The organism is Ruegeria sp. BF6, from assembly GCF_056538665.1.
Genome location: NZ_JBQFTN010000020.1, coordinates 1 through 57,035, shown reverse-complemented (window position 1 = coordinate 57,035; position 57,035 = coordinate 1). Strand labels below are relative to the sequence as shown.

Below are 57,035 nucleotides of genomic sequence, written 5' to 3'. Positions count from 1 at the left end.
ACCTGGCGTTAAAGGCGCCGGGTTGTTATCAGGCAACCGTACTGCATAAACAGCGTCCGCTCAGCGACAACCTGTCCACCTACATTTCCGGCGAACTTTCCGATAGGCGAATAGGTTCACAAATGGATCACGCGCGTGGCGCGCCAGATCATCCGCAGACGCAAGGCAAGGTCAAGCGTTGCAGTTACTGTCGATACCACGAAAGCCTGCAAAACCTTACATCTTCTAAGGTCTGCTTCGGACCAGGCCAGAATACATTGAAAAAAAGAGAAAGGATCAAGCGAAAGACCATCGAGGCCCAGCTCTTACTTCACCGCAGATCCGCCGCACCATCAATGCAACCTGATGAGCCAAACCCCCTTTTGTCAAATCAACCTAAACTGTCCTGTTGAAGCTGACGCCAAACCGCTGTTGGTCACTCTTTCTCACTACGTGACCATTCGCGGTGTGGTCATCTCCTCTGGTCAGGTCGTAGCGCAAGTCGATCCAGAGCCTGCTCAGTGGCCGGAAGGGGGCATTGTTAGGGATAACTAGGTTAAGAACCGCTACCTTGTCGGGACAGGGAGGTCGTGCCGCAGCTTGATCCCAAGCTGGCGGAGATCAATCGGGATATCTTACACGGTGTCCTGACCGGGCTGACAGCGCGCAAGGTTTGGCGAGAGAATGAACGACTGAAACTGGGCGAGATACAGCCGATCGAAACCGAGGTCGCGCTTGAACCGGCGGCGGTGCAGAGGCAGTTGCAAGGTCAGAACGAGGCTTTTAAGTCCCGACGCGCCGTCTTGGAAGGGCGCTAGGCACATTTCAGAGAGCAGATCCAACAGCAACAAGCTCAAATCGACGGCATTATGGCACAATTTGATGCCACTAAGGATCGGGTTGTCCTTGTCGATCGGGAGGTAGGCAATGTCTGCACCCTGTTTGATCAGGGTCTCGTGCACGAGAGCCTATTGTTAGAACTATAAGGCGGGCGGACCGAATTTCGGTGCATCAGTATGACCTGACAGGTATGCGCAACGCGATTCAAGACTCAGAACTTAAGATCAACTAGGCCAGCCAGGAATTCCAGGACTACGTGGTGCTCAAGCTGCGCCAGGATTCGGTTCCCTACATTCGATCAACGCTCGCCCCCGGAACTTTATGGCACGGTGTCTGGCGTGTCCCCGGACAGAGTCGAAGATCTGGAAACAGATCGCCATTTCCATTGGGTAGAAGTCACGTTTCCACCCGAAGAACTGGTCCGCTTAGGACTGTTCGAGCTTATACCGGGTATGCCGGTCAAAGCGTTTTTGAACACAAGAGCCCCTTTGGTTCTGTGCTTCCCTCTCAAAACACTGACGGATCAATTAAAGCGTGTCTTTCTGGAAAGCTGATCGGTGTTCGCTCAATCCTTCTTTCGCCAAGTTCGGCAAAAGGCCAAAAAAGTGTTTTGGGCTTCTTAAGGGATAGCGCGCAGTGAATTCTTCACATGCGTTTTTATGGGGGGCGGTTCAGGCCGATCGCTTCCGTTGGTAGTTTCCAAATCGACTCAAATGCTGTGGTTTTGGCTTGTTGGCGGAAAAGACACTCTACTCGCAAAATTTGCATTTTTTCATCCAATGTGCATTTCTTTTTCCATACTATGCTGCAACGCTGCTTGGTCCCGAAGGTTCCTTTGATGAAGAACTCGCCAATGAAAACACAGGTTGTGCCAGTGAAGGTGCCTGAGGCGTTGAAGGGTAAAAGGGCCGGTCTATTCTTCCTGCTGAACCAACTCGAACTTCGAAAAAGTCAGGCCAAATCAGTTGCCTCATCGGATGTTGCGCCTTTAAAAGCACCCTTTCAAATGGCTTCAGAACTTGAGCCGCAGAAGCCGTTTCTACTGACCGACGAGTTTATCTTTTCTTAGTCGAATTCCTGCATTTCACTGGTTTTTGCAAGGGTCTGAACGTGCTAAGTTGTCTTGATGATCGCTGGGAACTCGGACAACCAGGCTGACGGGTTGTTTGAAAGAACAGATTCCGGGCGCGATTTGGGCCTTTCAGATCATGTCTAGCGGTGGGTTTTGGGCAGGAAACCCAACAAGGGCGGCCGCACTTACGCCACGAGCTATGGATCGCTTTCAACGTTATCAGGCACGAAAAAACTCGCTTCGGGTGCCCGTCCGGAAGGAATGAAGAGGGCCTGCCGCCGTTTTCACGAATTAGCGAGCTTAAGGACCGAACCCTCATGTCCCCGTAATCGGAATGCGAAAACACTGCCGATTCCGCTGGAGCCGCCCACCGAATCTGCGAAGGAAAAGCATGCGAACCTCGTTCTGGCGTCTCGGACTTGCCTGAGGAATATTGCCCATGAAAACTGTCGATGCATATCGGTCCATTCAAAGCCCACAGCCAGTTATTGGATGGCCGCGACACTGAAGGATGACGGCCTGAACTAAATGCCGAAGGAATGCACGGAGTTGCTGCGTCCTTTGAAAACACTCCGCTGATTTCGGAGATTGCCACTTCTTTCTGACTGATATCGGTGATCGCGATGGGCTGGAGATATTGCCGGTGCAGTACGAGAATGCCTTTGTACACCAGAAGAAGTCGTACAACGGAAGGCTGGACGATTTATTGATATTCCCTGGCCAAAGGCGGCCGTCCTCCTAACGTGAGTTGAAGGCACCACAATGGTCAGCGCGCGTATGGCTGAACAGTTCAGCCTGGGTAGTTTCAGTATCGCAATCAGCAACCTGTTCGACACCGATCAGTTGAATCTCGCCACCCGTTCCGTTCGGAAACATCAGCTAAGCGGGCAAGACATCCCGGTTGTTGACCAAGGGCGCAGGTTCTTGGTCGGGTACTTGGTGACGTTCTGGCCGAATCCCTAAAAACTTTAGCACCGTCGCTTTGAGCAGCAGCCCGATTGTCGATCCTGATGGTCTTAGGGGATTTCGATTAGGTGAACATGCCTGTGTCAGAGCAGGCGCGCCTTTTGAATCGTGGTGCTTATCGTCAGGGTGAGAGCTTCAAAGTGACTGCAAAACCGAATGTCTGTTCCGACAGGTTTTTCGGTGCTTTAGGACAGCGTTTTGCCCTGGTAACGGCGGATATTGCAGCTTTGTCCAAATCCGGACTGTCCGACGATGCGCGCATGCGATACCCCAGAAGCTGGCCGTCGCGCGACACCTGAATGGCGACTGTCACACTCCTGCTGTCTTGAGAACCGCGAGGGTACGTTCCGATAAAAACTTGTGCAAGTACTGCGGTCACGTCCGTCTCGCTGATTCATTGGTTCAGTGCATCGGAAAATGAGGTGCTTGAATCGGTCGTCAAATCGATAGTTGTCTGGGCATAATAGTTCCCTTGGCCCTTCGGTTAATCGTTCTGTTCGATAGCAAAACCAGTGCGCCATCATATTTTTACAATCAAAGAAAAATTCCAAGATAGTCTTAGATTAATTCTAAAGTCGATGAACTTGCTCGGATCAAAAGGGACAGGTTTTGCTGCGTTCAGCGAGGGGCATGGGATCGAATGAGGAATTGGAAACTGTCGTCGTCACCCTTATCAACCGCTTCGAACAAACGGCCCAGCCAAGCCTCATCAAAGGATAAGTCGGCGGTTCCGCGCCGGAAGAATACAGATCCTTTGGTAACGGCTCGACGAAATCCGCGCATCAGGGTTTCTGCGGCGTATCTGAGCATCTGCCGGGTCAGCCAGCAGCAGAGCGCAGGCCTGACCCAATTCAACACGCGAGGATGATTGGGTCTGCAGTGCAACCACGCGTAGATGATTGACGAACTGCATCGCCCGCTCCTGCAGCTCGGGCGCACCGAAAGGGTGGACGTCTTCCCTTTTATTTAAACTGCCTGCCTGCATCATGATATGGGACCACTTCAAAACGCAAAGCCTTACAATTGTGCTAAGGCTTAATCCGGACAGCCACTGATCTGCAAAATGTGAAAACCCGGCAGGTACAGCATTGCGGTCCCGGGATCGCACCGTACTCAGACCGTAAGCAATAACGATGCGTGTCGCCAGTTCCTAGGGTAAAACTAACAAGAATCGTCGGGATTTCGGTTAGTTAACTGAAGGCAAAGGGTAATCCGTCGATTTTGGAACAGTTCTAAAAAATGTTAAGATCAACCACCAAAAACCTCGTCCAAGCAAGACGAACATGAAGCCAGGGAGACCATTTATGAAGGGTGACAAAAAGGTAATCGATTATCTGAACAAAGCGCTTCGGCACGAACTGACAGCCGTCAGCCAATACTGGCTTCACTACCGCCTCCAGGATGACTGGGGACTTGGGAGCATGGCCAAGAAAAGCCGGGAAGAATCCATTGAGGAGATGGAACACGCCGACAAATTGATCGAGCGGATCATTTTCCTTGAGGGCCATCCCAACCTGCAAAAACTGGACCCGCTAAGGATCGGGGAGAATCCACGTGAAACTCTGGAATGTGATTTGGCTGCTGAGCAAAGCGCTCGTTCCCTCTACAAGGAAGCGCGAGATGTCTGCAAAGCCGCAGGTGACTATGTTTCCATGGGTTTGTTCGAAAGCTTGATGTCAGACGAAGAAGGCCACATTGATTTCCTCGAAACGCAGTTGGAACTCTATGACCGCGTCGGACCCGAGTTGTTTGCTCAACTGAACGCCACCAAGATGGAAGATGCCGAATAAACCGCGCTGACACCCATTGGCGTGTAGCTTTTCAAGAAATCCAGCATTTTCTTCGGTAAAGCATCATCGCTCCACGAATGTCGTATTATTTCGCAGAAGATCGCCAAATTATGACACTTCAATGCGCGCATCTCGCGGCTGCAAATCCGACTCATAAAAGAGAGAATTTGTCAAATTAATGGACCGAAAGGATGTTGCTCGGCTCCGCATTTAGGGCCGCAAAACCTTCCTTTAGAAGGCTGTTACGCGACCATTGTTTTTTTCAGTACCAAAAAAGTCATCATGCCCAGCGGGGGAATCTGTCTTTGTTCTTCGACTGAGAGCGCATCCTCTTTCAGCACCGTTTCAATCTCAAAATCGGAATGCCAGCCGATTGTATTTGCAAGTGGCGAAAACACCCTTTCCAGAGAAGCAAGCAGTCCCCGCTCTCGTTGGAAATGGTTCGTAATCACTACTTTGCCACCCGGTTTGCAGACCCTCGCTATCTCCGTCATCACCCTTTCCGGTTCCGGAACGACGGACAGAACGTGCATTGCCACAACCGTATCGAAATGGTTCTCTGGAAAATCAAGCGCGCGGGCGTCCATTTGCATCAACTCGGTGACATGGTTGAGTGACATAGCTTTTACCTTGTCGCGGGCTTTTTGCAGCATCTCTTCGCTGAAATCGATCCCGGTCACTTGCGTCTCGGGCCCGTAATGCTCCAGCGACAGCCCGGTGCCGACGCCAACTTCAAGAACCTTTCCAGCGCGTTTGTTTATATATTCAACCGCGTGTTGCCGCCCGGCATTGGTGATAGCTCCAAACGTCTTGTCATAGACGGGTGCCCAACGAGCATAGGAGGTTTGAACGGCTTTAATGTCCATATCGAGTCCTTAACGGTTAGAAGTAGTTTCCCTGTCGAGCCATGCCCACGCGACCATCACCACATATGTGAGACAGAGTGCGATCAGCGTGACCCAGGCAAAGGTCAGGAGCGCGGCACCTGCAACGGCGACGCCAATGAGGAAGTACTTTACGTTTTCACGGGAGATCCTTGTGGTCTTGAATGACCAAGTCGGTATGTGGCTGACAAGTAGAAGACCGATTGTCACCATGTAGAGGCAAATAAAAATACTGGGCAGCAATGGGGCATCCGCGAAAGCGAAGGACAGATACATTGGCATCATGACCAGCAGGGCTCCTGCAGGGGCGGGGACCCCCTCGAAATAGGCGCTGTCCTGATCGCAGGTCTCAGATTTGCTACCCACATTGAACCGGGCAAGGCGCATGACGCAGCACACCGCAAAAAACAGGACTGCAAGCCACGCAGCACTGCGTATGTCCTGCAAGGCCCAGAAATAGAGAACGAGCGGCGGAGCCACTCCGAAGTTCAGGAAATCTGCAAGTGAGTCAAGCTCGGCCCCCAGTTTGCTGTCACTGCTGAGCAGGCGGGCAATACGTCCATCCAACCCATCCAGAACACAGGCGGCAATAATGAGCTGAACCGCAAGCACGTAGTTGCCCTGAACTCCAAATCTGATTGCTGACAAACCCGCGCAAATAGCCGTTATGGTTAACACATTGGGAAGCAAATGGATCAGCGCAAACCCTTTCTCTCCCTGTTCGGATGGTTCTGCCACTGATCCAACTACCTATTTTTCTTCGGGTTTGTGCAAACTGGCAAGGACGGTCTCGCCGGCAATCATCGTTTGCCCGACACGTACCTGCGGGTCCACGCCATCGGGAAGATAGACGTCCAGCCTAGACCCGAAACGGATCAATCCAAATCGCTCTCCGGTTTGCAGCGCGGCGCCGGGTTTTACAAAGCAGACGATCCGTCTGGCCACCAGGCCGGCAATCTGGACAACGGCAAGGTCTTGACCGTTCGTCATGCGGATACGCAGGCTATTGCGCTCGTTGTCTGCGCTGGCCTTGTCCAGGGATGCGTTGAAAAACTTGCCGGGGCGGTAAGCAACCGCGGTAACTTCACCTTCAATGGGCGTCCGGTTCACGTGACAGTTGAATACACTCATGAACACACTGACTCGGGTGAGAGGCGCATCGGTCATCCCAAGTTCGTTCGGTGGCACCGCCGCTTCGATCAGCGAAACCACCCCGTCCGCCGGACTGACGATCAACCCTTCTTCTGACGGCGGCACCCGTTCCGGGTCGCGAAAGAAATAGTAGCACCAGACCGTAAGGCCGACGCCAATCCAGCCCCATACGTCAGACAGAAGAAAAAGGCCGACCGTTATGGCGGCAAAGATTGCGACAAACCGAAAACCTTCCGGGTGCATCGGCTTGATGAACGTATCGCGCATGCGCATCGCAAAATTTCCCTCAGGTCAATTGACGGCTCTTTCATAAGTGGATTGGTAAGGAACGCAAGTGGGACCACCTCTGCCAGCGCCAATCAATGGTAGCTTGGATGATATTATTCGGTGCAATAGACACGAAACTCGCTTCGTGACCACTAGTCATTTAGATTTCGCTACGCAACTGATGCAAGCAGTTGGAGAGACATTGGTAACGGATGACGAGGAATTGCTTCACGCACCGAAGCGCTGACAGGGGTTGGGAGAAAAGTCGGTGGTCGCTGGCGATGCTGTATTGGGCGATTTGTTTCTTAGGATTGGTTGTTTATCAACTCTCTTTGGTACCCGAATAATGCAGGCAGCCCACCCGTGTGGAGCATGACAACTTTCTGCCCGGGTTGAATTTCTCCAGCGCGCACCAAATGCAACAACCCTGCAAAGGTTTTCGCAGAATAGACAGGATCAAGGAAAACTCCTTCGGTGCGTGCCATCTTTTCCAATGCAGCTTTTGTCATTCCACTTAGTTTGCCGTAGCCGGGCGGCAGCGCATCATCCAGAACGTTGACCTTGTCCTGCAATGGCGCCGCGTCGATATCCAGCAAGTCTGCAAGTTTCTGCAGTACAGTATTCATTCGGACCTTTTGCCAATCGCGATTCCTGCGCACGCAGACGCCGAACACAGTGGCGGCATTCTCCTCCAGCGCTATTCCAGTCAACAAGCCTCCATGCGTTGCGCCGCTACCTGACGGTACGACGACTGCGTCGAAACTCGGCATCTGTTGGCACAATTCTTGCCCGGCGACGACATAGCCGAGCGCACCCAAGGGTGGATGGTTCAGTCCTAGGTGAATGACATAGGGTTTGCGCCCTTGAGCCTTCAGTTCTTCGGCGCGTGCATGCAACGCAGCGTCGGCACCGGCTTCGTCCTCGCCTTCGGGGTAGCTCATATGTTCGGCGCCCAGGATCCTTGCCAGAAGCACATTTCCTGAACTGTAGTACTCCTCACCCATATCCGGCACACGTTCTTCCAGTTGCAGGATGGATTGCATGCCCAATTTGGCCGCTGCTGCTGCCGCAGATCGAACAAAGTTGGACTGAACGGCGCCGGTAATCAGAACGGTATCAGCACCTTGCTGAAGTGCATCGCCAAAGTAGAACTCAAGCTGCCGCGTTTTATTTCCACCAAAGCCAAGCCCGGTCAGGTCATCGCGTTTCAGCCAAAGGTCTATGCCCAATTCCGCAGACAGTCGGTCCAATCGCTCCATCGGGGTTGGACCTGTCATGAGTTGGGCCCGAGGAAATCTGTCCAGAAAACTTTTTTGTGTCATCGTCTGCCCTTCGATTTTACGCGATCGTAAATGCGCGATGAAAGAGAACACTGCAGGCTATCAACGAAACCACGCGGATAGCCGTTGTGACTAGCGATTGTGGTAAGCAAGGGCCTACCGAGCGTCCGAGAAGGCTGCCAATCAACGTGAGCACGAGGAAGCCCCATAGTTGCGCGCCATAAGTGAAAATTTGCGTCTCTGAAACGCTGTGCAACAGAAATGCGATGCCATACGCCACCAGCGCAATGGGCTGAACCAGCTTTGCAACTTCTTTGGCTGGGCGGCCTTTTGCAATCAAACCGAAAACCATAAGAGGACCCGGTGTAGCCGCCCAAACGGTTGCCAGCCCAGACAACCCCGAAACAATCGAAAATCCCGCTGTTCCAATTGAGCGGCGCAAGGGCAGCAAGGTCGTTAGAAGCCCGATCAGCAACAGGCTGGCCGTCAAGCCAAGGACAAATGCCTCACTCAGCAAGGGGTAGACGGCGAGACCTGCAATCACTCCGACGAGGCATCCGATGATCGCCGTGCGAATTGTCTGCTCGTCGGCTTTCAGCACGTGCCGGTCTGTCGCTACCGCTGAAACAACGGTGTTCAATAGAAGCAGCACGGGAACAGCCGTCGAAGTACCAAGCAGGATCATCATTGGTGGCCCTGCGATAATGCTAAACCCGATGCCCACGCCGACTTGCAGCATTGCGCCAAGGCCGATGGCAGCCATCAGGATGGCAAGGTCAACGGACACTTATACCCCCAAGGTCCCGCGCGGTACTGCTGTCCCTTTACGCCCAAGGCATGATTCCGGCGTAGGCATTGCGCGTCGCAACGGTATGCGCCATCTGCGCCAGTGTCGTCAAATCGAAGACTGGAAGTTGCAGCACTTCCTGAAGGCGCGCGGCATATGGCGGCAAATCTGTACACTCCAGTACCAGCGACCGAATATCCGGTGCTTGGCGCTTTAATCGCAGCGCGGCCTCAAGGACTTCGGCCTCGATCAGATCAGTATCCATGCGGGTGCGCGCGTTTCGCAAAATCACCTCTGCGAATTCGCTGGTATCCTCTAACCCTTGCACCGCGACGGGAATATCGGCGGCCCCGACACCTTCGAAATGCCTCGGCGTCAGCGCTGACGCATCAGCGGTCAGCACGCCCACTGGAGCATTCGCTCCGGTCATGTGGAATGCCAGAGGCACCTGGATCAGGCTGGATGCGAAGACAGGCACCGAGACTGCCGCCGCCAGTTCCTTTTGAAACAATGCCAGAAAACCGCAGCTTCCGGTGATGGCCCGAACGCCCTCGGCCTCGAGCCGTTTTGCGCCCTCAATAAACGGAGCGAGCAATTCGGGGGTTGGATTGTTTAGCAGGGTAGGGACGGTGACGCCGTCGATCATTTCGTAGAGCACCGGAAACGGCAGGCTGGACGGGTTCTTTATGTGCCCGGGTGGTTTCGGGAAATAGCTTTCAAGGCACAAGACCCCGATTGAAGCCCCGCAGATATTCTGGCCGCCCGTGTAAATTGGCATGGTGCTCAAGTCCTTTCGATGCGGAAGTTAAAACCGGGCCAACGAATATGGCGCCAGATCGATATTCGGCCTGCGCCCTGACACAAGATCGGCCACAAGCTCACCGGTCTTCGGGGCCATCATAAGCCCGTAATGAGAATGCCCGAATGCAGCGTAGAGCCGGTCGTTGCCATTGAGCGGCCCAATTGCAGGCAGGCTGTCAGGGAAAGAGGGGCGCCGTCCCATCCAGAATCGGGCCTGACTTGTATCAAGATCCGGAACCATGGATTTGGCCTGTTCGGTCAGTATCGTTTCCTTGCGCGGATCGGCAGGGGTATTTATGCTGGCAAACTCGGCCGTGCCAGCGATCCGCAGGCCGTCTTGCATTGAACTTGCAACCACCTTTGCGTCGACATCCATGACCGAATTGTTCAGAGCGGCTGAGGGCATGGGAAACTCAACGTGGTATCCTCGTTCAGCAGCCAGGGGCACGGGCAGCCCCAGTGGTTTTAGCAGGTCAGCGGACCACACTCCGGCTGCAATGATAACATGGCGCGCGCGCAGTGTTTCGCCCAACGTGGCCAATTGCCAATCGCCGTCCTCGCCGCGGGTCAGCTTGGTGACTTCAGTCCTTACAATCTCGGCGCCTTGCGCGCGCGCTTTTTCAGCCAGAACTGCACCCACACGCCCCGGAGAGGTCGCGCGGGCCTGGCCTTTGATCACAATCGCGGCCTTGAACTCTTCTGTCAGTGCGGGTTCCATGCGCCGCAACTCCGCACCGCCAATGCGCTCCAAATCGCCGCCTTTTTCCCGGCGGATCAAATAGCCAAGCCCATCCAGGTCGGCCTCTTCCGGGTTGCGGAATGCGTGGATATAGTAGCTATCGGCGATCAGATCTTCGTGCCCGGTGCCATCCAGATGTCGACGGTACAAATCAATGGAGGGACGACACAAAACCTCCATCGCGTCCGAGACTTCGCGAACAGACTTTTCGCTGGACTTACCCAGAAAGCGCAAACCCCATGGGATCATCTTCGGCCAGAAACCCGCCCGGACCGACAGTGCGCTTTTCGGGTCCAGCAGCATTTGGGGTAGTTTCTTCCAAATACCTGGAACTGCCTGCGGAATGATCGACCAAGGTGACACCACGCCCGCATTACCGAACGAGGTCTCTTGCCCCGGGTCACCCCGGTCCACAAGACGGACCGGTATGCCCCGCTCTTGTAGAGACAGTGCGCAACAGATTCCGACGATCCCTGCGCCGATAATGGTAACTTGCTCTGTCATCGTATCAGGCTGGAGATTGGCTGCGATTGCGCGCGATCAACTGGGTGACGATGACTGGCGAGGCCACCGCCAACGCTATTAGGTCAGCTGTCAGACTCGGGGCAACGAAGATCACCCCGGCGATTGCCATCAGAACACGCGACGCGAGGTTCAGTGGCTTCAGCCAGTAACCTACCACTGCAGCGGACAGGGCAATAACACCGGCTATGCAGCTAGCCGCGGTATATGTGAACTCCCACAGATTAAACCCGGTTGAGGACACAAACAGCAGAACCGGGGCGTAGACAAAGGCCATTGGCGCGATCACTTTGCCCAGTCCAAGGGTGAAGGCGGACAACCCTGTTCGGAATGGGTTCGAGTTGGCAATCGCCGCCGCCGCATAGGCTGAGGTGCAGACCGGAGGCGTGATTTCGGATACCACGCCGTAATAAAGTACAAACAAGTGGCTCGCGATTGGCGGAACGCCTAGTTGCGCCAGCGCTGGCTGCGCGACCGAAACCAGCATGATGTAGAGAGCCGTGGTCGGGATACCTGCACCCATCAGAATGCATACGATGGCGATGAATACCAGCGAGATGAAAAGCTGCAGGTCTTCCATCGCAAACAGCTGGAAGCTACCGAACGAGATCATGTTGTACAGATCTGACGCCAGATTGCCCGCGCCTTGCGTTACCATAAAGCCGATACGAAAGCCGATACCAGTGGTGTTGATTACGCCAACCACGATGCCCACCGCGGCAGCCGCCGCACCCACGGCCAGCGAGTATTTCACACCCAGTTCCACCGCAGCCAGCATCTCGGGCACTTCGATCCGTTTCTGCGGGTTGAGTGTCGCAACCACGGACAGGGCACACAGGATCGCCGTCATGGTCAGGTCGAATCCACCATCTGAGAATTTCCACAGCACGAAGGCGAGAAATGCTGCGGCATAGATCAACGTCGGTGGCTGTTTGATGCGCGACATGCCCGCGATCACGGCAAGAGAAATACCGCAGAAGGCGGACATGAACGGCGTATAGCCTGTGAACAGTACCACCAACAGACCGATTAGCGGTACGATATTGGCCCAGCCTTCGGCCCAAACGGCCTTGAGCTGCGGCAGTTGTTCTTTCGCCAGACCCTGCAGGTTCAGCTTGCGCGCCATCAAATGTACCACGGCGAAGACGCCGACATAGTGCAGGATAGCCGGGAAGATCGCCGCGATCACGATAGTGGTGTACGGAACCTCAAGGAACTCAGCCATGATAAAGGCCGCGGCACCCATGATCGGCGGCGTGATCTGTCCCCCCGCCGAAGACGCGGCCTCGACCCCGCCTGCAAAATGGCCGGGGTATCCAAGGCGCTTCATGTTGGGAATTGTCAGCGCGCCGGTTGATACGGTGTTGGCCACCGAAGAACCCGAGATCGTGCCGAAGAAGGCCGAGGATACCACCGACACTTTTGCCGGACCGCCAGTATAGCGGCCCGCCAAAATGGTTGCGTTGTCGATGAAAAGCTGTCCCAACCCAGTGCGCTGCGCGATCACGCCGAACAGGACGAAGTGGAACACGATGGTCGAAACCACCCAGAGTGTGACGCCGTAGATGCCTTCTTGCGGGAAATACATCGATGACACGAAGGTTTTGAAATTCACGCCAGGATGCTGCAGCAAGCCGGGGAAATACGGCCCCAGCAGAGCGTATGAGATAAACACACAGATGATCAGCGGTAGCACCCAGCCTAGCGTGCGGCGCGCAATATCCAGCACAAGAAGGATGATGACGACACCGAGAAACACGTCATATGCGTTTGGGTTGCCCATGCGGAACGTTTGTTCCTCAATTCCCAGTGCCGGGATTCCACGCCAGGCAATACCGACATAGAGCGCAGCAACGATGCCGAGCGCCATGAAGACCAGATCATAAAGGGGTATGTTGCCGATGCGGAACCGGCTGACCTTGAGGGCATAGAGGCTTTTGGCCCCGATAATAGGGATTGTCGCGTAGACCAGAATGAACAACAGGGCCAAATAGATACCCATGTGCCAGTGATCGGCAGGCAGGCCAAAACCTGCGGTGAAGAATTCATAGAACGCAAAGATCAGGGCAACGACACGCAGCACTTTGCCAGTGGTGGGCGTAACCTGCCGAACGGCGGCGCCTTCGTCGAACTGTTCCTCAATAGCGGCCAGTTCCTCGGCCGTCAGTTCGTGGTCATCAAGTTTCTGGGTCTCGGACATGATGGCCCCCCGATTTTGCAAAATTCCAGAGTACGGTGCCCCGCGCAGGGGCACCGTCGACAGGTGTCAGTGAGGTGTGGTTACTGAAGAAGCCCGGCTTCTTTATAGAACTTCTCCGCGCCCGGATGCAGCGGAACACCCAACGCCTCGACACCGTCCAGGGCTGTGTCCGGAGTGATCTGCTTACCCTTGGCGTGGCCGTTATCCAGCAGCTTGCGGGTGTTGTCGTTCCACAGGGCCTTGGTCAACTGATAGACCAGATCCTCTGACAGGTCCGACGAAACAACCAGCATCGCGCTGACCGCGGGGGTTTTGGTTTCTCCGTCAATACCTTCGTAGACACCACCCGGAATGGCCGAGGGAATATAGGCGGGAATGATCTCATTGATCTTGGCGAGATCCTCATCGCTGAACGAATGCAAATTCATGCCCTTGGTCGAGGAGAGTTGCACCATAGCAGCAACTGGCCAGCCCGCAGCATAGAAATAGGCGTCTAGCTGACCATCGGCCAGACGCTCGGCGCTCTGGCTGTTGTTCAGCTCGGCTTCGTCCATGTTGTCGCGGTTGACGCCCCATGCGTCCAGCATTTGCAGCACGGCAACCTGCGTGCCCGAACCGGCTTGAGCAATACCAACACGTTTGCCTTCCAGATCGCCCAGATCGTTGATCGTCTGTCCGGCTGGCAGAACCAGATGCAGGTCTTCAGGAAACAGGTTGGCCACGATGCGCAGATTGGGATGAGGCTTACCCTCGAATTTGCCCTCGCCCAGATACATCGAACGCGTGACGTCGGCCGCGGCCAGACCAGCCTCAAGCTCACCGTTTTGCACGGCGGCGTTGTTGAAGACCGACGCGGTGGTGGACTGCGCAATGGCGATCAGGCCGGGAACGCCACACTGCCCGCCCTCTTCGCACGGACGTGAGCCCGGAGGAGCCGAGATGCCGTTGGCGATGGTGCCGCCAATGGGGAAATAGGTGCCGCCGGCACCACCAGTGCCGATACGGAAAAAGGTCGGGTCTTGTGCCAGCGCGGGGGCGGCCAGTGCGCCTACCAGAGCAAGGCCAGTCAAGCATTTCGCAAATTTCATTGTCGTCTCCGTTGTTGGTTCGTTGGATTCGGTTGGTCCGAACTTCGATCCTGAAAGCCTAAAGGCAAATCGCATAAAAACAAATTTTTTATATTTCATAAAACTAAGGTTTTCCTTATGTATTGGGTATGAACCTGACGCAGCTCACTGTATTCCGAGAGGTGATGGAAACCGGCTCCATCTCTCAGACCGCCAAGAAACTGAATCGCACACAGCCCGCTATAAGTCTTGCGTTGAAGAACCTTGAAAAGACGCTGGGCTTGCCATTGTTCGAACGCAAGGGAAGGCGGCTGGTGCCGGTGCCCGAGGCGCATTATCTGCTTGCCGAGACCACCGGCATCCTGGACCGACTTGCGACGATATCCAGCACAATGGAAGGGCTGATAAAAGGGCATTCCGGCAGCCTCAACATCGCAACAATGCCGGGTCCATCCGCTTTTTTGTTTCCGCGGTTTATTAGCCAATCGGTTGGTGAAAACCCAGAGATACGCATCACGTTGTCTACGCGTAGCTCGCCGCAGATTATGGAGCTTGCCGGGACGCAGAACATAGATTTTGGCTTCGCAGATTTCGAACACTCGGCCGGGAAAGAGCCTCAGTATTCGGCTGAGCTGATCCGGGCGGACTGTTTTTGTGCCGTCGATCGTAACAGCCCGCTTGCTTCCCGCAAGATCTTGACAATCTCCGATCTCGACGGGGCTCCTATGGGGGGGCTGCATGCCACTCATCCCTTCCAAAGTAAAATTCGGCAAGAGTTTCAGGATGTATCTGCTAACTACAACCCAACGGTGACCTGTCAGTACTTTCTTCCGCTGATACCCTTTGTGAGCTCCGGTCAGTGTTATTCGATCGTGGATCCGTTGACTGTGGCGACTGAGCTGGAGCTAAATTTTTCGAACGGAAAGATTGCGTTCTTGCCCTTCGAGAAACCGCTCAGATACGAATATGCGCTCCTTGAGCCCGACCACCGACCACCGTCTCAGCTGGCACTAAAGATCAAAGCAGGTTGGAAAGCCGAAGTGTTGAGGATGTTGGAGCAGGTGAACGCAAACCCTAAAGCGGTATGTATTGATGAAGCTGGTGGCGAGCGGAGCTGAATTGCCGGCTCCGTTTTTGTCTGCTGTTCGTGGTCTAGCGAGCTGCCATGTATGCATTCAACCGGTATGTATTTCATAAGAAGATGTGCTCTGCTGCATATGCCGAGTGGTGCAAGCTAGCTCGGCATAATGGGCGGCCTGACTGATGCGGCTAAGGGTGGTTTATTTTTGTCTGACAGCACCTTTCTGGCAGCACCTTGACAAGACCTCTGCATTAATTAATTTTATCAGGTAAAATAAATTCCTGGGGTGGTGTCGAATGTACTTGGGATTGGATTTGGGAACGTCGGGTCTCCGCGGGCTTCTGGTAGATGACACCGGTCTTGTCTTCGGTGACGCCGAAGTCAGCGTTTTGACCTTGTCGCCCAAATCCGGCTGGTCCGAGCAGAACCCCCTGGACTGGATCAATGCTTGCCAAGAGGTTGTTAGGCAAATCCGCGCAAACAACGAGGAGGCTTTTTCAAACCTGCGCGGTATTGGCCTAAGCGGGCACATGCATGGTGCGACACTTCTGGATAAAAGAGGTGAAGTGCTAAGACCTTGCATTCTTTGGAATGACACGCGGTCAGCTGACGAGGCAGCGATACTGGATCAAACGCCGGGGATGCGCACAATCTCAGGAAACATAGTATTCCCGGGGTTCACAGCGCCAAAGCTCGAGTGGTTGCGTACGCACGAGCCAGATGTGTTCTCAAAGATAGACAAAGTATTGTTGCCGAAAGACTATTTGCGGTTTTGGCTGACAGGAGAATACATTTCGGACGTGTCAGACAGCGCGGGAACATCCTGGTTGGATGTCCAGAATCGGCAGTGGTCGGAAAAAGCTCTTTCCATGGGTCACATGCGGGTCGAACAAGTGCCTCTCTTGGTTGAGGGCAGTGATCCCGGTGGAGAGCTGAAGGATGAGTTGAGACAGGAGTGGGGGCTTTCGTCTCCGGTTGTCCTTGCAGGCGGCGCGGGTGACAACGCTGCGGCAGCTTGCGGAATCGGGAGCATTAACGACGGCGCGGGGTTCGTTTCACTTGGAACATCCGGTGTGTTGCTGGTTGCGAGGGAATCCTATGCGCCTGCTCCGGAAACTGCTGTGCACTGCTTTTGTCATGCCGTCCCCGAAAGGTGGATACAAATGGGCGTCATACTTTCCGCAACTAACAGTATGAATTGGTTGTCGCGAACTTTGGGTGAACCGGTGGAAAAACTCGCTGCAGCGTTACCCGGCAGGTTGAATGGGCCTTCTTCGATCACCTTTCTGCCATACCTTTCAGGAGAACGGACACCGCATAACGACAGCCGGATCCGTGGCGCATTTCTGGGCGTGGACGTGTCGTCCGAACCTAATGACCTAACCCAGTCCGTGATGGAAGGCGTTGCATTCGCAATGAGAGATTGTCTGGAAGCGCTGAAAAGCACCGGAACGCAGCCGCGAAGCCTAATGGCGGTTGGGGGAGGCGCGCGATCCCGGTTTTGGTTGGAAACCTTGGCCACAGTTCTGCAAGTTCCATTGGAAGTGCCCAAAGGTAGCGAATTCGGTGCAGCAATGGGCGCTGCACGCCTCGCAATTTGTGCTGCCAACGGCGCTGAACCGGCGCAAGTCATGACGCCTCCGGAAATCGAAGAATGTATCGAACCGCGCAACGACCTGATTGACGCCTACGAAAACGAATACAGGCGCTATAAGCAATTCTACACGGCGCTAGAGCCACTTGCAGCAAGATGAAACCAAAAACGAATACGCTTGATCAGATTGAAAGGGCTCTTCTTGCCGATGGGGATATGCGACTTTCTATCCTGAACTACGGGGCTATAACGCAGGGCTGGTGGTACAAGGGCGAACCGCTCATTCTTGGGTTCGAAGACCCAAAAGCGTATCTGACCGATACCCGTTACCTGGGCGCAATTGTCGGGCGGGTTGCAAACCGGATCGGCGGTGCAAAGTTTAACCTGGGAAGCACCAGTTTCCAGCTGAGCGCCAACGAAGGCGAAAACACATTGCATGGTGGAGAGGATGGGCTCTCCAAACAATTCTGGAACCTCGAACAGGTTGCTCAGAATGAGGTTTTGTTAAGCTACGTTTCACGCAATGGGGAAAGCGGTTTTCCCGGCGAGATCAGGTTTGAGGTCAGAATCTGCCTGCAGTTTCCGCGTTTGGTTTATTCGATGGTCGCGCAGCCCGACCGGCCAACACCGATAAGCTTGACGCAACATAACTACTACACTTTGGGTGGCTCAAAAGGAATTGATGCGCACAAGCTGAAGCTAGCTTCAAACCGATACTTGGAAATCGACGATCAGGGAATTCCTTCGGGCCAAGTGCGTGCCACCAAAGAAAGCGATCTGGATTTTTCAACACCCAGAACAATCGGAAGTGTTTCGGAGGCGATCGATCACTACTTCTGCTTCGATCACGATCATGACCCATCGGCTCCGGCCGCTAAGTTCACGGCACCCTCTGGTCTTACATTAAATGCCTATTCCGACCAACCCGGAGCACAGATCTATTCGGGGTACAAAAAGGCAAAATCACTTTGTGTTTCGTCCGGTTTGTGCATTGAGCCATCAGGCTACCCTAACGCACCCAATATCCCATTGTTTCCCTCAGTTATCTGCACCCCAGAGACACCCTACCGACAGGTGCTTGTTTTAGAAATCTCTGAGGATCAAAATGAGAGCTAGCTCGCTGTTTTTGGCTATCAGCGCGTCGATCGCGAACCTTGGTGGCGCGAACGCTCAGACGTTTGGCCCGCTGCCAGAGTTTCTTGAGCCAGATTTCGCGAGTGTCGAGCTTGGGCGCTTGCTGTTTTATGACCCGATATTGTCAGGGAACGAAAATATCAGCTGTGCGACCTGTCATCATCCCAGGCTAGGCACTTCAGACGGCCTTTCCCTTGGTATTGGGGAAGGGGGGATTGGGCTGGGCGCAGAGCGAAGTTTGGACCCAGAGAACACTCCTGAACAACGTATTCCACGAAATTCACCCGGGTTGTGGAACCTCGGGGCCACTGAATTTCAGACGTTTTTCCATGATGGCCGACTAGAGGCAGACCCAACGCAACCTGAGGGTATTAGAACTCCGCTGGGCACAAACATGAGATCCGGTTTCAAGTCGACGTTGGCGGCACAAGCAATGTTTCCGGTTTTATCGGCGGACGAAATGGCTGGTCACTACTCCGAGAATGACGTGAGCAAAGCGGTTCGCCTTGGTTTTCTGACACAGCAAGGCGGTGCGTGGGACCTGATAGCGACACGGGTCGCAGCAGTTCCTGAATACCGCCAGAGGTTTGAAGGTGTTTCGCCGGATGATGGGATCACATTCACGGCAATTGCCAATGCAATCGCGGATTTTATAGCCTTCGAATGGCGCGCGGATAACAGCCCGTTCGACCGCGCAATGCGCGGCGAGGCCGAGTTGCCGCAAGAAGCAGAACTCGGCATGGAGTTGTTCTATGGAAAAGCTGGGTGCAGCAACTGCCACTCGGGTTGGTTTCAGACGGATCACAAGTTTCATTCGATTGCGCTGCCGCAGATCGGTCCGGGTAAAGCGGCGCGATTTGAGAACCACGTCAAGGACGACGGCCGTCTTCGTGTAACCGGTGACCCGGAAGATGGGTTTGCGTTTCGAACGCCATCCCTACGCAACGTGACTCTGACGGCTCCATACGGCCATAGTGGAGCATACGCCCGGCTTGAGGACATGGTGCGCCACCATCTGGACCCGGTGACGTCTTTGCGAAACTACTCGATAGAGATGGCCCTGTTACCTGCTTTTCCGGGATCTGAAGATCATAATCCGTTGTTGGACGAACAGCACTTGGATGCGATCGCTGAAAGCAACAGCCTGCCAAAAGTTGCACTGACGGATCGAGAGGTAGTCTTACTTCTCAGCTTTCTGAAAAGCTTGGAAGACCCAGCCGAACGGCTAGGGATACCCGATCAGGTTCCAAGCGGACTGCCAGTGGATCAATGATCAACGGTGAATTCGAATGATCTGATTAGAGGGGTGTTCCAGCCATTCGCTAGCCTCTCCACCCGGCCAGATCACGCGAACCTGCGCTTGATCCTCATGCCCAAGTCCAAAATGGTGGAGCCCGGCGATACCACCGGCGTGGCCGCCGCCAACTGTTATCTCGCGAGTTTGAACACCCTGCGAGGTTCTGACTTCGATAAACCCGCCCACTGCTGCACGGTTGGATTGGTTCTGTGCGACATCAAGCAACAACCAATCTCCTCCCTGTGACGTGTTCTGGCTGACTTCCAGTTCCGAACCACGGTTGACGACAACAAGGTCCATACTCCCGTCGTTATTTAAGTCTGCAAGGGCTGCCCCGCGAGATTTCGCCATCGACGCAACGGCGGCGCTTGTCGAGGCTTCAAAGAACGAACCATCAGAGTTTTGCAAAAGCAGGTTGTTGGGATCGTTCAGGGCGGCGTCCGGCATTTGCTCAACATTGCCTTTGGCGACGAATATGTCGTCTCGACCATCATTATTCACGTCACTAAACTGCGCGTGCCACCCGGTTGATGGCCTTCCGTCATTACCGAGATGAGGCCGATGGGCTGTCGTGCCCTTTTCATAAGTAGCGTCGCGCCAAGTTGGGCCGTTAGTTTCAGGATCAAAAACCTGAAGTTTTTGGTCGCCCATAGACGTTAGATAGAGCTCGGGAAAACCGTCTCCGGTCAGATCTCGTGAGGCGATCCCCATTCCCCAGATTGAATAGGGTAGCCACCCTTCTTCGAGCGCATACAGCCGTGGTTCCGGTTCCATGGCCCAAAGTTGCTCTTGCCCGCCCCGCACGTAGTAGTGGCGGTCGTTACTGACACGAAGGTCCGCGCGCCCGTTTCGCGCCCAATCAGAAAACAGAATGGAAAGCGAACAAAACCCGGGTTCAAGCTGTTGTGGCTGTCGGTAACTGCGCCCTTCGGGGCGATAAAGCAGGGTCGGCCCGCAAGATTGGAATGGGCCTTCGGGGTCGAACCGATCAACATAAGTTCCAAACGCCAAGGTAGGTAAAGACTGCCCATCTTCCCAAGTGGCCGAGAAACCCGTCGTCCAGTGATCCTCGGACTGAAAACCAAGGTTTTCGAAAGGGCTGAATTGGCAGCCCGGATGGCCTTTGAGAAGGAGGTCTTTGCCTACACGCAAGATCGCTAAATCTATTAGGCCATCGCTATCCACGTCCAATGGATACGCCCCACTTACCCCGGTCAAGGACAGTTGGTCAGGCGTTTGAGCTTTAAAAGAGATCTCTTCCCGCGATGTATTTTTGAACAGTTGAGATTGATTTGATCCACCTGCCAGGAACAATTCGGGCAGTGCATCACCGTTGCAATCGAAAACGGCCAAGCCACCGCCAACGAAATGCTCCCAGCCGCCATCGTAAACATGCGACGGAACTTCAATGCTCACAAACTCGGGGATTCTTGTCTCCGCGTTGGCGACTGTGGCAAAAACCGATAATGCCGCAAGATCAAATCGCATTTGCTGCAAGTTCCTTAACTTTGAGGATCGAGATTTGTTCAATCCCGTACGCTGCTGCGCCCTTGGCCCACATCAGGTCACCCCAATGGTGCACTTTGATATCAGGCAAAGGCGCGTCCACGCTGACGACGCCACTTCGAATGCGGGTCATGACCTCATCCGTACAAAGATGTTCAAAGCTCTTTTGCGGGCCTGACACGATGATACACTCTGGGTCGAACAGATTGATCAGATTGGACACTCCAAGTCCGAACATCTGACCCGCCCGGGCAAGCACCGAAGCCGCTCTTTCATCTCCAGAAACTGCGCGATCCTGTATGTCGGACACGGTCTTTAGTTCGTTGTTTTGTCCTGTGACTGTCATTTCCCGGATTAAAGCGTAGTCCCCGACATAGGCTTCAAGGCATCCGCGTTGACCACACTGACACAGGGCTCCGTCAAGTTGCACTTTGGTGTGTCCAAACTCTGCCCCGCAGCCTCTTTCTCCACGGTACAGTTTGCCATCGAGAACGATGCCAAGACCAACACCATGTTCGATCGTGACGACGAGAAAGTTTTTCAGACCGTTACCCAGCCCAAACAACTGTTCGGCTTTCGCGACAAGGTTGGCATCGTTCTCTACGAATGCGGGGCAGGGCAATTGGTTTGAGAGTAAGTTGCTGAAATCAATGTTTCTTTCGGTTATCGATGATGACCAGTGGACAAAGTTTCTGCTTGCATCGACCTGGCCGGCTACCCCGATAGAAATGCCCGCCAGTTGTTCGACTGAGCCATCGATTTTTGCACAGGCTTCCGTAAGCGCATTGTGGATGGTCGAAACAAACTCTGCAGGCGGCATTCTGGCGTTGTTTAAGGGAAACTTGTGCGAAGTGACTTCGTTGCCCTCAAAATCGACCAGAATGATCGATATCATCTGCCGTGCCATCTTTAGCCCCGCCACAAGGAAAGACTGACCGTCCAATTGCAGCAAGATCTTGGGTCGGCCCCTTTTTCCGGACTTTGATTGCGCTTCGGCTTCAATCTCTTTGATTAGCCCTGCTGAGATGAGATCGGCAGTCGCCGCTGTCACGGTTGCAGGGCTGGTCTGCAAGGCCGTTGCGATCTCGATTCGCGGAACGGCACCCTTTGATCTGATGTGCTCCAACACCCGCAGGCGGGTTGTGTTTCTTTGTTCCAAAGAAATCGGTGAGGCTTTGCTTTTCAGCATCTTGTACTCGCGAATCTATTTGTTGGTCTAATCTATTTGAGATTTCGCGCGTCTTGTAGACTAAATATTTTACCGACTGAAATAAATATGATATTCAGAACTGTGAGAGCCGCGAATCGTGATGCGATGGCTCAGCAAATGGGAGGAAATCATGAAAAGAATTCTCAGTGTCTCAACTGCGGCCACCTTATTGGCCTCGGTTGCATTCGCAGAGCCGGTCGTCGGTGTAAGCTGGTCCAACTTTCAGGAGGAACGTTGGAAGACTGACGAAGCAGCCATCAAATCGGCGCTTGAAGCAGGTGGTGCTGAATACACCTCGGCAGATGCGCAGTCGTCTCCCGCAAAGCAGCTGTCGGACATTGAAAGCCTGATCGCCCAAGGTGTAGACGCGCTTATCATTCTGGCACAAGACTCACAGGCGATTGGACCAGCTGTTCAGGCGGCTGCCGACGAAGGTATCCCGGTGATCGCCTATGACCGTTTAATCGAAGATGATCGTGCCTTTTATTTAACGTTTGACAACGTCGAGGTTGGCAGAATGCAGGCCCGCGCAGTCTTTGAGGCGATGCCCAAGGGCAACTATGTCATGATCAAAGGTTCTCCCACCGACCCGAACGCGGATTTCCTTCGTGGCGGACAGCAAGAGATCATCGGCGCAGCAGTGGACAGCGGTGAAATTGTGATCGTTGGTGAAGCCTACACGGATGGCTGGTTACCCGCCAATGCTCAGCGGAACATGGAGCAGATTTTGACGGCCAATGAAAACAACGTGGACGCGGTTGTCGCTTCGAATGACGGCACGGCAGGTGGCGTTGTGGCCGCTCTGACCGCGCAGGGCATGGAGGGAATTCCCGTGTCGGGTCAGGACGGAGACCACGCTGCATTGAATCGGGTCGCGTTGGGCACTCAAACCGTTTCGGTTTGGAAGGACGCCCGTGAGTTGGGTAAGGCAGCCGGTGAAATCGCGGTCGCACTCATCGGAGGCACAAGTCCCGCAGATGTCGACGGCGCAGTCAGCTGGACTTCACCCGGGGGCACAGAGATGAACTCGGTCTTCCTTGCACCGGTACCGATCACCAAGGACAACCTTTCAGTAGTTGTTGATGCAGGATGGATCCCACTTGAAGATCTATGCCAGGGCGTGGAAAACGGCCCTGCTCCCTGCAACTAAACTTCACAGTCCCTGGCCCTTTTGGGGCCGGGGACCCTTGCTGACTATGAAAGATCGGAAATGACCGAAACTTCGTCTCAGCCGATACCAGAAAAAGCAAAACCCAGCCTGTTCCAACAGTTGGAACTGGATATGCGGCTTTTGGGAATGATCGGCGCGTTTGTCATCCTTTGCATTGGGTTCAATATCGTCACGGATGGGCGGTTCCTGACACCACGCAACTTGTTCAACCTGTCTATCCAGACAGTTTCGGTCGCCATCATGGCGTGCGGGATGGTGTTCATCATCGTCACGCGGCACATCGACTTGTCGGTCGGAGCGCTGTTGGCAACAACCTCGGCAGTGATGGCGATGACACAAACCGAGCTGCTGCCGCATATGCTGGGAATGGGTTTGAACAACCCGGCAACTTGGGCGATTACGATAGTTGTTGGGCTGTTTGTGGGCACATTGATTGGTGCATTCCACGGCTGGATGGTCGGCTATCTTACGATACCGGCCTTCATTGTCACTCTCGGTGGGTTTTTAGTCTGGAGAAATGTGGCGTGGTATTTGACCAGTGGTCAAACCATTGGTCCGCTGGACAGCACATTCCTAATGTTCGGCGGTACAAACGGAACAATGGGTGCAACGACAAGCTGGCTATTCGGGCTTTTCGCTACCGCAATCGCTATATGGGCCTTGTGGAGCGGACGACGGGCAAAAGCTGCACACGGTTTCCCTGTCAAACCGATCTGGGCCGAGACCACCATGGCTGGGATAATCGCGATTGCGATCCTCGGATACGTTTTCATCGTCAATAGCTACGCCATTCCAACGCGTCGACTGCAACGTATGTTCGAAGCGCGCGGAGAGACGATGCCCGAAGGGCTTGTTGTAGGGTACGGCATTCCAATTTCGGTGCTGATATTGATTATCGTTGCGGTGACTCTGACGATCGTGGCGCGGAAAACCCGGTTTGGCCGATACATCTTTGCCACTGGCGGCAACCCGGATGCAGCAGAGCTTTCTGGCATCAATACACGGCTGCTGACCGTGAAGATTTTTGCTCTTATGGGTTTCCTGTGCGCCGTTTCAGCTGTCGTCGCCTCGGCGCGTCTGGCAAACCACTCGAACGATATTGGAACGCTGGACGAACTGAGGGTCATCGCAGCCGCAGTTATCGGTGGGACCGCTTTGTCAGGTGGCATCGGCACCATCTACGGTGCGATCCTCGGCGCACTGATCATGCAAGCGCTTCAATCAGGCATGGCCATGGTCGGCGTTGACGCGCCTTTCCAGAACATCGTGGTCGGCAGTGTTCTCGTGCTGGCCGTTTATATCGACATCGTCTACCGCAAGCGACTGGGGGCAAAGTGATGCAAGCTCAGGATACGCAGAAATCCCCCGCCAACTCTGGTCGTGGTTCTGGCGCGCCGCCATTGGTCGAGATGCGTGATATCTCGATTTCTTTCGGCGGAATCAAGGCAGTAGACCATGTGTCGGTCGATCTCTTTCCGGGTGAAGTCGTTGGTTTGCTTGGACATAACGGGGCCGGAAAGTCTACTTTGATTAAGGTTCTGTCCGGCGCCTATCAAATGGATCACGGCGAAATTTTGATTGATGGCAAACCGGTCGAGATCGGCAATCCCCGTGATGCGCGAGCAAACAATATCGAAACCATTTACCAAACGCTTGCGCTGGCCGACAATCTGGACGCAACTTCGAACCTTTTCCTGGGGCGCGAGATGACGACGCCTTTTGGGTTGGTCAACGACGCGGCCATGGAGGCCGAGTGCCGAAAGATCATGGCGCAGCTCAACCCGAACTTTCAGAAGTTCAATGATCCTGTTTCCGCGTTGTCGGGGGGGCAAAGACAATCTGTGGCGATTGCTCGGGCCGTCTATTTCAACGCCCGCATACTGATCATGGATGAGCCCACGGCGGCGTTAGGCCCGCATGAAACGCAAATGGTGGCGGATCTGATACACCAGTTAAAGGCGCAAGGCATCGGAATTTTCCTGATCGATCACGACGTGCATGCGGTTATGGAACTGTGCGATCGCGCCTCGGTCATGAAAAACGGGAAATTGGTTGGCACCGTGGAAATTGCAGACGTCACAGACGACGATCTGTTGTCGATGATCATTCTCGGCAAACAGCCAGCACAAAAAGCAGAGTAGGGGGCAGAAATGCCAAGCGGATTTTTTGAAGGGATCGAGCAGATCCAGTTTGAAGGTGTTGAAAGCAAGAACCCGATGGCCTTTCGGTATTACAATCCGGACGAAATTGTCATGGGTAAGCGTATGGAAGACCATTTGCGGTTTGCAGTGGCTTGGTGGCACTCATTTGCTTGGGAGGGAGGAGACCCCTTTGGAGGGGCGACCCTGGAACGCCCATGGCATCCGCAGGATAATATGGGGCGAGCCCGCCTGAAGGCAGACATCGCTTTCGAAATGTTTGAGATTTTGGGCCAGCCGTTTTTTTGCTGGCACGACGCCGACATCCGGCCCGAACAAGGAAATTTTGCCGACAATCTGAGAACCCTGGAAGAAATCACCGATTATATTGGTGAAAAGATGCGCGTGTCTGGTACTAAGTTGCTTTGGGGGACGGCCAATATGTTCAGTCACCGCCGGTGGATGGCTGGCGCCAGCACTAACCCTGATCCCGACGTTTTCGCGTTTGCCGCAGCAACTGTAAAGTCATGCTTGGATGCGACCCATAAACTGCGTGGCGAAAACTATGTGCTCTGGGGCGGACGTGAAGGGTACGAGACCCTGCTGAACACGGATTTGAAAACCGAGTTGGACCACATGGGCCGGTTTCTGAACATGGTCGTGGAATACAAACACAAGATTGGGTTCAAGGGCACCATTCTTGTGGAACCCAAACCTCAGGAACCTTCCAAGCATCAATACGATTATGACGCGGCAACCTGCATCGGATTTCTTCGGAAATACGGGTTGGAGAACGAAGTAAAGCTGAACCTAGAGCAGGGACACGCAATCCTTGCGGGGCATAGCTTCGAGCATGAAATCGCGGTTGCTTCTTCAGAGGGTATGTTGGGTTCGATAGATATGAACCGCAACGATTACCAATCTGGGTGGGATACGGACCAGTTCCCGAATAACACGCCAGAGGTTGCTTTGGCATACTACTACATTCTGAAAGCTGGTGGATTTACAACCGGGGGCACAAACTTTGACGCCAAAATACGCCGGCAATCGATTGACGCCACCGACTTGTTGGCAGCTCATATCGGCGCCATGGACATATGTGCGCGTGGTTTGAAAGCAGCGGCTGCAATGATTGAAGACGGTGGTTTGGATCGAGCGCTGTCAGAACGGTACTCTGGTTGGAGCGCACCCGGGGCGGCGTCAATGTTGGACTGCAGCCTGGAAGAAATCGCCGCTCGAGTTGTTCATGAAGGGATCAATCCTGAGCCAAAATCAGGACGCCAGGAAATACTAGAGAATTACGTGAACAGGTTTGTGTGACCAAGGAAACTGATACATAGGGACAGGTTTCCAGGCGGGCTATGCTTGCGGCAGACCCCTGAGTGATATCCGGGTGCGCTAGTCTCTCTGAGAATCATCGTGGCGAGTCTAGTTCGTTGGCTGACAAACTTCGCTGGTAAGACTGCCCAATCCTGCCAATGGGTTACCAAATTGCGCCAAAGCCTTTTGTCCCTTCTGATTTTTCGTGTGGGAATTGAGAAGGTTCGAGGCTGGGTTCCAAAGGCCAGCGATGAAGACGCGCTGTCGATGGCACATGCACCGTGACGCAGGTGTTGAAAATCTCGCTGGTAGCAGGTGCTCAAGTGTGCGGGCCTGCCCAATGATTATCTGTCTGCCTAAATCCGTGGCGCCACTCTGCGTGATTGCATTGCCCTGTGAGGCGCGGTCAAGTCTGAATATGGCAAGGCTTATGTGGCTATTCACCTTGGGCAGACAGTGGCGCGGACCCTTCGTGCCGCTGATTTTTGCCTTTTCCTGCATCTCGAGTATCGAGATGAGCCTGACCCGGCTGACTGTGTTCAAGCCGCTGATGAGGTCGATCAAACTGGATGTCGACCGCCGCGAGGACAGGGTGGTCGCCACCTATTCCTCTGGCGACCAAGATGTTTCCGCCCCGCCCACCGCAGCTCGTCTCGAAGCGGTCGATTTCATGGAATGTTGATGGGTATACCTGCTAACATATCGTTGCAGGTGAAACGATATTGGCTTATTCTACGCGAAGCATGCAACTCGATGATTTTTTTCCATACCGATTGGCTGTCGCGTCCGAAGCGTTCTCAAGAAACCTTACGGACGTCTATGAGCGCGAACTGGGCCTCTCGCGTGAGGAATGGCGATTGCTGTTTCTGCTGGCAAATGTAGAAAGCATGACGTCGCTGGACCTCGCACGGCGGACGACACTTGATAAAGTACAGGTCAGCCGGGCGGCCAAACGCCTTGATGAAAAGGGGCTGATCGTTCGTGAAACCTCAGACGAGGATCGTCGAATCCGGGTTTATCGCTGCACGCCCGAGGGGTTTCGCCAGTTTCAGCATCTAGAGCCAAAAGTGCGGGAACGGGCCAACCGTATGCTTGATGCGCTGACCCCCGAGGATCGCGAAGCGCTGGAGCAGGGAATATCGGCGCTTATGATCGTGGCCAAATCCGACTGAAATAAAGGACAGAGGTCAAAATGACCTCTGCCCATACCTGTCACGGCCGATCATGGGCCGAAAGCAGCGTGCCCACGCAGGATCCAAACCCGACACGATGGTCCTTACCGTGCGCGGCACCGCGCAGTGTGAGCTTATCGCCATCTTCCAGAAAGCTGCGCTCGTCTCCGCTGTCCAGGGTCAGAGGCTCTTTGCCGCCCCAGCTAAGCTCCAGCAGGCTGCCGCGATTTTCCTTTTCAGGGCCGGAAATTGTGCCTGATCCCAGCAAATCCCCCACTCGCATCGGGCAGCCGCTGGTCGTGTGATGGGCAAGTTGCTGAGCCGCGGAATAATACATTTCGTTGTAGTTGGTACGCGCGATAATCGTCTCTGCCGTACCATCAGGTGCCAGCCCGACCTCAAGGGCGATATCATAAAGCATCGGGCCGGGTTCCTGCAAATAAGGAAGCAGCTCTTTTTCGCGCTCGGGTGTTGAGGTGCGGAAGGGTTCCAGCGCCGCTTTGGTGACGATCCACGGGCTGATCGTGGTCGCGGTGGCCTTGGCCTGAAACGGGCCAAGCGGCTGATACTCCCATGCCTGAATGTCCCGCGCGGACCAGTCGTTAAGAAGAACATAGCCAAAAATCATGTCATCGGCCTGCTGAACCGATACAGGCCCGTGCGAAGGTTGCCCAACGATTGCGCCCATCTCCAGCTCCAAATCAAACCGCCGGGACGGGGCAAAGATCGGCGCGTCCATATCAGGGCTTTTGAGCTGGCCCCACGGGCGGCGTATGTCCGTGCCACTCACCACGATCGATGACGCACGTCCGTTATAGCCGATCGGAATGTGCAGCCAGTTCGGGGGCAGGGCGTTTTCAGGGCCACGGAACATGGTGCCGACATTGAACGCATGATTGCGGCCTGCATAGAAATCCGTGTACTCGGCGACGTCGAACGGCATGGCCATCGTGGCGGAGGCCATCGGAACAAGATAGGCGGTCAATTCGTTCTGACGGTCAGATCCTGCGGCCAGTGCCTCGGTCAAAGTAGCGCGGAATTGGCTCCAGACCTGAGCCCCAAGCGCCATGAACCCATTCCATGACCCGCTCGAAAACACTAACGCCTCGGGCAGATCAAGTTTGCCGTCCATCTCCATCTGCGTCACGTCGAGGATCATGTCTCCGATAGCCACGCCACAATGCGGCGCGCCCGCGCCGGTTCTGAAAACACCATAGGGCAGGTTGTTTAGCGGGAAGTCGGTCGCGGCCGAGTTGGCGCTTTCGACCCAAGAGGGCAAGAGTTTCGTCATGGTTACACCTTTAAGCCGCGTCGGGCTGATTTTCGGGGCGGGCGTTGTTGAACGCCGTAAGGGAAAGGGCGCGTTCCTCGATCTCGAGAAGGCGGGGGAAGGGGGACATATCAACGCCCCAGCGATGCGCGTTATAAAGCTGGGCTACGAGGCAGATGTCGGCGAGGTCGGGACAATCCCCGAAACTGAACGTCGTCGCCTTTGGCAGCAGTGCTTGATAGGCGGTAAATCCTTCGGTCATCCAATGGCGGAACCAATCAAGCTGGTCATCCGCCGAAAGCCCCATGTGGGTCTTGAGGTGGGTCAGGACCTTGAGGTTGTTCACCGGGTGAATGTCTAACGCTATGGTCTGCGCAGCGGCCTGAACGCGGGCGCGTTGGAGCGGTTTTGTCGGCAATAGCCGAGGCTCAGGGACGATAGTGTCCAGATACTCGATAATCGCAAGCGACTGGGTCAGAACAGTGCCGTCCTCAAGAACAAGGGTCGGAACACCCTTGCAGGGATTAAGTGCCGCGTAGTTGGGGGCACACTGCTCTCCGGCGACCAGATTGACCGGGCAGGTTTCATAGCTGAGACCTTTGAGATTCAGAGCAATCCGGACCCGGTATGAGGTCGTAGAACGCCAATAGGAGTAAAGTTTCATGACCTCATCCAGCAAGTCTTAGCGCATAGTCAAAACCTGACGGCTTCAGGTCCCGCGCCGGATCAGACACCCGGCGCGGGAAAGTGCATCAGGCGCTTTTGTTGAGTTCTTTGGCGTGCAGCCAATCAGCGTGTTTCGGTGCTTTCTTGGTTTTCGACCAATCTTCGAGCATCAGCCATTTCACCTCGTCCATCCGTGCCAGCATCGCTTCTTCCTCTGGGTCGGGGCAGGCCAGTTCGATCCGGTGGCCTGAGGGATCGAAGAAATAGATTGAATGAAAGATCGAATGGTCGGTGACTCCAAGAACTTCGACGCCGTTGGCCTCGAGGTGTTCTTTGAACTCGATCAGGGTTGCGCGGTCCTTGACCTTGAAGGCGATGTGCTGAACCCAGATCGGAGTATTCGGGTCGCGGCCCATTTCAGGCTTGGTCGGTAGTTCGAAGAACGCCAAGACGTTGCCATCACCGGCATCCAGGAACAGATGCATGTAGGGGTCCGGCTCGTGGGTCGAGGGCACATGGTCCTCGGCAATGGCCAGAATGAAATCCATGTTCAGCATCTTGCCATACCACTCGACGGTTTCCTTGGCATCTTTGCAGCGATAGGCGACGTGGTGAATTTTTTCGATTTTCATCGTGTCTTCCTTTCCGAATGGGTTGGGTTTGGGTGGTTCACATCAGTCCCACAAGCCAGAGCGACAGTGAGGGAATGAGGATGAGCAGGGCCAGCCGCAGGATGTCGGCGATCCAGAAGGGCAGGACGCCCTTGAAGATGGTTGCCAGCGACACGTCCTGAAGAACGCCTTTCAGTACGAAGACATTCATGCCGACCGGGGGGGTGATCAGGCTGATCTCGGTCGCGACAACAACGACGATGGCGAACCAGATCAGCGCGTTTTCGGGATCGAGCAACAGTTCGTTGGCGAACTCCAGCTCGAACATCAGCGGATAGAACACTGGCACCGTCAGCAGGATCATCGACAGGCTTTCCAGCACGCAGCCAAGCACCATGTAGACCACGATGATGAACACTATCACCGCCCATACGGGCATTTCGTTGTCGATCACAAAACTGGACAACGCATCGGGCAGCCCGGCGAAGTTTATGAAATTGGTGAACAGCTCGGCCCCGATAATGACGGCGAAGATCATCGCAGTAGCTCGGATGGAATCCATCGTGGCGGCGAAAAACCCACCCCATGTCATGGACCGCAAGGCTACAGCAATCAGCACCGATGCGCCTGCACCCATACCTGCCGCTTCGGTTGGGGTGAAAAACCCGCCGTAGATCCCGGTCATGATGAACAGGAACAGGCCCAGCACACAGAAGACGCCAACCAGGTCGGTCCGGCTCATCGGTTCGGTGTTTTCTTCTTCGGGCGCCAGCGCAGGGTTTACACGCACCGCAACCATGACCGCGCCAAGATACAGGAGCACACCGATGATGCCTGGTATGATGCCAGCAATGAACAGTTTGGCGATGTTGGTTTCGGTCAGCAGTCCATAGATGATCAGGATCACCGAGGGCGGGATTAGGATACCCAGCGTGCCGCCAGCCGCGATGGAGCCGGTTGCAAGGCGGTCATCATAGCCAAACTTGCGCATCGAGGGCATCGCGACCTTGGACATGGTCGCAGCCGTCGCCAGTGAAGACCCGCACACCGCGGAAAAGCCCCCGCAAGAGAAGACGGACGCCATGGCAAGGCCGCCGCGCAGTTTGCCAAATAGCCGGTCAGCACCCGCAAACAGGCCATGTGCGACGCCGGATCCAGCCAGCACGTTGCCCATGAAGATAAAAAGCGGAATGACTGACAGGCTGTAGGACAGTGCGGTATCGAAAGCCACTTGGCCGGTCATCGCCCAAGCCGGTTCCCAGCCGCGCATATAGGCAAAGCCGAATCCACCAACCGCCGCCATGGCAAAGGCAATCGGCACCCGCAACAGGATCAACCCCAGAAGGACGGCAAAACCGATGAGTGATTCAATCATGGCAAAGCCTCCGGAGACGCTTGATCGGAATTGCGCTCTTTCGGCGGTTGCAGGCCGCGCAAAAAGGCGATGAAGGCCGAGACCATGCAGGACACGCCCGCCAGATATCCAAAGGGGGCCAGCGGGATCTCCAGCGCGTTACTGACCGCGCCGTCATGGGCCGCCTTGGCCGCATGGGTAAACAGCCGCCAGGCGAAGGTGGCCAGAAGGGCGGCGGAAAACAGCCCGGCAAAGGCGGAAAGCAGACGTTGGGTATGCTTGCCGAGAACCATGTTCAGCAAGTCGACCTCGATATGCTCGCGCCGCTCTGTTGTCAGCGGCAAAGCCAGAAAAACAAGGGCTGCAAGCAGAATTTCGGTAAGTTCGAATGCACCGGATAGTGGTGCATTCAGAAAGTAGCGCCCGATCACATCCACACAGGTGATGAGAATGAGGCAGAACAGGATCAGAGCGGCGCCGGCACCAAGCGTCCTGTCAAGCAGCAGCCCGATGTCCAGCCCCTCTTCCGGGGGCTGGTCGGGGAAACGATGGCGAAGCCGCTCCATGGATCAGAAATCCACACCAGCCTGCTTGCGCAGTTCTTCGAGGGCTGCCGCTCCGTCATAGCCATCAGCCGAAATTGCCTCGGACCATGCAACTTCGGCGTCAGCCGCCCGGGACTTGATCGCATCAACCACGGCAGCCGGAGCTTCGTAAACCGTGATCCCAGCCTTTTCAGCAGCTGCGCTGCCTTTTTCGTCGGCTCCGATCCAGGCCTCGCCAACCAGCGTGGCAAAAGCCTCGCCCGAGATCGCTTCGATCGCGGCCTGGTCTTCTGCGGAAATCTCGTTCCACTTGTCTTCGTTCATGACCATGAACCAGGTTGTGTTATAGAGACCGCCGGGCACTTTCATCGTGTATTTGACGTCTTCGGTCAGCTTGAACGCGGCCAAGGCATCATAGGGGAAGGTGACCCCGTCGATCACGCCGCGCGACAGCTTCTCATAGACCTCGCCCGAGGACATGAAGAGGGTTGTTGAGCCCATGCCCGACATCAGATCGGAAATATAGCCACCGGGGACGCGGATCTTCAGACCGGCAAAATCGTCGGCGGTTTCAATTTGACGGACGTTGTTGTGCAACATGCCCGGGCCGTGCACGAACAGACCCAGAAGCTTGGTGCCTTCATGCTCTTTCTGGGCTTCCAGCGGACCGGAATACACGTTCCAGAACGCTTTGGAACCAGCCACGGCGTCATCGCCGATGAACGAAAACTGGCCGATACGCGACCGGGTGAAACGGTCATCGGTGGTGAACGAGTGCAGACCATAGGTGATGTCGGCAACACCGTCGGCCGCCATGTCGTAATGCGCGGGCGGCGGGCCCAGCGGTTTGGCCAATACACGGACCGTCACGCGCCCGTCGGTGACTTCTTCGACCTGCTTGGCCCAGGGTTTGATCGCGCCAGTCACGATCGGGTGGCGCGGTGGTAGCCAGCTGGACAGGGCCAGAGTGGTGTCGGCCATCGCGCTCGATGCGAGCGACAGGGCGATGGAAGTTGCGCCGACGCAGGCGAGGGCGCGGGTTTTCAGGTTCAGTTTCATAGTTTCCTCCCTATGAAGTGTCAGATTTCAGCAGCTTTGATCGCTTCGGTCAGAACCGAGCGTTCGCCGATGTGGTTAGCCAGTATCAGGATCAGGCGGGCGCTTAATGCGTCGCTTTGGTCTTTTTCCAGCCCGTCATGAGCGGCCAGAAGCTCGGCGTAGAAATCATCGACGCCATCAATGTTAGGGGTCAGGATCAAATCAGTCATGAGGCTTACTCCTTGCCGACCGCGCGCCGGATCGAAGCGCGGATCGCATTTTCGTCAAAGCCAGGCCGGCGAGAGGCCACGTGTTGATCCGGGCGGATCAGGTAAACCGCGCTGTCGGCCTCGCCCAGATACCGCTTTTTTAGAGCGCCGGTTTTGTCATCCTTGACCGAAAGCGCCAGGCGCGTGACCTGAACACCGTCTTCCTCGATCATATCAGGGGCATCGGCGTCGATGGTCAAAAGGATGAATTCGTCGCCGAGTTTGGACAACAGGAAATCGTCGCCCAGCGGCGCATCAGGGCAAACCGATCCGGGGCGCGATTGTGCGGGGCCGTTCAGGGCATCTGCAGAGTTGAGCGGCGACCCGTCATAGGTGCAAGGCACCGACAGGCGACCGGAATTCACCATGGGGCGCGCAAATTCGTACTTTTCGGACAGCGAAAGCACGGCGTCGCGCAGAATGCGGCTCGTTTCGGACTTTGGAGTGATGAAATCCGTCGAACGGGTCGAATTCAGGATGTTTTCATCCGCGCCATGGATGCGTTCAACGTCGTAAGTGTCCAGCAAGCTTTCTGGGGCTTCACCGCGCATCACCATGCCCAATTTCCAGCCGAGATTGTCGACATCCTGCATGCCCGAGTTGGCTCCGCGTGCGCCAAAAGGTGAAACCTGATGCGCTGCGTCCCCAGCAAAGAACACGCGACCGTGGCGGAAACTGTCCATGCGCTTGCACTGGAACGTATAGATTGACGACCAGACCATGACATATTCAACACCTTCGCCCAGGAACGCGTCGAGACGGCGGCGGATGTTCTCCTCTTTCATCTCTTCGGCCCGGTCGACATCCCAGCCGATCTGGAAATCCACGCGCCAGACGTCGTCGGGTTGCTTGTGCAGCAGGGTGGACGCACCCGACCCGTGGGTCGGTTCGAACCAGAACCAGCGTTCGGTCGGAAAGCTGTCGTTTTTCATCTTGATGTCGGCAATCAGGAAACTGTCCTGGAAAACTTTGCCGGTGAAATCCAGATCCAGCATCGTGCGCAACGGCGACGAGGCCCCATCACACCCGATCAGCCAGTCCGCTTCGAGCGTATAGGGGCCATCCGGTGTCATGATGGAAAGGGTGACGTGATCATCGTGCACTTCGACGGCATCCACGCGGTTCTTGCCGCGGATTTCAATCGGAGCTCCTTGCGCCTGCAACTCCTCAAAGCGGTCGAGCTGGTAACTTTCGTAATAGGGCTGCTGCATGTTGATGAAGGCGGGATATTCATGGCCTTCCTCGGGCAGCAGGTTAAACTCGAAAACTTGGTCGTCTTTGTGAAAGACCTTGCCGAGGTTCCAAACCACCCCTTTGTCGACCATCGGCTTGCCACAGCCATAGCGGCCAGCAACCTCTAGACAGCGTTTAGCAAAACAGATCGCGCGCGATCCCATGCCGACACCTTCGTGGTCGTCCAGCACCAGTGTCGGAATGCCCTGCCGCCCAAGATCAAGCGCGGTGGCCACGCCAATCGGTCCCCCGCCCATCACCACGACGGGATGGCGGACCGGTGACACGGCGTCTTGATCGGTCGATTTCTCATAGGGATAACGCTTGTAGGCAAGCGTGTATCTGTCATCGAACATCGGTTTTTTCCTCTGGCTGCGCGCGTTTCACTTTGATTGGGCGTCCGACCGAATGACCGGGCCAATAGTTTTAACCCTGCAGGGCCTCCCACATCTCAAGGTCGCGCTGAGCGGTCCAGATGCGTGGGGTGTCGATGCCGCGGGCCTCGTCATAGGCGCGGGCGACATTGAAGGGCAGGCAATGCTCGTAAATCGCATAGTCGGCGAATTTCGGATCGCATTCGGCACGCACGGCGTCCCAGGCCTCTTTCAAAGACCCGCCACGGGCCGCAACCTGTGACGCTGGTCGATAGGTGCTTTCGACGAAATCACGCGTGTTCTCGATGGCGGCATTCACCATGTCCTTGCCGACCAGAGCATCCCCACGACCCGGTGCGATGGCATCGACGTCAAACCATTTGATCTGGTCCAGCGTGTCGCCCCAATCATTGAAATGCCCGTCACCGCAATAGCAGGCCGAGTGGTATTCCACGATATCACCGGTGAACATGACGTTCTGATCGGGCACGTGAATGACGATATCGCCTGCGGTATGTGCGCGGCCAAGATGCATCAGATCGATCCGGCGATTGCCCAGATAAACGGTCATCGTGTCGCTGAAGGTGGTGGTGGGCCAGGTCAGGCCGGGGATGCTCTCATGCCCTTCGAACAGGCGGGGGAAGCGTTGGAATTCGCTGTCCCAGTCTTCTTTGCCCCGTTCCACGACCATCGCGCGGGCCATGTCCGACATCAGGATCTGTTGCGCGCCAAAGGCGCTGGCGCCCAGAACGCGGACCGCGTGATAATGGGTCAGCGCCACATGGGTGATCGGTTTGTCGGTGACGGAGCGCACACATTCGATCACCTTGTTGGCCAGACGCGGCGTGGCCTGCGCCTCGACGATCATCACACTGTCATCGCCGATAATAACGCCTGAATTCGGATCGCCCTCGGCGGTGAAGGCATACAACCCTTCGCCAACCTCAGTGAACGATATTTTCTTTTCCGACATGTCCCCCTGGGACGCGAATGCCTTGGCCATGAGTATCCTCCAAAGACGCGATGCAGCTGGAATTCGGTTCGTTTTTTGCGGATTCGGCTACATCGTTACATTTGCAACAATCTCGTTTCATTTGAAACGAAAGTCAACGATAAACCGACTCTAAATGATGCAGGGGTGCCCATCCCCTTGTTATCAATGGCTTGCCTGACCCCTTTAGATGCTCGCTTGGGTGAGCTTGAGTCGTTGCAACATGTATTCAGCCGGAATTTGCGGCACGCCGTTACAGCTTCGACCGGATTTTTAGTGCGGCTGGTAAGATGTCTAAACAGTCGGTTCGTAGTTTTCTGGCGTCCAGCGGAATTGAATTTTCTCCCTCATGCATACTTGATGATCAGGGGTATCCGACTCCACGTACCAATGCAGGAAATCATCTCGGTCTTCATTGCGAAGGGAGGGCGCAGAAAGCCAATTGGAAAAGTGGATGCCCGCATCCGTACTTGCATCAACGCATCTGCGCTCTGATCATCTTCCAGAACGCGGCGCTGTTTGATTTCGATCTCGAATGTCTTCAGCCGGGAGTACAGCGCCGGATCAACCTCGCTGTACCGCAAAAGCTGTAGCTACTTACGATCCAGCAACGCCCGCCTAACACAGACTTGCAGCTGAGCCGCAGGCTGCAGTTGCGGGGATGCATTCTGGGCGGCTTCCGCTTTGCCCGTAGCACCATTATCGCTAGTCGCGGCTTACAAGCCCACTTTCAACCCACTCATCAAATTGAGCCAAGACCGCATCGCAAAATGCAGTGTCGTTGATGTGGACATCCAATTCGGTCATCGGCACCCGGCCCGGCAGGATTTTGCGGGCTTCGTCAACCATATCTGAAAGCGCTTTGGGATCATGAGCTTCCTCGCCTTCTTTGTCCCATGCCTCGACGCCTTGAACCGGCAGGAAGAAGTGAACGGGCCCGGTTGCAGCTTCCAGCCGGTTCGCCAGTTCTCGGATCCAGGCACGGCGTTCCTCGCCATTGAAAACCGAGCTTTTGATCAGGCGGTTATGTTCGTGAAAGGGGCGATCTGCATATTGGTCCGGGACCTCTTGCCAGCCTGCAAAGTCCAATAGGTCAAGTGCGCCCGGGGCGACCATTTGTGGCGTGCCAACGCAACCGGCATTGGTAAGGCGATCTTCTCCGCTAGAGACAACGGAGCCTGCCAGCATATTGCCGAATTCTTGCATGCAGAAATCCATCACGCAGGCAAAGGCGCCCTCGGCAGCCAGTTTCTCGAAGGCCATACCGCCCATACCTGTCGAATGAAATACGGCCACTTCAAAGCCACGCTCTTCGAGAGCAGGCTTCAGGGTTTTCATGTAGCGCAGGCAGGACGACCCAAGGCTGGTCATGCCAATCAGGGGTCTGCTGCGATCCGGCACGATGGCGGCTTTGGTCGCGCCAACCACGGCCCCTGCGGCCTGGGCCAGTGAGGACCGGCAGATCGAATTCATACCATACAGACCGCCGGCCCACAGGATCATCTGAATGTCCGGGGCCAACCGATGCGGCGGGATCAGCGGCGAGAAGCTGACGGTCGAGACGATATACTTCGGCACTCCCATTGGCAGCGCTTGCGCACAATCCAGCGCAAGGTCGGTGCCCATGGTGCCGCCGGTGGCTAGCATCCCATCAAACCGGTCTTCGGCATAAGCTTTTGCTACAACCTTCGCCGCTCCGGCGGACATGACGCGAAACGCCTTGTTTTCATCCCCCAGCGCGATCACATCATCGATGGTCATTCCTTCAGCGGCGGCGACGTCGTGTTTCGATATATCGGTCGGCGTTTCCGGATTGCCCAGAACAGATACGTCCATCGTCAGCACAGCCGCTCCCTGCGCCCGCACGGCGTCTTCGATGAACCGCATCTCGGGCTCTTTTGTGTCGTATGTCCCAATCAGCAGGATCGTTTTGTTGGTCATTGGTTTTCTCCTGTCTGTACTTTTTTTCCGAGGTAACGCGTCAGCAGACCCCGGGCGGTATCGACGAACCGCATATTGCGTGCCTCTGATCCATCTTCGTCCATCCGGGACGATATCCAGCCGACATATGTCACCGCACGCAGGGCCATGAACAGATCGAGATGCCCGGTATCGAGCGCCCGTTCCGTGCGGTATCCCTCAAGCAGGGATTTTCGCAGAGCGTCATAGTCCGGTTCGTGCAGGTTTTTCAGCAAAGTCGTCGCGACGTCGAACAGGCGGAATCCGAACCCGGCATCGTCGAAATCTATCAACCAGACCTTGTCGCCCAGGACCATCACGTTTTCACGCACCAGATCGGCGTGGATCAAGCCAAAATCCAGCTTGTTTTCGATGTGTTGCAGATCACGGTTCGCTGTTTCGCGGAACGTAATGAACAGGGCTCGGTCCTCATTCGAGAGCGTGGCGTTTTCCCAAAAGCGATCCCACAGCGGGGCATCGCCCAGCAGCCCCTTGCGGTCCCAAGACCAGCGCAGGAATTCATCTGGCCGGGTCCAGTCATCGCTGATGTTGTGTAGCCACGCCATCTCACGTCCGAGGACCCGAAAAATCCCTGTTCGGTCTTCGTGATCAATTCCACCGCCTGTCGAACCTAGAGGGCGACCGGGCAACCAGTCCAGCATATCGACCTGAACCCCGTCCAGTAGATGCAGTAAACAACCATCTGTGGCCGGTACCGGCGTGGGTACACCGACGCCCTTTGCGCTAAGCTCGGCAATCCACAGCAACTCGGACCGCAGAGCAGCATCCGAGTGCAAGTCTTTGCGATGCAGACGCAGGGCAAAGCTTTTTGTACCCGCCTGAACCCGGTAGACATGGTTTTCACGGGCGGCGACCAGCGACCACTCAGCATCTTCTATGCCCCAAAGGGTCAGGGCTTGCTCGACAATCCGGGTCATAAGGTCAGCGGGGTTTCGGCCAAAACCTCGTCCAGTGTGTCAAACAACAGATCGGCATTCTCTTTCGAGAACGGCATGGGGGGGCGGATCTTGAGCGTATTCTTGTGACGTCCCAGTTTCGAATGAATTATCCCCCGGTGCCGCATCGTGTTGATTACCCGGTCGGTGAACTCGCTGGCCGGTTCCTTGCTTTGCCGATCCAGCACCATCTCGGCCCCGAAGATCAGGCCCGAGCCGCGCACGTCGCCGATGCAATCGTACTTCTGCTGCAACGCTACCAAGCGCGCGCGGGCATGATCGCCGACCGTTTTGGCATTGGTGACAAGGTTCTTGTCCTCAATCTCTTCCAGCACCGCCATTGCCGCAGCGCAGGAGACCGGGTTGCCGCCGAAGGTATTGAAATACCGATAGCCATTGCGGAAGGTGGTCAGGATTTCGCTGCGCGTCACAACTCCGCCCACCGGATGGCCATTGGCCATCGGTTTGCCCATCGTCATGACATCCGGCACCACACCCACTTTCTGGTGTGCCCACATATGGGTGCCGGTGCGGCCAAAGCCGGATTGCACCTCATCACAGATCAGCAGGCCACCGGCCTTGCGCACTACTTCGGCCACAGGTTTCAGCCAGCCGTCTTGATGGTCGGGGAAGCCTTCGTTCAGGAAATACGGGCAGACGACCAAAGCGGCAAATCCGATGCCCGACTTTTCATGTTCGGCAATCTGCTCGGCCACGGCATCGGCAAATTTGCGGCCGTCCGGGTCCGGATTGCGATAGCTGTCTGGGGCTTCCACAAATAGGAAATACTGATCCAAGCCGAAGCCAACCGTCGGCACGTTCGACTTGCTCAACTGGCTGACCAGAGACGTGTTGCCGTGATAAGTCGCATCCGTGGCAATGATCCCTCGTTTACCGGTCATGCCCTCGGCCATGCGCAGGGCAATGTCGTTCGCCTCGGACCCGGTGCAGGTCAGGATGGCGGTGTCCAGCGAGGCGTCCATCGTGCCGGTCAGCTTTTCGACATAGTCCAGAATACCGTCGTGCAGATAGCGGGTATGGGTGTTGAGCGTCGACGCCTGACGGCAGATCGCGTCGACCACGCGCGGGTTGCAGTGACCGACATGCGGCACGTTGTTGTAGCAATCCAGATACTTGCGCCCGTCGGCATCCCACAGCCAGACACCGTCGCCCTTCACGATATGAAGCGGCTCATCGTAGAAAGTCGAAACATTCGGGCCCAACAGCTTGGCCCGGCGTTCAACAAGCGCGGCGGATTTCGGGGGAAGCGTCATGCGGTCGGCCCTTGGTCAGAGTTTTATCCAGGCGGTTTTAAGATCGAGATACTTCTCGAACGCATGCAGCGATTTGTCATGCCCGTTGCCCGACTGGCGCACGCCACCCAGCGGCACGGTCAAGTCAGACCCGCCATAGGTGTTCACGTGCACGATACCTGCGCGGATACCTGCGATCATGCGGTGCGCGCGGCTCAGGTTCGACGTCCATACGCCCGAGGAAAGACCATAGACCGTGGAGTTGGCCAGCCGGATCGCCTCGTCCTCGTCCTTGAAAGGTGTCACGGCGAGGACCGGGCCAAACACCTCGTTCTGGAACAGGTTGTCGGTGGGTTTCACTCCGGTCATCACCGTCGGCGCCATATAATAGCCGCCGGTTTCCTCAAGAATGCGGCCTCCGCCGGTACGGCGCTCGGCGCCCTCTGCCTCGGCCCTGGCGACGAATTCCAGATTAGAGTCCAGTTCGGGCAGTGAATGAACCGCGCCGATTTGCGTGTCCAGATCCAGCGGGTTGCCGACGCGCATCGCCTCGGCATGTTTGACAAGTTCGGCAACAATACCATCGTGGATGTCCTCCTGCACAAGCAGGCGCGATCCGGCGATGCAAATCTGGCCGGCGTTGCGGAAGATGCCGCCCGTCGACACTTTGGCGGCCTCGCTCAGGTCCGGGGCGTCATTGAAGACGATGTTGGGGGATTTGCCGCCCAGTTCCAGATAGCATCGCTTCATATTCGACCGCGCCGAATATTCCAGCAGCCGCCGGCCTGTCGCGCCCGAGCCGGTGAACACCATAATGTCTACATCCATCGATAACGCCAGCGTTTCACCTACCACCCGGCCCGAACCGGTCACGACGTTCAGCACGCCGTCGGGCATTCCGGCCTCGGCCGCCAGTTCGGCCAGTTTCAACAGCGACAAGGATGCGCTTTCGGCCGGTTTCAGTACCACAGAGTTGCCGGTGGCCAGTGCCGGGGCCAGCTTCCACGCGCCGATCATCAGCGGCATGTTCCAGGGTACAATCGCGCCAACCACACCAACGGGCGCGTGATGGATCAGACCCAGTACGCTGTCCGCAGTGGGGGCGATCTGGCCATAAACCTTGTCGATCGCCTCGGCGTAATAGCGGAACGTACCGGCCGCAGACATCGGTTCGGCTTTCATGGCCATGGTAATCTCGGTGCCATTGTCGCGCACACCCAGAACTGCCAGTTCAAGGGCGTGTTTTTCGATCAGTTCGGCCAGTTTCAGCATTACTTTCTTGCGCTCAGCCGGGGGGCGGCGCGACCAGCGGCCATCTTCGAACGCTGTTCGTGCGGCGGCAATCGCTGCCTCCATATCCGCCGGTGTACCTTCGGCAATCCGGGTCAGAACCGTGCCATCAATCGGCGATAGAACATCCCGGTGACCGCCTTGCGAGGCATCGACCCAGCGTCCCCCGATGAAGTGCGAACGGGGGGACAGAACCTGAGATCGCAGGGCGTCAATATCGGATTGGTTCATGGCAGGGTTACCCTTGCTGATTGGGGTGATCGGAATCGACCGGTAGCGCGGTCGGCTGGGGTTTCAGCTTGTTGCGGAATTCAAAGTACAGCGTGCGGAAATGAAGCAGCAGGATCAGTACGATCAGCGCTGTCAGGATCGCCGCAATCGGGCGGTCGACGAAATCGAGAGGTGATTTGACCCGCGCCATGGCGCTGCGCAATTTGACCTCCATGATGCCGCCCAGAACCATGCCCAGGATGATCGGTACAATCGGCAGGTCCAGCCGTTTGAGGATCAGGCCGAACACCCCAAACCCGGCGGCAATGGCGCAATCGGTGATCGAGTTGCGCAGGCTGTAGACGCCAACAAAGGCCAGGATCAGGATCATGATGCCCAGAAACCGGGTCGGGATCTGGATGATCTTCAGCAGCAAGTTGGTCGAGAACAGCAGGAATACCAGAACGATGACGTTCAGCAGGATCAGCGCCATATACAGCGCCATCACAAAGTCCATCTGGTTTTCGAACAGCTGCGGGCCGGGGATGACGTTGTGTACGTAGAACACCGACAGCATCATCGCGGTCAGCGCTTCACCTGGGATACCCAGCGCCAGCAGCGGGATCATGGCAGCGCCAGGAACGGCGTTGTTGGCGGCCTCGGAGGCCACCAGCCCCTCGGGCGAGCCGTCACCGAATTTGTCGGGGTCTTTCGAGGTCTTCTGCGCATAGGTGTAGGACAGGAATTGCGAGGTGAACTCGCCGGTGCCCGGCACCATACCCATGAACACACCGATGCTGGAGGACACGGTGGCAACACGTTTTATACCCAATAGTTCCCTGAGACCGGCAAAAATGCTGCCGCTGACGTGCGCTTCGCCCGGTGCATGGTTCTTTTCCAGTAACAGCAGCAGCGCCTGACTGATTGCAAACAGGCCCAGCACCACAACGATCAGATCGACACCCGAGGCCAGCCAGCTTTGGTCAAATGTAAAGCGGCGGGTGTATTTGACAGGCTCAAGCCCGACGGTGTTCAGGAAAATCCCGAAGGCCGCCAGCATGCCAGCAGCAAAAATCTGTCCACGATGGGCCAGGATCACCAGTATGATCCCCAGAAGGGCGGCCAGGAAAATCTCGCGGCTCCCGAAATGCGGTGCGACCAATGCCAGAATCGGTGACAGGATCATCAGGCAGATGATGGCAAAAACTCCTCCAAAGAAAGATGCGGAATAGGCCAGCGACAATGCGCGATGCCCCTGTCCGCGTTTGGTCATCGGATAGCCGTCATATGTGGTCAACGCGTTTACCGCGGTACCCGGCGTGTTGATCAGAATGGCCGGAATAGCGCCGCCATACATGGACGAGCCATAGATACCCAGCAACAGCGTCAGACCGACAATGGGTTCAAAGGCGAATGTAGCTGGCAATAGGATGGCGATGGCCACCGCAGCTCCCACACCGGGCAGCGCACCGATGATGACCCCACCGATCGAGCCGATCAGAAGAGCGGCGATCACCTGCCATTGTGTCAGAATAGAAAGACCGGACAGAAGCGTTTCCATAGCGAACCTCAGAGATAAGTCAGCGCAAAGGCGCGCACGGAATCCGGCAGGTATTCATAGACGGCGCCTGCCGGAATTTTGACCTGCAGAAAGGCACGGAAGATGATCGTCACCGCAACACCGAACGCCACCGCAAGGCCAATGGCGCCGGCAGTTCGGAACCCGGTTCGAACCGCAAGGAAAACCGCGAACAGAACGGTCGACGGTAAATATCCCAAAAGCGGGACGACCGCGACATAAACCAGAAAATAAGCGACGTATTCAATAGACCGAAACCAGAACGCGACTTCGGGCCAGCGACCCGGAATACGGTCTGACATGGCCGAACTGAGCCAGTGCAGAAAGGCAAATAGGAACATTGCCCAAAGCGAGACTTTCGGCCAGAAGCCGGGTTGCGCAAACCACTTGGTGCGTTTGACAACCTCGGTCTGTGTATCCAATTGGGTCAGAAGGAAAATGGCAAAAACCAGAAAAGCTAAAGCAAAAACAACATCGCCGGGTCGGCGGTATCGTTTGAACATGTCTTGCAATGTCTTTGCGATCATTTTGGCCTCCTGTTGGATAGAAAAAGGCCCGACACCATCTAAATGTGCCGGGCCAGTTTCGCTTTATTCGCCTAGAATCTCTTCGATTTTGGAGAAGGAGGCTTTGTCCTGTTCGATTTGCGCGTTCGAGGCATCCGGGTCCTGCCAGTAGATCAGCGCTCCGGTTTCTGCGGCAAGTTTCTTGGCCTTGTCAGAGTTTATCGCTTTCTGTGCAGCCGCCGTGATCTTTTCGCGCGCCTCTGCCGGGGTGTCTTTGTGGACAAACAGCCCATTCCACAGCGCCAAAGGCAGTTCGGGGTTAAGCTCGACAACGGTCGGCGTGTCTGGGACCAGCGAAATCCGCTCACCGCCGATGCTGGCCAGAACATTCACCTGATCCAAGCAAGGAAGTACGAGCTGAAGCGTTGTGTTGATCACGTCCACGTCGCCCGAAGCCAAGGTGTTGCAGTCCAACGCGTCAAAGGCGGCTTCGCTGGCGAAATCAAATCCGCTGCTTACCGCAGCCGCGAAGGTCACTTGTGTGGGCGGTAGAACCGTACCGAAATGACCGAGCGCTACGTCGTTCTCCTTACCATGTTCCACCAGTTCCTCCCAGGTCGAGAAAGGCGCGTCTTTGCTGGAGGCGATGACGAAGGGATAGGTCAGAAAGATGCCAATCGGTTCGAACGGGTTGGGGTTGAGCTCAGGAATGCCAATTTCCGGGCCTATGACCGGCACACCGATGACGAAAGAACCGATCGTGTAGCCATCCGCCGGAGCAGTTGCGACCTCAACAGCGCCAGGGAAGGGGCCACCACCGCCGCCGGGCTTGTTCACGACTGCGGCGGGTACGCCGTACATGGCTTGGAACTCGTCAGCGATGAGACGCGTCAACACGTCTTCCAGGTCACCCGGGGGCCACGGAACGACAAAAGAGACTGGCTTCTCTGGATAGTCGGCCAGTGCGGCGGTTGCAGAAACAACAAGTGCTGCGGCTGTTAGAACTTTCTTCATTGACACCTCCCGTCAGTGGTTCATTATTTGATCCGCGTTAACAAGAATAATGTTGCTTTGTTAAGCGTGTTCTGTCAAGTATTACCTTAACGGGAGGATGTGAGTCATATGGGTGCTGCCCTGAACGCCTTGAAAATGCTTAACTACTTTTCAAACGCTCGGCCGGAGATCGGGCTAAGTCAGTTTGCGCGGTTGTCCGGATTGAACAAAGCCACCGCACTGCGCCACCTTCGGGCGCTAGAGGAATATGGGCTGATCGAACAGAACCCTATGACCAAGTCCTATGCGGTTGGGCCGGCCGCGCTACGTCTGGCGGCGTTGCGCCAGATCGCCCGTCCCGGCATCGAGAGTGCCCGCCAAAGAATGCAGGTCGCGATGCAGGACGTTGGCGAAAGCCTGCATCTTTCGCTGCTTGAAAAGGATTCGCTTCAAACCGCGCTGGTGGTCGAAACGAACCGCCACAGCGTACGGGTCAGCCTCGACCCCAGCGAGGTTCTTCCGATCAATGCGACCGCATCAGGTCTTTGTATGCTTAGCTTTGGGCCATCCTTCTTGCTGGAGCGTCTCGGGCAGGAAGAACAAGTGCGATACACGGACACTACGCTGACCGACCCGGCCAAGATCAAAGAGCGGGTCGCGACAATCAGCCAAGTCGGTTGGGCGAACAGCAGTGGAAGCTATGAAAATGGCGTCTATGGCTATGCGGCCCCCATATTCGGAATTGATCAGGTGGCGTTGGGAACCATTGCGATTGCCGTTCCCGAAGGCCGTGCCGGCGACGAACGGCTGCCCGAAATCCTGACCGCCCTGCATGCCCTCTCGACTGACCTGACCGCAAGTTTTGGCGGTCAGCTTCCCGATACATTTCCAACCGAATTCCACCCTTGAGCGGGTGTACACAAACCCCGGAGACCCGAGAAATGAAAGACTCGAACTTTCTGAAAGAAAACAACGCGCGTTACTTCTGGCACCCGATGGCGCACCCCGCTGACAGTCAGAAGAACCCGCCGATCATTCTGAACGGTGGTGAAAGTGTAAGCATTATCGATGTCGATGGTCACAAGGCGCTGGACGCGGTCGGGGGGCTTTGGAACGTCAATCTGGGCTATTCCTGCGAACCGGTGAAACAGGCCATCGCCGATCAGCTGAATGCACTGCCCTACTATTCGACCTTTCGCGGTACCAGCAATGACAAGGCGATTGAGCTATCTTATGAACTGGCACAGTTCTTCGAACCCGACGGGCTGACTCGTGCATTCTTTACCTCGGGTGGCTCGGATTCGGTTGAAATAGCTCTGAAACTGGCGCGGCAGTACCACAAGGTGCGCGGCGAGGCCGGGCGAACCAAGTTCATCAGCTTGAAGCAGGGTTATCATGGCACCCATTTCGCCGCGGCCTCGGTCAACGGAAATCAAAAGTTCCGCGCAATCTATGAGCCGATGATGCCAGGTTGCTTTCATGTGCCCGCCCCCTGGACCTATCGCAACCCGTTTGATGAGACTGACCCTGAACGTCTGGCGCGGCTCTGCGTCAAAGCGCTTGAGGCCGAGATCGCATTTCAGGGGGCAAATACCGTTGCCGCCTTTATCATGGAGCCGGTTCTGGGGGCAGGGGGGGTTATCCCACCGCACAAGAGCTTCATGCCCATGGTACGAGAGGTTTGCTCGAAACACGGTATTCTGCTGATCTCGGACGAGATCATCACAGCCTTTGGTCGCACAGGCAGCGAAAGCGGTGCGCGGCATTGGGGTGTGCAGCCCGATATCATGACCACGGCCAAGGCGATCACCAATGGCTATTTCCCCTTTGGAGCGGTGATGATCTCGGGTGTGGTCGCCGAGGTATTCGAAAACGACCAAACCGGCAAGGCGTCGGTGGATCAAGGCTATACCTATTCCGGTCACCCGGTTGGTGCAGCAGCGGCTCTGGCTGCGCTGTCCGAGATCAAGCGCCTGCGCGTTTGGGAAAATGCCGCCGCGCGCGGGGATGAGTTGTTTGCCGGGCTGCAAAAGCTGGCTGAGAAATATGACGTGATCGGAGATGTGCGCGGTGGCGAGGGGTTGATGTGTGCGCTGGAGCTGGTCTCAGACCGTGCGACCAAGGCACCTATAGCCAAGCACCTGCCGCTGCAGGTTCAGAAAGCGGCTTACGAAGACGGTGTGATGGTGCGCGTGTCCGGGAATAACATCATCCTGTCACCGCCCCTTATCATCTCGTCCGAAAATGTAGCCAAGATTCTGTCGTCACTGGATACTGGTCTAGCAACTCTGTGAGCACGCAAATGGCCCTGACCGCAACGGGCAGGGCTGCATCCGATCCTTCAGTGAGCCTGAAGCCAAGTCAAACTTTGACCGCCTGCAACTCTTCGAGCAGGTCCAGCAATTGATCCAGTTTCTCGCGGCCCATCTGTGACTCAATATTGTTTGAAATCGCCAGCGACGTGGCAAGGTTGTCTTCCAGTACCGCGCGCCCCGCATCGGTGATGCGAACCATTGTACGGCGCTTGTCTTGGTTGTCCTGGCGGCGGGTGATCTGGCCCTCAGCTTCCATCGTGCGCAGAATGCGGGTGAGGCTGGGCAGCAGCAGGCAGGCCTCGTGGGCGATCGCGCTTTGTTCAATCTCGCCCAGCTCGTCCAGAACCCTCAGGATGCGCCACTTTTGTTCGGTCAGCTGAATGTCGTGAAGCATATCCCGGATCGGTGCCATGACGGTTTCCCGTGCGCGCAATAGCGCAATCGGAAGGGAACGGGACGTACTTTTTGTGTGGCTTTGCGTGCTCATGCCGCCTTCTAAAGCGCCAGTTTTGAAATTGCAAAGATTAACAAGGCAAGTTCTTGACAGCGTGATTGTAAAAAAGTAAACATGTTAAGCAATAAGGGAGGGCGCATGCCACATTTTCACGTCGAATATTCCGGGAACCTGGAGGACAAGGTCGACATGGGTGGCCTGTGCGAGTGCATCCGGACCACGGCTGCAGAGATTGATACCTTTCCGATGCCGGGCATTCGCGTCCGAGCCGTTCGGGTTGATCATTATGCCATTGCTGACGGCAATCCGGCGCATGGCTTTATCGACATCTCGATCCGCCTGCGCGCAGGTCGGCCAGACGACGTCAAGCAGGATGCCACACAGCGCATATTTGAGGCGGTCAGAGCATATCTTGCCCTCGCCTTCTCGCAATATTCCATCGCGCTCTCGCTTGAGATGCGTGACATCGACCCGAAGCTTTCGCCCAAGACCGGTACAATCCGCAATCACCTTGGCGCGTCCACGTAGGAGACCTGACGCATGAGCGCACTGAACACAAACATCGAAAAACTGGCTGGATTTCTGGCGCGGTTCAAAAAGACGGGCATCAAAAACCGCATCGCGGGTGAGGACGTTGCCGGGTCTGCCGGTGTGTTTCAATCCACATCGCCGGTCGACAAGTCGGTGATCTGCGACGTCGCCCACGGCACGGCGGATGACATCGACACCGCAGCTAAAGCGGCCAATTCGGCCTTTACCGAATGGCGCGACACGCCCGCCACCGAACGCCGCCGCATATTGTTGAACGTGGCCGATGCGATTGAGGTGCGCGCCGAGGAAATTGCGCTGTGCGAATGCTGGGACACAGGCCAGACCCTGCGTTTCATGTCCAAGGCGGCCCTGCGTGGGGCCGAGAATTTCCGCTTTTTTGCGGATCAGGTGGTGCAGGCGCGGGACGGGCAGCATCTGAAATCGCCGACTCTGATGAATGTCACAACCCGGGTACCGATTGGCCCGGTTGGCGTGATCACCCCGTGGAACACGCCGTTCATGCTGTCGACCTGGAAAATTGCGCCCGCTCTGGCCGCTGGTTGCACGGTGGTTCACAAACCCGCCGAGGATTCGCCGCTGTCGGCCCGCCTGCTGGTCGAAATCGCCGAAGAAGCCGGTCTGCCCAAAGGTGTGCTGAACACCGTGAACGGCTTTGGCCCGGATGCGGGCAAGGCGCTGACCGAACATCCGCTGATCAAGGCCATCGCGTTTGTCGGCGAAAGCCGCACCGGTAGCATAATCACCAAGCAGGGCGCAGACACCTTGAAGCGGATGCACTTGGAACTGGGCGGCAAAAACCCGGTCATCGTGTTCGATGACGCCGATCTGGATCGGGCGCTGGATGCAGTGATCTTCATGATCTACTCGATCAACGGCGAGCGTTGCACCTCGTCCTCGCGCCTGCTGGTGCAGGACAGCATCAAGGATGAATTCGAAGCCAAGCTGATCGAGCGCGTCAACAACATCAAAGTTGGCCACCCGCTGGACCCGGCGACCGAAATCGGCCCGCTGGTGACCGAAGAGCATTACAACAAGGTCACCAGCTATTTCGACATCGCCAGAGAGGACGGCGCGACCATCGCGGCGGGTGGTGTAAAACTGGGTGATGAGGGATACTTCATCCGCCCAACCCTGTTCACCAACGCCACCAACCAGATGCGCATCGCGCGCGAAGAAATCTTTGGCCCTGTCCTGACCTCGATCCCGTTCTCGACCGAGGAAGAAGCGCTGCAGATCGCCAATGACACGCCGTATGGTCTGACCGGTTATGTGTGGACCAACGATCTGACACGGGCACTTCGCTTTACCGACAAGCTTGAAGCCGGAATGATCTGGGTGAACTCAGAGAATGTACGTCACCTGCCCACGCCGTTTGGTGGGGTCAAGGCCTCGGGCATCGGCCGGGATGGCGGCGACTGGTCGTTCGAGTTCTATATGGAACAAAAACACATCGGCTTTGCCACCGGTCAGCACAAGATCATGCAGTTGGGCAAATAATCCCGACGGGCTCAAAAAAACGCGCGAAAAACTCTAACTCCAGGAGGAGACTATGGGAGAAATAGTACTCGCCGCCAAAATGACCCACGTGCCCACGTTGCTCATGTCTGAACAGGAGGGGCCGATCAAAGGAAAGCGCCAGGCAGCAATAGATGGTCACCGGGAAATCGCCCGTCGCGCCAAAAAACTCGGCGCTACAACGGCGATCATTTGCGATACCCACTGGGTGATCAACGCGGGCTTTCACATCAACGCCAATGACAAGTTCGAGGGTTTGTTCACCTCGAACGAATTCCCGCAGTTCATTCAGGACCTGCCTTATTCCTACAAAGGCAACCCCGAGATTGGCGATGCGATTGCCAAAATCGCGTCGGACAAGGGCGCCCATACGCTGGCGCATCACCTCGACAGCCTCGAGCTGGAATACGGCACGCTGGTTCCAATGCGATTCATGAGCCGTGAGCATGATATGAAAGTCGTATCGGTCGCGGCATGGGCCACGGTGCACAGCCACGACGAAAGCCGCATTGTGGGCGAGGCGATCCGCGAAGCGGTCGAGGCCAGCGATGAAAAGGTCCTGCTGGTTGCGTCGGGTTCGCTGTCGCACAAGATTTGGGCGAACAAGGACTACGCCGCAAACAATGGTACATTCACCATCAGTTCGGAGTTCAACCGCCAAGTGGATCTGCACGTTCTGGATATGTGGAAGAGCGGCGACCACGCTACCTTCCTCAAGATGCTGGGTGATTACGCTAACTTTTGCTGCGGCGAAGGTTCGATGCACGACACATCGATGCTGTATGGTGCATTGGGGTGGGATGCGTACGACAAGAAATGCGAGGTTGTGACCGAGTATTTCCCATCCTCCGGCACCGGGCAGACAAACGTGATCTTCCCGGTGACCTGAACGGGCTGACAGGCGCGCAACGCATTTTGGAAAGGAGACGATCATGGGAAAGATTGTACAGGCCGCGAAGATTACGCATGTGCCAAGTATCTGGATGTCCCACACGATGCCGAAATACAAAGGCATCCGCCAACCTGCCATTGATGGCTATGCGCGTCTGCGTCAGGATGCGATCGATCGCAAGGTCGATACCTTCGTCATCTTCGACACCCATTGGATCACCAATCAGGGTTTCCACCTGAACACGAAAGAGCACCACAAGGGCCGTTTCATCAGCCACGAACTGCCGCACATGCTGGCGGATATGGAGTTTGACTATCGCGGCGATCACGAGCTGGGCGAAACGATCCTTGACGTTCTGCGCGAGCGTGGTGAACGGGCCCTTGGTCATTCGCATCCCGATATGGGGATGGAATACGGTACCTTGCTGCCGATGCACTTTATCAACGATGGCGTGAACGCGCGGGTTCTGCCTGTGGCAGTCAACCAGTTTTCGTCGATTGCCGAAAACCGGGTTTGGGGTGAGGCAATTGCCGAAGGCATCCGACGGTCTGACCGGAACGTCTCGATTCTGGCCTCGGGGTCGCTGAGCCATGATTTCACGCCCAACGAACGCTCGGTCGATGGTCTGAATTCGGTGAATGGAGAGTTCAACCGACAGATGGACATGCGGGTGTTGGACCTGTGGGAACAGGGCCGTTTTGAAGAGTTCCTGGAACTCCTGCCCGACTACGCCAAGAAATGCGTCGGCGAATGTGCCATGAACGATACTGCCTTGCTGTTCGGCGCCCTTGGATGGGGCAGTTACAAGGGCAAGATCGACATCTACACCCCGTATTTCGGAAGTTCCGGAACGGGTCAGACCAATATCAGCTTCTCGGTGTAAGGCCGGGGTGACAGGAAAATTCGAATGACTGAACTGCGTCTCAACGATTCTAGCCTGCTTGCCGAAATGGCGCGGGTCGGGTCCAGATGGGTGGATGCCACCGAGGCTGAAAGCGCGATTGACGTAACCAACCCGGCAACGGGTGAGGTGATTGGCCGGGTGCCCAATCTAGGTGCTGCAGAAACGGCCGGGGCGATTGCCGATGCGCAGCGCGCCCAGAAAGACTGGGCCAAACGCACCGCGAAAGAGCGCAGCCAAGTCTTGCGTCGCTGGTACGATCTGATGATGGAAAATCAGGATGATCTGGGTACCATCCTGACCGCCGAACAAGGCAAGCCGCTGGCCGAAGCGAAGGGTGAGATCGCCTATGGTGCCAGTTTTATTGAGTGGTTCGCCGAAGAGGCGCGTCGTGCTTACGGTGATGTCACCCCCGGTCATGCGCCGGACAAGCGGATCATCACTGTCAAACAGCCCATTGGTGTCGTGGCCGCTATCACGCCCTGGAACTTTCCCAACGCCATGATCACCCGCAAGGCCGGACCGGCCTTTGCTGCTGGCTGTTCCATGGTGCTGAAGCCCGCCAGCCAGACGCCATTTTCGGCAATCGCGCTGGCCGTTCTGGCCGAACGTGCGGGGCTGCCTGCTGGTCTGTTCTCGGTAATCACCGGATCGGCGCGTGCGATTGGGAGTGAAATGACCTCAAGCCCGATCGTTCAAAAGTTGACCTTCACAGGGTCGACCGAGATTGGCGCGATGCTTTATGCCCAATGCGCGCCGACCATCAAGAAACTGGGGTTGGAACTGGGCGGCAACGCGCCGTTCATCGTGTTCAACGATGCCGATCTGGATGCCGCCGTCGAAGGGGCCGTGATCGCCAAGTTCCGCAACAATGGGCAGACCTGTGTTTGTGCCAACCGCATCTACGTGCAGGCCGGTGTTTATGATGCCTTTGCCGAAAAACTGGCTGCCAGGGTAGCGACCCTGCCGACCGGCAACGGGTTTGACGAGGGCGTCATTTTTGGCCCGCTGATCGATCAGGCCGCCGTGGACAAGGTGGCCGAACATGTCGGAGACGCAACTTCCAAAGGTGCCAGGATTGCGCTTGGGGGCAAGCCCCACGCGCTTGGCGGCACCTTCTTTGAGCCCACCATCCTGACCGGTGTGACCTCGGACATGGCAGTGGCGACCGAGGAAACCTTTGGCCCTGTCGCGCCCTTGTTCAGGTTCGACAGCGAAAACGAGGTCGTAGCTGCCGCCAATGACACCGAGTTTGGGCTTGCCTCGTATTTTTATTCCCGGGATCTGGCCCGTGTTTGGCGTGTGTCCGAGGGTCTGGAATACGGAATGGTGGGCGTCAACACTGGCCTGATTTCGACTGCCGAAGCCCCGTTTGGTGGCGTCAAGATGTCGGGTCTGGGGCGCGAAGGGTCCCGCTATGGGCTCGATGACTTCATGGAACTCAAATACATCTGCATGGGTGGCATCGATGCCACCGAGGAGGCCTGATGCGCTTTGCAACCTACACCGCCGATGGCGCAACCTACTTTGGCGCAATCACCGATGACGGCGCGATCGCGCTGAATGACGCCTTTCCCGATTACGGCAGCCTGTACCAGGTGATCACCGCCGGAATGTTCGATCAATTGGCCGCGGCTGCCGAGGGCCGGGAGGTGACGCACAAAGACCTTACCTATGAGATGGTCATGCCCGATGCCCGCCGCATCCTTTGCGTTGGGGTGAACTTTCCTGATCGCAATGCGGAATACAAGGATGGCAGCGCGCAGCCGAAATACATGTCGCTGTTCCCGCGCTTTGCCAGCGGATTTACAGGCCATGACCGCCCGCTGATCCGTCCGCCGGAAAACCATTCGCTGGATTACGAGGGCGAAGTGGCCATCGTAATCGGCAAAACCGGGCGTCGGATTTCAGAGGAAGACGCCTATGACCACATCTCAGCCCTGACCCTGTGCAACGAAGGCACGATCCGCGACTGGGTGCGGCACGCCAAGTTCAACGTCACCCAAGGCAAGAACTGGGATAACTCGGGCGCAATCGGCCCATGGCTGGTGCCGTTCACCGATGCGGCGCAACTGGATGACGCCCGCATCCAGACCCATGTGAATGGCGAGCTGCGCCAGGACGATACCCTGAACCGCATGATGTTCCCGATCCGGCGTGAAATCGAATACATCTCGACCTTCATGACCCTGCAGCCGGGCGATATCATCGTTACCGGAACGCCCACAGGGGCAGGGGCGCGATTTGATCCCCCGAAGTACCTTGCTCCAGGCGACGTGGTCGAGGTTTCGGTCGAAGGCATAGGCACGCTGCGCAATACTGTCGAGGACGAACAGGTATGACCCCCGAGGATCATACAAGCGCCGCCGCTGATCTGCTGCAGGCTGAGCGTACGCGTGAGCAGATCGGCCTGTTGAGCCTGCGCTACCCCGAGATGGGGATAGACGACGCCTATGAGGTGCAAAACGCCATCTATCGCCAGAAACTGGCCGAAGGGCGTAAGGTGATCGGCTGGAAGATCGGCCTGACCTCGAAGGCCATGCAATATGCGCTGAACATCGACATTCCCGACAGTGGCATCCTGTTTGACGACATGGTTTTTGAAAACGGTGGAACTGTCCCGGCGGGCCGTTTCATCCAGCCGCGGATTGAGGCTGAGATTGCCTTTGTGATGAAATCCGCAGTTGGCGGCGAAAACGTCACCCGCGACGAGATCATCGCCGCAACGGATTACGTCGCGCCCTCGATCGAAATCCTCGACACCCGTATTCAGCGGATCGATCCCGAGACGGGCAAAGCCCGCACCGTGTTCGACACGATCAGCGACAATGCGGCCAATGCGGGCGTTTTACTGGGTGCAGAACGGCACGCCGTCGATGCCATTGACCTGCGCTGGGTCGGTGCCTTGGCCTTCCGCAATGGCGAGATCGAGGAAACCGGCCTGGGTGCAGGCGTGCTTAACGACCCGGTCGAAAGCGTTGTCTGGTTGGCCCGCCGCATGGCGCAATACGGCCAAAGTATAGATCCCGGTCAGGTCATCCTGTCCGGCAGCTTTATCCGCCCGGTCGAATGCCCACCCGGCACTGAAATACATGCCGATTTCGGACCGTTTGGCTCTGTCGATGTCATATTCGCCTGAAAGGAACACTGCACATGCCTGTGCCGAAGAACACGTTCAAAGCCGCTCTCAAGGCCGGGCGGCCCCAGATCGGTTGTTGGGTTGGGTTGGCCAATGCCTATACGGCCGAGATCGCAGCAACCGCGCAATTCGACTGGCTGCTGGTCGACGGTGAACACGCGCCGAACGATTTGCGCTCGATCCTTGAACAGGTGCGAGTGATCGAAGGATCGGGCAGCACCCCGGTTGCGCGCCTTCCGATTGGCGAGACCTGGATGATCAAGCAATACCTGGACGCCGGAGTGCAAAACCTTCTGGTGCCCATGGTCGAAAGTGGCGATCAGGCGCATGAACTGGTGCGAGCGGTGCAATATCCGCCGCATGGCGTGCGGGGCGTGGGCTCGGCGCTGGCGCGGGCCTCGCGGTTTGCCGCAATCCCGGACTATCTAAAAACGGCGGACGAACAGATTTGCCTACTGGTGCAGGTGGAAAACCAAATTGGCCTGGCGGCGCTGGACGATATTCTGGCGACCGATGTGGATGGGGTGTTCATCGGCCCCTCCGATCTGGCCGCCGACATGGGCCATATCGGCAATGCTGGTCACTCAGATGTAGTTGAGGCCGTGTTGGACGCGCTGACCCGCATCGTGGCTGCGGGCAAGGCGGCGGGTATCCTAACCCTTGATCCGGTGATGCAGCGCAAATGTCTGGACTTGGGGGCCAGCTTTGTGGCCACTAATATTGACGTTACATTATTTGCAACAGCAATGCGCAACGCTGCAAAAGCAGGGCTGGGCCTGTTGCCGGACCAGATCGCCTCGGGCGCGGCCCAAACCGCTGCAGCCGGCAAATACCTGCAGCAACTCTGTAAGCATTGGTCGCACAAGGCCGAGGCCAGTTTTGATGAGAAGAAGGGTAGCGTGATCTTTGCAGATGGAAACAGTGTGACCCTCGAAGCGGACGATACCACCCTGACTCTCACCGCAGTGACCGGTCCTCGAGGCGATTTGGCGCGTTGGAAAGATGTAATCGAAGCTCATCTGGTGCGTTTCGCCTTTCGCGAAGAGATCCGCATCAATTGGTCTGAATAAAAGCACCAAAAAATGTCTGATCCCATCTACGCCATAGGCGACATCCACGGTCAGTTGATCATGTTGGAGGACGCGTTGGCGCGCATAGAAAAAGACGGCGGGCCTGATGCCCAAATCGTCTTTATCGGTGACTACACGGATCGCGGCGCCCACAGTCGCGAGGTTCTGGACCTTCTGATAAATGGGCGATCCGAAGGTAGAAACTGGACATTCCTGCGCGGCAACCACGACCAGATGTGCGCTATGTTTCTTGAGGATTACCCAAGAAACGATGCGCGCCTGTTGGTAGGCTATCATTGGCTGCATCCCCGGATCGGCGGGGTTGAGACGCTGAGATCTTATGGCGTTCAGGTGAAAGACGGGGATCGAACCTATCAGATCCACGCCAAGGCCAAGGCTGCTGTTCCGCAGGCACATATCGGTTTTCTGGCAGGGCTGGTCCCCTACTATCTGCACGATAACCTGTTGTTTGTTCATGCAGGAATACGGCCCGGCATTCCTTTAGATCGACAGGATCACGATGACCTGATCTGGATTCGAGAAGAATTTTTAAACTGCCCGGACCCCTACCCGTGGCTGGTTGTTCATGGCCATACCCACGTCGCTAAACCGGAACACCACGGAAACCGTGTGAACATCGACACCGGAGCAGGATATGGCCGATCATTGTCCGCCGTGGTTTTTGAAGGATCAGAGTGTTGGATGTTGCAGGACAAGGGCCGAACTTCCCTGACGCCTCGAGCTTTCTGAAGATCTTTCGGTAATTGTTGACAGCGCGTTACAAAAAAGTCTTGGCGACGTTGAAACACTCGCTCATGCGCCAGTGGCGATCACAGCTATGCTTTCGGCCATGAGAGGAGTATATGCCGCTTCACTGGATCAAAGTCTCATGATCGGCAACGTTGCCCCTTACAATCCCTCTTGAGTTTCGTGAGAAACAAACATCCTGATTTCTCGTCAAACAATCCGGACATAGGGGTGCGATAGGCCCAACCTATCTTCTTTGTGGCGAAAGCCAGCGGCCGGTTTCTGCTGGATTATGTCGTTTCCTGCAATCAGATATCGCAATCAGTGAGGTTTGAGTTTGGCGAATCCTTCAGTTTGGCGACAAGATTGGAGATACGCCTTATG

Annotated in this window: 56 protein-coding genes (1 of these 56 running past the window's edge); 26 read left to right on the top strand and 30 right to left on the bottom strand. The window is 56.0% G+C overall.

Annotated elements, in window-relative coordinates; translation table 11 throughout:
- On the top strand, window positions 1-392 hold the 3' portion of the coding sequence (locus tag ACR0IM_RS22370) for a hypothetical protein (RefSeq protein WP_480683271.1). The gene continues 121 nt to the left of window position 1, outside the view; the window shows 392 of its 513 coding nt (coding positions 122-513); its start codon lies beyond the left edge, outside the window; the stop codon is at window positions 390-392.
- Window positions 393-614: 222 nt separating this feature from the next.
- Here ACR0IM_RS22370 and ACR0IM_RS22365 read toward each other — a convergent pair whose 3' ends face one another.
- Complete coding sequence (locus tag ACR0IM_RS22365; protein WP_480597209.1) at window positions 615-941, bottom strand: hypothetical protein; 327 nt, start codon at window positions 939-941, stop codon at window positions 615-617.
- Between the two features lie 156 nt (window positions 942-1,097).
- Between ACR0IM_RS22365 and ACR0IM_RS22360 the strand changes: the two genes are divergently transcribed.
- Window positions 1,098-1,373, top strand: coding sequence for a beta-barrel domain-containing protein (locus ACR0IM_RS22360; RefSeq protein WP_480683275.1), 276 nt, complete (start codon window positions 1,098-1,100; stop codon window positions 1,371-1,373).
- 299 nt (window positions 1,374-1,672) lie between these two features.
- Window positions 1,673-1,888, top strand: a complete 216-nt coding sequence (locus ACR0IM_RS22355) for a hypothetical protein (protein ID WP_480597211.1) — start codon at window positions 1,673-1,675, stop codon at window positions 1,886-1,888.
- 1,090 nt (window positions 1,889-2,978) lie between these two features.
- On the opposite strand, the gene ACR0IM_RS22350 is transcribed toward ACR0IM_RS22355, so the two are convergent.
- Window positions 2,979-3,236, bottom strand: a complete 258-nt coding sequence (locus tag ACR0IM_RS22350; protein WP_480683270.1) for a TonB family protein — start codon at window positions 3,234-3,236, stop codon at window positions 2,979-2,981.
- Between the two features lie 925 nt (window positions 3,237-4,161).
- Here ACR0IM_RS22350 and bfr point away from each other — a divergent pair.
- Entirely contained in the window at window positions 4,162-4,647 is a 486-nt protein-coding gene (gene bfr, locus ACR0IM_RS22345) for a bacterioferritin (RefSeq protein ID WP_480643231.1), read from the top strand.
- A gap of 242 nt (window positions 4,648-4,889) precedes the next feature.
- Here the strand turns inward: bfr and ACR0IM_RS22340 are convergent, their stop codons facing one another.
- The 9 genes from ACR0IM_RS22340 to ACR0IM_RS22300 all read right to left on the bottom strand — a co-directional run bounded on the left by ACR0IM_RS22340 (window position 4,890) and on the right by ACR0IM_RS22300 (window position 14,367).
- Window positions 4,890-5,513 carry a class I SAM-dependent methyltransferase gene (locus ACR0IM_RS22340; RefSeq protein ID WP_480683269.1) on the bottom strand — a complete coding sequence of 208 codons (624 nt, stop codon included), beginning with the start codon at window positions 5,511-5,513 and terminating at the stop codon, window positions 4,890-4,892.
- 9 nt (window positions 5,514-5,522) lie between these two features.
- Window positions 5,523-6,269, bottom strand: coding sequence for a CDP-diacylglycerol--serine O-phosphatidyltransferase (pssA, locus tag ACR0IM_RS22335; RefSeq protein WP_480595811.1), 747 nt, complete (start codon window positions 6,267-6,269; stop codon window positions 5,523-5,525).
- 12 nt (window positions 6,270-6,281) lie between these two features.
- On the bottom strand, window positions 6,282-6,956 hold the full coding sequence (locus tag ACR0IM_RS22330) for a phosphatidylserine decarboxylase (protein ID WP_480683268.1): 675 nt from the start codon (window positions 6,954-6,956) through the stop codon (window positions 6,282-6,284).
- Between the two features lie 299 nt (window positions 6,957-7,255).
- The gene (locus ACR0IM_RS22325; RefSeq protein WP_480683267.1) at window positions 7,256-8,227 is read right to left on the bottom strand and encodes a D-cysteine desulfhydrase family protein; all 972 of its coding nucleotides are present in this window, start codon (window positions 8,225-8,227) and stop codon (window positions 7,256-7,258) included.
- A 61-nt stretch (window positions 8,228-8,288) separates the two neighbouring features.
- Window positions 8,289-8,993 (bottom strand): TSUP family transporter, encoded by a 705-nt coding sequence (locus ACR0IM_RS22320; RefSeq protein WP_480595817.1) that lies wholly within the window; start codon window positions 8,991-8,993, stop codon window positions 8,289-8,291.
- Between the two features lie 61 nt (window positions 8,994-9,054).
- Window positions 9,055-9,795, bottom strand: coding sequence for an aspartate/glutamate racemase family protein (locus ACR0IM_RS22315; RefSeq protein ID WP_480595819.1), 741 nt, complete (start codon window positions 9,793-9,795; stop codon window positions 9,055-9,057).
- Between the two features lie 27 nt (window positions 9,796-9,822).
- On the bottom strand, window positions 9,823-11,061 hold the full coding sequence (locus ACR0IM_RS22310) for an NAD(P)/FAD-dependent oxidoreductase (RefSeq protein ID WP_480683266.1): 1,239 nt from the start codon (window positions 11,059-11,061) through the stop codon (window positions 9,823-9,825).
- A gap of 4 nt (window positions 11,062-11,065) precedes the next feature.
- Window positions 11,066-13,279, bottom strand: a complete 2,214-nt coding sequence (locus tag ACR0IM_RS22305) for a TRAP transporter permease (protein WP_480595823.1) — start codon at window positions 13,277-13,279, stop codon at window positions 11,066-11,068.
- Window positions 13,280-13,359: 80 nt separating this feature from the next.
- Window positions 13,360-14,367, bottom strand: a complete 1,008-nt coding sequence (locus ACR0IM_RS22300) for a TAXI family TRAP transporter solute-binding subunit (RefSeq protein ID WP_480683265.1) — start codon at window positions 14,365-14,367, stop codon at window positions 13,360-13,362.
- Window positions 14,368-14,495: 128 nt separating this feature from the next.
- Here ACR0IM_RS22300 and ACR0IM_RS22295 point away from each other — a divergent pair, with 128 nt between their 5' ends.
- The 4 genes from ACR0IM_RS22295 (at window position 14,496) to ACR0IM_RS22280 (ending at window position 19,428) form a co-directional block, all read left to right on the top strand.
- Window positions 14,496-15,464: a LysR family transcriptional regulator gene (locus ACR0IM_RS22295; protein ID WP_480683264.1), complete on the top strand. Its 969-nt coding sequence runs from the start codon at window positions 14,496-14,498 to the stop codon at window positions 15,462-15,464.
- Window positions 15,465-15,723: 259 nt separating this feature from the next.
- Window positions 15,724-17,181 (top strand): xylulokinase, encoded by a 1,458-nt coding sequence (gene xylB, locus ACR0IM_RS22290; protein ID WP_480683263.1) that lies wholly within the window; start codon window positions 15,724-15,726, stop codon window positions 17,179-17,181.
- The gene (locus tag ACR0IM_RS22285) at window positions 17,178-18,137 is read left to right on the top strand and encodes an aldose epimerase family protein (RefSeq protein WP_480683262.1); all 960 of its coding nucleotides are present in this window, start codon (window positions 17,178-17,180) and stop codon (window positions 18,135-18,137) included. Before xylB ends, ACR0IM_RS22285 begins: the two co-directional genes overlap by 4 nt.
- A complete protein-coding gene (locus ACR0IM_RS22280) occupies window positions 18,127-19,428 on the top strand; it encodes a cytochrome-c peroxidase (protein ID WP_480683261.1) in 1,302 nt (433 codons plus the stop codon). Before ACR0IM_RS22285 ends, ACR0IM_RS22280 begins: the two co-directional genes overlap by 11 nt.
- Here ACR0IM_RS22280 and ACR0IM_RS22275 read toward each other — a convergent pair whose 3' ends face one another.
- Both ACR0IM_RS22275 and ACR0IM_RS22270 read right to left on the bottom strand, forming a co-directional pair.
- Window positions 19,429-20,940: a CRTAC1 family protein gene (locus ACR0IM_RS22275; protein ID WP_480683260.1), complete on the bottom strand. Its 1,512-nt coding sequence runs from the start codon at window positions 20,938-20,940 to the stop codon at window positions 19,429-19,431.
- Window positions 20,930-22,147 (bottom strand): ROK family protein, encoded by a 1,218-nt coding sequence (locus ACR0IM_RS22270; RefSeq protein ID WP_480683259.1) that lies wholly within the window; start codon window positions 22,145-22,147, stop codon window positions 20,930-20,932. Before ACR0IM_RS22270 ends, ACR0IM_RS22275 begins: the two co-directional genes overlap by 11 nt.
- Window positions 22,148-22,298: 151 nt before the next feature.
- Here ACR0IM_RS22270 and xylF point away from each other — a divergent pair, with 151 nt between their 5' ends.
- From xylF to ACR0IM_RS22240, 6 genes are all read left to right on the top strand, one after another.
- Complete coding sequence (gene xylF, locus ACR0IM_RS22265) at window positions 22,299-23,318, top strand: D-xylose ABC transporter substrate-binding protein (protein WP_480595839.1); 1,020 nt, start codon at window positions 22,299-22,301, stop codon at window positions 23,316-23,318.
- 60 nt (window positions 23,319-23,378) lie between these two features.
- Complete coding sequence (locus tag ACR0IM_RS22260; protein ID WP_480595841.1) at window positions 23,379-24,677, top strand: sugar ABC transporter permease; 1,299 nt, start codon at window positions 23,379-23,381, stop codon at window positions 24,675-24,677.
- Window positions 24,677-25,480 carry an ATP-binding cassette domain-containing protein gene (locus ACR0IM_RS22255; protein ID WP_480643254.1) on the top strand — a complete coding sequence of 268 codons (804 nt, stop codon included), beginning with the start codon at window positions 24,677-24,679 and terminating at the stop codon, window positions 25,478-25,480. Before ACR0IM_RS22260 ends, ACR0IM_RS22255 begins: the two co-directional genes overlap by 1 nt.
- A gap of 9 nt (window positions 25,481-25,489) precedes the next feature.
- Window positions 25,490-26,797: a xylose isomerase gene (gene xylA / locus ACR0IM_RS22250; RefSeq protein ID WP_480643256.1), complete on the top strand. Its 1,308-nt coding sequence runs from the start codon at window positions 25,490-25,492 to the stop codon at window positions 26,795-26,797.
- Window positions 26,798-27,269: 472 nt separating this feature from the next.
- Window positions 27,270-27,479, top strand: a complete 210-nt coding sequence (locus ACR0IM_RS22245; RefSeq protein ID WP_480643258.1) for a hypothetical protein — start codon at window positions 27,270-27,272, stop codon at window positions 27,477-27,479.
- A 61-nt stretch (window positions 27,480-27,540) separates the two neighbouring features.
- Window positions 27,541-27,969 carry a MarR family winged helix-turn-helix transcriptional regulator gene (locus tag ACR0IM_RS22240; protein WP_480643260.1) on the top strand — a complete coding sequence of 143 codons (429 nt, stop codon included), beginning with the start codon at window positions 27,541-27,543 and terminating at the stop codon, window positions 27,967-27,969.
- 40 nt (window positions 27,970-28,009) lie between these two features.
- Here the strand turns inward: ACR0IM_RS22240 and fahA are convergent, their stop codons facing one another.
- The 9 genes from fahA to ACR0IM_RS22195 all read right to left on the bottom strand — a co-directional run bounded on the left by fahA (window position 28,010) and on the right by ACR0IM_RS22195 (window position 36,332).
- A complete protein-coding gene (fahA, locus tag ACR0IM_RS22235) occupies window positions 28,010-29,260 on the bottom strand; it encodes a fumarylacetoacetase (RefSeq protein WP_480643261.1) in 1,251 nt (416 codons plus the stop codon).
- 10 nt (window positions 29,261-29,270) lie between these two features.
- On the bottom strand, window positions 29,271-29,903 hold the full coding sequence (maiA, locus tag ACR0IM_RS22230; protein ID WP_480683258.1) for a maleylacetoacetate isomerase: 633 nt from the start codon (window positions 29,901-29,903) through the stop codon (window positions 29,271-29,273).
- Window positions 29,904-29,991: 88 nt separating this feature from the next.
- The gene (locus ACR0IM_RS22225; protein ID WP_170516642.1) at window positions 29,992-30,537 is read right to left on the bottom strand and encodes a VOC family protein; all 546 of its coding nucleotides are present in this window, start codon (window positions 30,535-30,537) and stop codon (window positions 29,992-29,994) included.
- 37 nt (window positions 30,538-30,574) lie between these two features.
- Entirely contained in the window at window positions 30,575-31,891 is a 1,317-nt protein-coding gene (locus ACR0IM_RS22220; RefSeq protein WP_480595856.1) for a TRAP transporter large permease, read from the bottom strand.
- Window positions 31,888-32,436 carry a TRAP transporter small permease gene (locus ACR0IM_RS22215; protein WP_480683257.1) on the bottom strand — a complete coding sequence of 183 codons (549 nt, stop codon included), beginning with the start codon at window positions 32,434-32,436 and terminating at the stop codon, window positions 31,888-31,890. Before ACR0IM_RS22215 ends, ACR0IM_RS22220 begins: the two co-directional genes overlap by 4 nt.
- Window positions 32,437-32,439: 3 nt before the next feature.
- Window positions 32,440-33,474 (bottom strand): TRAP transporter substrate-binding protein, encoded by a 1,035-nt coding sequence (locus ACR0IM_RS22210; protein WP_480683256.1) that lies wholly within the window; start codon window positions 33,472-33,474, stop codon window positions 32,440-32,442.
- A 20-nt stretch (window positions 33,475-33,494) separates the two neighbouring features.
- Window positions 33,495-33,683, bottom strand: coding sequence for a DUF2783 domain-containing protein (locus tag ACR0IM_RS22205; protein ID WP_170406772.1), 189 nt, complete (start codon window positions 33,681-33,683; stop codon window positions 33,495-33,497).
- Between the two features lie 5 nt (window positions 33,684-33,688).
- Window positions 33,689-35,311: an FAD-dependent oxidoreductase gene (locus tag ACR0IM_RS22200; protein WP_480683255.1), complete on the bottom strand. Its 1,623-nt coding sequence runs from the start codon at window positions 35,309-35,311 to the stop codon at window positions 33,689-33,691.
- Window positions 35,312-35,381: 70 nt separating this feature from the next.
- Window positions 35,382-36,332: an MBL fold metallo-hydrolase gene (locus tag ACR0IM_RS22195; RefSeq protein WP_480595864.1), complete on the bottom strand. Its 951-nt coding sequence runs from the start codon at window positions 36,330-36,332 to the stop codon at window positions 35,382-35,384.
- Between the two features lie 278 nt (window positions 36,333-36,610).
- Here ACR0IM_RS22195 and ACR0IM_RS22190 point away from each other — a divergent pair, with 278 nt between their 5' ends.
- The gene (locus ACR0IM_RS22190) at window positions 36,611-36,913 is read left to right on the top strand and encodes a hypothetical protein (protein ID WP_480683254.1); all 303 of its coding nucleotides are present in this window, start codon (window positions 36,611-36,613) and stop codon (window positions 36,911-36,913) included.
- Window positions 36,914-37,025: 112 nt separating this feature from the next.
- Here ACR0IM_RS22190 and ACR0IM_RS22185 read toward each other — a convergent pair whose 3' ends face one another.
- From ACR0IM_RS22185 to ACR0IM_RS22155, 7 genes are all read right to left on the bottom strand, one after another.
- A complete protein-coding gene (locus ACR0IM_RS22185) occupies window positions 37,026-38,261 on the bottom strand; it encodes a Tm-1-like ATP-binding domain-containing protein (protein ID WP_480683253.1) in 1,236 nt (411 codons plus the stop codon).
- Window positions 38,258-39,217, bottom strand: coding sequence for a phosphotransferase enzyme family protein (locus ACR0IM_RS22180; protein WP_480683252.1), 960 nt, complete (start codon window positions 39,215-39,217; stop codon window positions 38,258-38,260). The genes ACR0IM_RS22185 and ACR0IM_RS22180 overlap by 4 nt, the downstream gene beginning before the upstream one ends.
- Entirely contained in the window at window positions 39,214-40,509 is a 1,296-nt protein-coding gene (locus ACR0IM_RS22175) for an aspartate aminotransferase family protein (RefSeq protein ID WP_480683251.1), read from the bottom strand. Before ACR0IM_RS22175 ends, ACR0IM_RS22180 begins: the two co-directional genes overlap by 4 nt.
- A gap of 15 nt (window positions 40,510-40,524) precedes the next feature.
- Window positions 40,525-42,009: an aldehyde dehydrogenase gene (locus ACR0IM_RS22170; RefSeq protein ID WP_480683250.1), complete on the bottom strand. Its 1,485-nt coding sequence runs from the start codon at window positions 42,007-42,009 to the stop codon at window positions 40,525-40,527.
- 7 nt (window positions 42,010-42,016) lie between these two features.
- Entirely contained in the window at window positions 42,017-43,549 is a 1,533-nt protein-coding gene (locus ACR0IM_RS22165; RefSeq protein WP_480643274.1) for a tripartite tricarboxylate transporter permease, read from the bottom strand.
- Between the two features lie 8 nt (window positions 43,550-43,557).
- Window positions 43,558-44,094 carry a tripartite tricarboxylate transporter TctB family protein gene (locus tag ACR0IM_RS22160; protein ID WP_480643275.1) on the bottom strand — a complete coding sequence of 179 codons (537 nt, stop codon included), beginning with the start codon at window positions 44,092-44,094 and terminating at the stop codon, window positions 43,558-43,560.
- Window positions 44,095-44,157: 63 nt separating this feature from the next.
- Entirely contained in the window at window positions 44,158-45,087 is a 930-nt protein-coding gene (locus ACR0IM_RS22155) for a tripartite tricarboxylate transporter substrate binding protein (RefSeq protein WP_480595880.1), read from the bottom strand.
- Window positions 45,088-45,195: 108 nt separating this feature from the next.
- Between ACR0IM_RS22155 and ACR0IM_RS22150 the strand changes: the two genes are divergently transcribed.
- On the top strand, window positions 45,196-45,975 hold the full coding sequence (locus ACR0IM_RS22150) for an IclR family transcriptional regulator (RefSeq protein WP_480683249.1): 780 nt from the start codon (window positions 45,196-45,198) through the stop codon (window positions 45,973-45,975).
- A 32-nt stretch (window positions 45,976-46,007) separates the two neighbouring features.
- Entirely contained in the window at window positions 46,008-47,360 is a 1,353-nt protein-coding gene (locus ACR0IM_RS22145; RefSeq protein WP_480683248.1) for an aminotransferase class III-fold pyridoxal phosphate-dependent enzyme, read from the top strand.
- A 67-nt stretch (window positions 47,361-47,427) separates the two neighbouring features.
- Here ACR0IM_RS22145 and hpaR read toward each other — a convergent pair whose 3' ends face one another.
- The gene (hpaR, locus tag ACR0IM_RS22140) at window positions 47,428-47,868 is read right to left on the bottom strand and encodes a homoprotocatechuate degradation operon regulator HpaR (protein WP_480683247.1); all 441 of its coding nucleotides are present in this window, start codon (window positions 47,866-47,868) and stop codon (window positions 47,428-47,430) included.
- 105 nt (window positions 47,869-47,973) lie between these two features.
- Between hpaR and ACR0IM_RS22135 the strand changes: the two genes are divergently transcribed.
- From ACR0IM_RS22135 to ACR0IM_RS22095, 9 genes are read left to right on the top strand one after another with little or no spacing between them, the layout of a single operon-like run.
- Entirely contained in the window at window positions 47,974-48,363 is a 390-nt protein-coding gene (locus ACR0IM_RS22135; RefSeq protein WP_480683246.1) for a 5-carboxymethyl-2-hydroxymuconate Delta-isomerase, read from the top strand.
- Window positions 48,364-48,375: 12 nt separating this feature from the next.
- Window positions 48,376-49,884, top strand: a complete 1,509-nt coding sequence (gene hpaE / locus ACR0IM_RS22130) for a 5-carboxymethyl-2-hydroxymuconate semialdehyde dehydrogenase (protein WP_480683245.1) — start codon at window positions 48,376-48,378, stop codon at window positions 49,882-49,884.
- Between the two features lie 52 nt (window positions 49,885-49,936).
- Window positions 49,937-50,791 (top strand): 3,4-dihydroxyphenylacetate 2,3-dioxygenase, encoded by an 855-nt coding sequence (hpaD, locus tag ACR0IM_RS22125; RefSeq protein WP_480595892.1) that lies wholly within the window; start codon window positions 49,937-49,939, stop codon window positions 50,789-50,791.
- A gap of 43 nt (window positions 50,792-50,834) precedes the next feature.
- Entirely contained in the window at window positions 50,835-51,677 is an 843-nt protein-coding gene (gene hpaD, locus ACR0IM_RS22120; protein ID WP_480595894.1) for a 3,4-dihydroxyphenylacetate 2,3-dioxygenase, read from the top strand.
- Window positions 51,678-51,701: 24 nt separating this feature from the next.
- On the top strand, window positions 51,702-53,183 hold the full coding sequence (locus ACR0IM_RS22115) for an NAD-dependent succinate-semialdehyde dehydrogenase (protein ID WP_480683244.1): 1,482 nt from the start codon (window positions 51,702-51,704) through the stop codon (window positions 53,181-53,183).
- The gene (locus ACR0IM_RS22110) at window positions 53,183-54,037 is read left to right on the top strand and encodes a fumarylacetoacetate hydrolase family protein (RefSeq protein ID WP_480683243.1); all 855 of its coding nucleotides are present in this window, start codon (window positions 53,183-53,185) and stop codon (window positions 54,035-54,037) included. Before ACR0IM_RS22115 ends, ACR0IM_RS22110 begins: the two co-directional genes overlap by 1 nt.
- Complete coding sequence (hpaH, locus tag ACR0IM_RS22105; protein ID WP_480683242.1) at window positions 54,034-54,834, top strand: 2-oxo-hept-4-ene-1,7-dioate hydratase; 801 nt, start codon at window positions 54,034-54,036, stop codon at window positions 54,832-54,834. The genes ACR0IM_RS22110 and hpaH overlap by 4 nt, the downstream gene beginning before the upstream one ends.
- Window positions 54,835-54,848: 14 nt before the next feature.
- Window positions 54,849-55,904, top strand: coding sequence for an aldolase/citrate lyase family protein (locus ACR0IM_RS22100; RefSeq protein WP_480683241.1), 1,056 nt, complete (start codon window positions 54,849-54,851; stop codon window positions 55,902-55,904).
- Window positions 55,905-55,916: 12 nt separating this feature from the next.
- Window positions 55,917-56,654, top strand: a complete 738-nt coding sequence (locus ACR0IM_RS22095) for a metallophosphoesterase family protein (RefSeq protein ID WP_480683240.1) — start codon at window positions 55,917-55,919, stop codon at window positions 56,652-56,654.
- Window positions 56,655-57,035 lie beyond the last annotated feature (381 nt).

Coding starts and splice junctions, on each gene's coding strand:
- ACR0IM_RS22355 (WP_480597211.1), top strand. CDS start 1,673: ATGAAAACACAGGTTGTGCCAGTGAAGGTGCCTGAGGCGTTGAAGGGT.
- bfr (WP_480643231.1), top strand. CDS start 4,162: ATGAAGGGTGACAAAAAGGTAATCGATTATCTGAACAAAGCGCTTCGG.
- ACR0IM_RS22340 (WP_480683269.1), bottom strand. CDS start 5,513: ATGGACATTAAAGCCGTTCAAACCTCCTATGCTCGTTGGGCACCCGTC.
- ACR0IM_RS22330 (WP_480683268.1), bottom strand. CDS start 6,956: ATGCGCATGCGCGATACGTTCATCAAGCCGATGCACCCGGAAGGTTTT.
- ACR0IM_RS22325 (WP_480683267.1), bottom strand. CDS start 8,227: ATGACAGGTCCAACCCCGATGGAGCGATTGGACCGACTGTCTGCGGAA.
- ACR0IM_RS22320 (WP_480595817.1), bottom strand. CDS start 8,993: ATGGCTGCCATCGGCCTTGGCGCAATGCTGCAAGTCGGCGTGGGCATC.
- ACR0IM_RS22315 (WP_480595819.1), bottom strand. CDS start 9,795: ATGCCAATTTACACGGGCGGCCAGAATATCTGCGGGGCTTCAATCGGG.
- ACR0IM_RS22310 (WP_480683266.1), bottom strand. CDS start 11,061: ATGACAGAGCAAGTTACCATTATCGGCGCAGGGATCGTCGGAATCTGT.
- ACR0IM_RS22305 (WP_480595823.1), bottom strand. CDS start 13,279: ATGTCCGAGACCCAGAAACTTGATGACCACGAACTGACGGCCGAGGAA.
- ACR0IM_RS22300 (WP_480683265.1), bottom strand. CDS start 14,367: ATGAAATTTGCGAAATGCTTGACTGGCCTTGCTCTGGTAGGCGCACTG.
- ACR0IM_RS22295 (WP_480683264.1), top strand. CDS start 14,496: ATGAACCTGACGCAGCTCACTGTATTCCGAGAGGTGATGGAAACCGGC.
- xylB (WP_480683263.1), top strand. CDS start 15,724: ATGTACTTGGGATTGGATTTGGGAACGTCGGGTCTCCGCGGGCTTCTG.
- ACR0IM_RS22285 (WP_480683262.1), top strand. CDS start 17,178: ATGAAACCAAAAACGAATACGCTTGATCAGATTGAAAGGGCTCTTCTT.
- ACR0IM_RS22280 (WP_480683261.1), top strand. CDS start 18,127: ATGAGAGCTAGCTCGCTGTTTTTGGCTATCAGCGCGTCGATCGCGAAC.
- ACR0IM_RS22275 (WP_480683260.1), bottom strand. CDS start 20,940: ATGCGATTTGATCTTGCGGCATTATCGGTTTTTGCCACAGTCGCCAAC.
- ACR0IM_RS22270 (WP_480683259.1), bottom strand. CDS start 22,147: ATGCTGAAAAGCAAAGCCTCACCGATTTCTTTGGAACAAAGAAACACA.
- xylF (WP_480595839.1), top strand. CDS start 22,299: ATGAAAAGAATTCTCAGTGTCTCAACTGCGGCCACCTTATTGGCCTCG.
- ACR0IM_RS22260 (WP_480595841.1), top strand. CDS start 23,379: ATGACCGAAACTTCGTCTCAGCCGATACCAGAAAAAGCAAAACCCAGC.
- ACR0IM_RS22255 (WP_480643254.1), top strand. CDS start 24,677: ATGCAAGCTCAGGATACGCAGAAATCCCCCGCCAACTCTGGTCGTGGT.
- xylA (WP_480643256.1), top strand. CDS start 25,490: ATGCCAAGCGGATTTTTTGAAGGGATCGAGCAGATCCAGTTTGAAGGT.
- ACR0IM_RS22240 (WP_480643260.1), top strand. CDS start 27,541: ATGCAACTCGATGATTTTTTTCCATACCGATTGGCTGTCGCGTCCGAA.
- fahA (WP_480643261.1), bottom strand. CDS start 29,260: ATGACGAAACTCTTGCCCTCTTGGGTCGAAAGCGCCAACTCGGCCGCG.
- maiA (WP_480683258.1), bottom strand. CDS start 29,903: ATGAAACTTTACTCCTATTGGCGTTCTACGACCTCATACCGGGTCCGG.
- ACR0IM_RS22225 (WP_170516642.1), bottom strand. CDS start 30,537: ATGAAAATCGAAAAAATTCACCACGTCGCCTATCGCTGCAAAGATGCC.
- ACR0IM_RS22220 (WP_480595856.1), bottom strand. CDS start 31,891: ATGATTGAATCACTCATCGGTTTTGCCGTCCTTCTGGGGTTGATCCTG.
- ACR0IM_RS22215 (WP_480683257.1), bottom strand. CDS start 32,436: ATGGAGCGGCTTCGCCATCGTTTCCCCGACCAGCCCCCGGAAGAGGGG.
- ACR0IM_RS22210 (WP_480683256.1), bottom strand. CDS start 33,474: ATGAAACTGAACCTGAAAACCCGCGCCCTCGCCTGCGTCGGCGCAACT.
- ACR0IM_RS22205 (WP_170406772.1), bottom strand. CDS start 33,683: ATGACTGATTTGATCCTGACCCCTAACATTGATGGCGTCGATGATTTC.
- ACR0IM_RS22200 (WP_480683255.1), bottom strand. CDS start 35,311: ATGTTCGATGACAGATACACGCTTGCCTACAAGCGTTATCCCTATGAG.
- ACR0IM_RS22195 (WP_480595864.1), bottom strand. CDS start 36,332: ATGGCCAAGGCATTCGCGTCCCAGGGGGACATGTCGGAAAAGAAAATA.
- ACR0IM_RS22190 (WP_480683254.1), top strand. CDS start 36,611: ATGTCTAAACAGTCGGTTCGTAGTTTTCTGGCGTCCAGCGGAATTGAA.
- ACR0IM_RS22185 (WP_480683253.1), bottom strand. CDS start 38,261: ATGACCAACAAAACGATCCTGCTGATTGGGACATACGACACAAAAGAG.
- ACR0IM_RS22180 (WP_480683252.1), bottom strand. CDS start 39,217: ATGACCCGGATTGTCGAGCAAGCCCTGACCCTTTGGGGCATAGAAGAT.
- ACR0IM_RS22175 (WP_480683251.1), bottom strand. CDS start 40,509: ATGACGCTTCCCCCGAAATCCGCCGCGCTTGTTGAACGCCGGGCCAAG.
- ACR0IM_RS22170 (WP_480683250.1), bottom strand. CDS start 42,009: ATGAACCAATCCGATATTGACGCCCTGCGATCTCAGGTTCTGTCCCCC.
- ACR0IM_RS22165 (WP_480643274.1), bottom strand. CDS start 43,549: ATGGAAACGCTTCTGTCCGGTCTTTCTATTCTGACACAATGGCAGGTG.
- ACR0IM_RS22160 (WP_480643275.1), bottom strand. CDS start 44,094: ATGATCGCAAAGACATTGCAAGACATGTTCAAACGATACCGCCGACCC.
- ACR0IM_RS22155 (WP_480595880.1), bottom strand. CDS start 45,087: ATGAAGAAAGTTCTAACAGCCGCAGCACTTGTTGTTTCTGCAACCGCC.
- ACR0IM_RS22150 (WP_480683249.1), top strand. CDS start 45,196: ATGGGTGCTGCCCTGAACGCCTTGAAAATGCTTAACTACTTTTCAAAC.
- ACR0IM_RS22145 (WP_480683248.1), top strand. CDS start 46,008: ATGAAAGACTCGAACTTTCTGAAAGAAAACAACGCGCGTTACTTCTGG.
- hpaR (WP_480683247.1), bottom strand. CDS start 47,868: ATGAGCACGCAAAGCCACACAAAAAGTACGTCCCGTTCCCTTCCGATT.
- ACR0IM_RS22135 (WP_480683246.1), top strand. CDS start 47,974: ATGCCACATTTTCACGTCGAATATTCCGGGAACCTGGAGGACAAGGTC.
- hpaE (WP_480683245.1), top strand. CDS start 48,376: ATGAGCGCACTGAACACAAACATCGAAAAACTGGCTGGATTTCTGGCG.
- hpaD (WP_480595892.1), top strand. CDS start 49,937: ATGGGAGAAATAGTACTCGCCGCCAAAATGACCCACGTGCCCACGTTG.
- hpaD (WP_480595894.1), top strand. CDS start 50,835: ATGGGAAAGATTGTACAGGCCGCGAAGATTACGCATGTGCCAAGTATC.
- ACR0IM_RS22115 (WP_480683244.1), top strand. CDS start 51,702: ATGACTGAACTGCGTCTCAACGATTCTAGCCTGCTTGCCGAAATGGCG.
- ACR0IM_RS22110 (WP_480683243.1), top strand. CDS start 53,183: ATGCGCTTTGCAACCTACACCGCCGATGGCGCAACCTACTTTGGCGCA.
- hpaH (WP_480683242.1), top strand. CDS start 54,034: ATGACCCCCGAGGATCATACAAGCGCCGCCGCTGATCTGCTGCAGGCT.
- ACR0IM_RS22100 (WP_480683241.1), top strand. CDS start 54,849: ATGCCTGTGCCGAAGAACACGTTCAAAGCCGCTCTCAAGGCCGGGCGG.
- ACR0IM_RS22095 (WP_480683240.1), top strand. CDS start 55,917: ATGTCTGATCCCATCTACGCCATAGGCGACATCCACGGTCAGTTGATC.